The organism is Brevibacillus gelatini, from assembly GCF_003710935.1.
GTDB lineage: Bacteria > Bacillota > Bacilli > Brevibacillales > Brevibacillaceae > Brevibacillus > Brevibacillus gelatini.
The window spans coordinates 1-55,078 of record NZ_RHHS01000029.1; the positions used below are offsets into that span (position 1 = coordinate 1).

Consider the following 55,078-nt stretch of genomic DNA (forward strand, 5'->3'; position numbering starts at 1 on the left):
CCATGGTAGTTTGAGACAGCTCCTTTTTTCATCCAGCTACTACACTCTGCCCTTCAGCGACGCATTGATTTGTTTAGCCTCTGCCACAGCCCGCTAGAACGCCCTCGGCTTGCTACCTTCACCGATCATATTGCCTGCAAACGGCATCTCGACCATGGAAAGGACACACTGGAATTACTGAATAGTTTAGGATACCAGACCTACCATAAACAGGTAAATGGATATTAGACCTTATTGTTTGAATATGATATTTTCAAAAAATATGTATAAATTTGTTATTTTTTCGAGGTGAACCATAACAATGGCATGAATAATATTTTTTATACATATTAGAGAGGAAGATAATCAATGTCTCTTATTAAAGGCATTAACATTGTAGCTGAAACGGGTGAAAAACAAAGTTATGTAGTTGCTGGTGCAATCCTTTCGTGTAGCTTCGGTGATAAGTTTAATAGGTTAAAAATGCCTTTCAGTCATGGCGTATACATTAAAGGAAAGCCACAGATGAACATTATGGATTACGTCCCAAATGTAAACATCATGCCGTTTGGAAAATGCAGTAGTTTAGCAAATCCAGCTGTGGCATCAGCTACAGCTGCTAACAACGGGGTATTAACACCTCAACCTTGTACACCTATGACAACAATGCCTTGGATAGACGGAAAAACTGATGTTCTTGTCGAAGGACATCCTGCTCTATTAAACAAATGCACAAACTGCTGTCTGTATGCTGGCATAATTAAAATTGAGGATGATGGACAAGCGTTGAGTCTCACTGTGAGCAAGCAAGCTAAACCAGTGAATAGTAGAGATGAAGTAGGAACCATACTTACTAAGGGAAGTCCACTGTCTGAAACGAATAGCTTGATCCCAAGTGTAGGTACTGTGCAAAACAATAAAAGCAATAACTGGAATCAAAAAATAGCGGCAAATTGGACAATTAATGAACTGATGGAAAAGGAAAAGGAAGCAACATCAGAGGAGAAGCGTCAGGAATATGCAAGGAAGGCTGAAAATTTACGGCAACGGTTGCGTGATTCTGGTGTACCAGAAGATCAAATCTTACAAGCTACTTCTTCATACATACCAAATAATCAAGTTATGGAAATAGCCCAAGCAAATGTAGAGAAGAGAATAAAAGATGATCCTCTTGGTTTTGGACTAATAACAAAGGGTTATCAAGGTGGAATCTTAATTGGTAGTTTATTAAGCAAAAAGTCTCGTCGTACAAGTGGAGTATCAAATAATAAGGCATCAACATTGGAAAGAAACAGGGAAAATGGTAAACTATTCGAGAAGGAACTTGAGAAAAAATTAGAGGAAAAACAAAACGTTGCTGGACAAGTTACCATAAAAACTCATAGTGGAACAAAAACCAGAGTAGATTTTATTGGAACAGATAAAGAAACTGGAGAAATTAAAATAACAGAAGGAAAATCGTCCAAAACTGCACCACTTACGAAAAATCAAAAAAAAGCTTTTCCCGAAATCGAAACAGATGGTGGTGTAGTAGTCGGGAAAGGTAAGCCACCGTTTACAAAAGGAACCAGGATTCCACCTACCAAAATTGATATCATACGACCACAAGACTTACTTAATTTATTTCGAAAAGGGAAGAAGGATGATTAAATGGGTATCCGTGATTTAGATAGAATAGATAAAATTGGTACAGATAAAGAAACAGGGCATGTTGTTTTAACGATAGTTGATAAGAGTGATTGGACAGATGAAATGCAACATCTTTATGATCTACAAGAAAAGATAAATGTCTATCTGTCATACATTGAAAGTGGTGAGATGTATAGCGACTTTCCCGAATATAACGGCTGTGAAATTGACATCTTGCTTTGCTCTCAATACGAAATTCCATTAAAAGGTTTAGGATTTCTACATAAAGTAGCAGAGGTTGTCCGAAATGCAGGCTACCATTTAAAATGCATGGAATGGGATCCCGAAGGCGAGGAAAACTGGAAGGTTATTTTCTGATGACCCCATAACTTCATAACATGTATTTTTGATATTGGACGAATAAACAACGTCCTTTTTTGTTACCTAGATACAGAAGAGTTTATCAAAATTTTGAATAAACGTGAAAACGATGCTTCGAGTGTCAGGCTTAAAAAGTAGCCACTGGCGGGCATGAGTTCATGTGATTGGACGATGGGGAAGTTCTGCGACAGCCCCTTGATCCGCTACTGATCGCCGCCAGTGGTGATGATGTAAGGTATTTTTGCCGAGTGACTCCTTAAACGCATTGCGTTTGTCGCGCAAACTTTGCGACTAGCGCAATGCGTATTTTTTCATATGGCCAGACATGCCGTACCAGCCCTTATTCCATTCCAGACCCTGTAGACTGTACAGATTTATTGCGGAAAAAGCTATAGTACACCCACCCCGCGTTGATGAACAAAAAGGCGCTCGTCATGAAAAACACGCCGTTGATGCTCACATACCCGGCCATAAAGCCGCCGATCATCGGTCCGAGCATGCTCCCGATGCTGACGAAGCTGTTGTTGTAGCCGTAGACCCGGCTGACCATATGGGCAGGTGTTGCGCGGCGCAGCAGCGCATTGACCGAAGGCAGCAAGCCGCCTAGCGACAGCCCGAGTAAAAAGCGCAAGACGACCAGTTGCCACACCGTCCAGACCAGCCCTTGCGGAATAAAGAGCAAGGCCGCCGCAAGCAAGGCGAACAACAGCACTTTTTGCGAGCCGAAGCGGTCCCCCAGCCGTCCCAACTGCGGAGAGGCAAACACATTCGCTATCCCCATCGCCGCCTGGACTATTCCCGCCCACAGCGCGACCTTCTCCCCTTCCGAGCTGAGCAACTGTGAGATATAGATCGGCAAGACAGGCACGATGCTGAACAGCGCAAACTGGATCATCACGGTTACAAAAAAGAGTGCCGGCAGCTCTTTGGACGAGAAGATCATCTGAAAATCTTCCTTCAAGCTGGAGCGGTCCTTTTTTTCGGGCGGAACAAACTTCTCTTTTACCGTAAACGTAATGACCAAAGTCGCGAGCAGCAGCATGCTGCCTGTAATGACGAAGATCATGCGGAAGCCGATTCTCTCCGCCAGCACTCCGCCAAAAAGCGGCCCCATGATTGTGCCTGCCGTGACAAACGACTGCAACAATCCTTGTGCCCAGCCGATCTTCTCTTTCGGCACCGAGGAAGCTACAAGGGCCGTGCTGGCCGGGATGATGCCGCCGACAAGCCCGTTAATCAGGCGCAGCGCCAAAAGCTGCCAGAGGCTTCCGGCAAAGCCCGTCAACGCAACGGTGATCGACATGAAGTAGCCGGAGCGCAAAATCATGATTTTGCGCCCGTGCTTGTCAGCCAGATTGCCCCAGATCGGGGACACAAGACCTGCCGTCAAAAAGTTGGCCCCGAAAATAATTCCCGCCCACGCCGTCACCTGGTGCGGGTCGTCAATCCCGAAGTCTTGCTGAATGTAGAGCGGCAAAAACGGCATAATCATGCTCATCGCGACCATGACGACAAACAGCGATCCACACAGCACGTATAAATTGCGTCGCCATATCTCCATCAGATTTCCTCCATTCCCCCTGGTCAATCACCTAGCGGGCCTGCTTCAGGCGCTGTTCCAAAGTCCTGGACGCTCCACAGGCTATGGTAGACTCCTTTTTGCGCAAGCAGTTCTTCGTGCTTGCCTTGCTCCACAATCTGTCCCTCGCGCATGACGACGATTTTGTCCGCATGAGTAATCGTGGACAGGCGATGCGCCACGATGAGCGTCGTCCGGCCTTTCGTCAGGCGTGCCAGCGACTCCTGAATCATGTGCTCCGACTCCAGGTCAAGCGCGGAGGTCGCCTCGTCCAAAATGAGAATCCCCGGATTGCGCAGAAAAACGCGTGCGATGGCAATCCGCTGCTTTTGCCCCCCAGACAGCTTCACGCCACGTTCACCCAGCTCTGTGTCGTAGCCCTGGGGCAGTTCGCTAATAAATTCATGCGCGTTGGCAGCGCGTGCCGCTTCCTCAACAGCCTGCTGATCGGCATCGGGATTCCCCATCAAAATATTGATTTTGGCAGATTCACTAAACAAAATATTGTCTTGCTGAACCAATCCGATATGATGGCGCAAATTTTGCTGCTTCAGATCGCGAATATCAATGCCATCGATTGTAATCCGCCCTTCTGTCACGTCCCAAAAACGCGGCAACAGACTAATCAGGGATGACTTGCCGCCGCCAGACATCCCGACAATGGCGACAGTCTCGCCCGGCTTTATCGTCAGGTTGACGTCCTGCAAAACGAGGGGGCCGTCTTCCCGGTAGCGAAACGAAACATTTTCAAAGCGAATTTCCCCCCGGATACGTCCCGTCGCCGGATCAACAGGCAGCTCGCCAGCGTGGGGACTGTCCACGATGTCATAGGACTCATCGAGAAACTCGAACATCCTGTCCATCGAGGCGATCGCTTGCGTCAGCACGGTGCTGGAGTTGACCAGACGCCGCAGCGGCGTGTACAGACGCTCCAAATAGGCGTAAAACGCCACCAAAGTCCCTACACTCATGCTGCCGCCGATCACCTGGTAGCCGGCATAGGCGATGACGAGCAACGGCGCAATATCCGTGACCGTATTGACGACAGAAAACGTCCGCGCATTCCAGCGCGTATGCTCCAGCGCTTTGTCCAGAAACTGGTTGTTTTCCTTGGCAAAACCTTTGCTCTCGTGATTTTCCAGCGCAAAGCTGCGGATCAGCGACATGCCGTTCACGCGCTCGTACAAATAGCCTTGCAGCCGAGCCAACGCCGCAGAGCGCTCCTTCGTCAGCTGGCGCAGCCTTTTGTAAAAGTATTTGACGGAAAAACTGTACAACGGAAACACGACGATGGCGACAATGGTCAGCTCTACATCCATGGAAAACATAATAAAAAGCGTCAGCCCGATCGTAATCAAATCGAGCCACAGATTCATCAGCCCGGTTTCCACAAAGCTTTTCGTGGATTCCACATCGTTAATGACCCGGGAAATGACCTCGCCCGTCTTCGTGTTGTTGTAGTAGCGCATCGAAAGACGCTGCAAATGGACATACAGCTGATTGCGAATATCAAACAATATTTTGCTGGCCACCCACTGCGCGAAATACTGGCGTATGTACTCGACAGGCGCACGCACCACTGTAAATAGCAAAAAGGCGGCAAGCATCAGCCAGAAAAGCTGCGTCAGCTTTTCCTCGCGGGGCAACGGGCTGGGCAGCAGGTCGTCAATCACGTATTTGATGAGAAGCGGCAGAACAAGCGGTATGGAAAATTTGATAATGCCTATGAATATGGTGCCCAATATTTGTTTCCAATAAGGCATGACATATGCCAAATAGCGGCGTATGCTCAACCAGCATACCTCCTTTACATAGAAACTTGGCTGTGCCCGATTCGTTCAGGCACAGCCAAATTTGCACGTATGCGATCGTGCTTCGTCTTATTCGATTTTCACACAGTACACAGGACAAGGAAATCCCTCCCCCGAATTACGGGAAAGGGATTATTCCGCATCGTCTCGCACTAAAAGATACCGTTCGTACCAGCGTTGCACAAAGCCGTTCTGAAAAGGGCCGCGGCGCGCTCTTACCCAATCCAGCACTTCTCGCAGCGCTGTCTGTACTTTTTCCACGACAAACGGAGGGTAGTTCATCTGTTTGCTGTGCAACAGAAACTCCTCTTCATCAAGAATCGAGTAAGTCATGTCGGGAAACACCTTTACATCGAGATCATAGTCTATGTAGCTGAGCAGTTGCCCCTTCAGGCTGAATGGCGAACCAATGTTGCAGTAATAGTAAATGCCGTCGTCGCGAATCATGGCAATGGTATTGAACCACTGCCCCCGGCCGAATGTACAAATGGCCGGCTCGCGCGTGCGCCACTCCCGCCCGTCTGCTTCTGTCACTTTGACCCGATCATTTCCCCCAATCACCACCGCATCACTGGTATGGATCAGCGTGGATTTGTCCCAGATGCGGTGCAGTGAATGGTCGTGTTTATAGCTTTCAATGCGGATAGTGGAGCCCGGAGTTGGTGACATGACTCTCCCCTTTCTTCTCTTCTCTATTTGAATGGGGACAAGCCTCCTTTTAGGAAGAGAGCTTTTTGGAAAGCGTAACAAATTTTTGTACTTCATAGCCAAGCGAAAGGTAAAACGGAAGGACTTCCGGATTCGCCTGATTGACCATAATCAGGACGTTGTTGACGCCTCGCTGTTTGAAGCGCTTCTCGATGGCAGCCACGAGTTGGCGGCCAATACCGGTGCCTTGCATCTCGGGAAGAACAGCCAGTCGGTAAAAATAGGCGCGTGTCCCGTCGATGGTGCCGACCACGACCCCTACAACTCTGCCGTCTTTTTCTGCCACCATAACCAAATCGCTGTCCCATGCCAACTGTTGGGCCAAATCGTTCAACGACTCCGTGTCCGATTGGTCCAAACCCGTCTGTTGCCAGATACTTGTGATAGCCGAATAGTCACCGAGCCGAAACGGACGAATCAGCATACGTTGCCTCCTTCGTAACCTTCTTCCTCTATTGTACAACACATGGACAACTTTGTCTTGTGTAGTGAGACGTTAAAGTCGCCAACTCCTGGGAACCGCATCCACCCAGACTAGGTCAAAAGAGAAATGCCGCCATCCACAATCAAGGTTTGTCCGCGTACCATCCAGGCTTTGTCGGAGATCAAAAACATAACCGCATTCGCCAAATCTTCCGGCTCAACAATCCGTCCTGCCGGTGTGCGTTGTGCGGAGCTGCTGAGCAACTCTTCGCGATTCGGGAAGTGCTTGAGTGCATCTGTATCGACAGCGCCGCCGGAAACAGCATTGACAACGATATTGTGCGGTGCCAGCTCGACTGCCAAATAGCGCGTGATCGCTTCTACAGCCGCCTTGGAGACACCAACCGCAGTGTAGTTGTCCAGCACGCGGATGGAACCAAGGCTGGAGAGGCTGACGATTTTCCCGCCGTTTCCGCCTTTTATCATCAGTTTTGCCGCTTCTTGCGCACAGAACAACAGGGCTTTGCTGTTAATTTCCATCGTCCAGTCCCAATGACTTTCTTCCAGTTCCATCAACGGGCGCAGAACGCCGGAAGCCGCGTTGTTGACAAGAACGTCCAGACGACCGAACTCCCGGTCGATTTCCGCGAACAGTTCCTTGATTTTCTCTACGTCACCTACGTTTGCTTTGACCAGGTGTACGCGCGCTCCCTTTGCTTCCAGCTCAGCAGCGGTTTCTCGCGCGGCAGAACGGTTGCGCAAATAGTTCAAAACCAGATCGTAGCCTTGTTCAGCCAACTGCAACGCAATCGCTTTGCCGATCCCGCGCGTTCCGCCAGTCACCAACGCCACTTTTTTTGTCGTATTCATAAAAGCAATGCCTCCTACACACCAACTATTAATAGCAGGTACTAATAAGTCAAAATCACCTTTTCATTATACAACTCCCCTCCTGCTTTTGCTACCGGGAGCAAAAATCTCCTTTTGACTTAGCCTTGCCGCAAACAGCCGTACTTAACACGCGAAAGCCTGCCGAGCGGGGCTGGATGAGCCGCCAGACCCGCTTCACGCTTGAGCGCATATTGCGAAAAAAACCCGGCTGCAAGGCAGACAAGCAGTCTCTTGCACCGGGTTTTTTGCCTTTAAATCTTGAATTTGCCGATCTGATCCTGGAGACCTTCTGCCAATCGCTCCAGAGACATCGCGGAGGACGCGATTTCTTCCATGGACGCGAGCTGCTCCTCTGCTGCTGCGGATACGCTCTGTGTGCCGTCCGAAGCCTGCATGGTCACATCGGAAATATGGTTGATTAGCTCGACGACAAGCTGGGTCTGCTCGGAAATGTCTTGCGAGGCCTGGGAAACCTGGCCGATTTTAAGCGCCACGTCTTCGACCGCAGACTGGATTTGTTCAAACGAATGTCCAGCCTCGTACACTTTTTCGATTCCCTCCGTCACTTCCCGCTTGCTCTTTTCCATGACCTCAACGGCAAGGTCTGTCTCCTGCTGGATCGCCGCAATCAATTGGCTGATCTGCTCAGCCGACGCAGAGGACTGCTCAGCCAGTTTTCTCACCTCGTCTGCTACGACCGCAAATCCGCGGCCGGACTCGCCTGCCCGCGCCGCCTCGATGGCCGCATTCAGCGCCAGCAAATTGGTCTGGCTTGCAATCGTGGTAATGACATCGACAATTTTTCCGATTTCCTGCGAGCGTCCTCCCAGGCTGTCCACGACTTTTGCCAGAGTCAGGATCGATTCGCTGGAAGCTGTCATTTGCTGCACCGCCGCTTGTACAGAGCGGTTTCCTTCTGCCGCAACGGCTGCTGTCTTTCTTGCCGTCTCGGATACTTCCTGCGTATAGTTGGCAATCTGGTTGATCCGCTGCGACATTTGTCCGACTGCCTCGGTGCTCTTTTGGGTATGCGACACTTGCTGCTCTGTCCCTGTCGCCATGTCCTGCATCGTCGTTGCAATCTGCTCGGTTGCCTTGCTCGTCTGGTCTGCGCTTGCCGAAAGCTGCTCGGCGGATGCAGCCAGCTGCTGGACAGAATCATTTACAGAGTAAAGCAGGGAACGCAGCGATTGAGCCATATGGTTGAACGAATTGCCCAGCACGCCAAGCTCATCCTGGCTTCTGACTTCCACCTGCTGGGTGACATCACCCTGGCTCATTTTTTCCGACGCGATTGTCAACTGCCGCAGCGGGCGCAATAACGAGCGCAAAATGCTGAACACGATACCCGCTCCGACGGCGAGTGTGATCGCAATGACCAGGATCGTTCTGGAAAAGATCGGGCTTGCGGCCGTCTCTGCCTCTGTGCGGTACATGACGCCCATCAGCTTCCAGCCTGTCTGCCCATTGGTGACAAAAGTCGCTTTCGCGTCATTTCCCTCATCACTGAAGCCAAATACCCCCACTGCCTGGGCGTAAAGGTCTTCCACCCACGGCAGCTTCACATCAGAACCTGGAGTTCCTGTCGGATGGATCAGCAGCTTGCGGTTTGCATCGAGAATGGATAAGTATCCTTTGCTGCCGATTTTTGCTTGCTTCACGGTTTCATTGAGTGAGGTCAACTGAATGTCGATTGCAAGAACGCCAGAGCGATCAGACAAAGCTTTGGCCAAACCTACGATGACATTGCCCGTAACGTCATCAATATAAGGATCAGTAATGATTGTCTTGTCTGGCTGAGCCATTGCGTCCTGGTACCAGGGGCGTTTACGCGGATCGAAGCCGGCAGACAGCTTGGCGTCTGTCGACATCAACATCTTGCCGTTTTCCTCTCCGATGTACACCTCTCCTATATCCGGATGCAGCTTGTGGAAGGTTTGCAGCTTTGTGCGAGTCAGGCTTCTCATCTCTTCCGTCAGCTGATCTCTTCCGACCTCTGCGGCAATCAGCTTCAAATCGCGTGATTGAGCCTCCAGCGTCCGATCCAAAAGCTCGTCCACCAAGCGAACGTTCTCGGCGGCTGTCATCAGCAGTTGCTCCTCCAGACGGTCCTTGGCGCTCTGATAGGAGAGCAGGCCAAGTGTGAGCACAGGAATAGTCAAGATGAGTGAGAACGATGCAATCAGCTTTGCTCGAACCGTCAGTCTTGGCAATTTCATCCTAATTCATCACCTTTTTCGCATATTTCTCATGTCTGATATACTTACCCACTATACCACGCTGACTAAACTAATAATCGCACATCACTTTACCTTTTATTATATTTTATTATTTTCAGAATTGACTTACTTCAGAAAATAGGTAAAAAGTGCTTTACAACAAGAAAAAAATGTCATATCCTAAGGCTATGTTTTACGACACTACTACTATTCAAAGGAAGGAGGCTACAACATGATGACTGCACTTGCTTTTTCAACTGCATTCACTGATCGTCTGTTCGTTGCCAAAACTGCATATAGCAACGCCTCCTGGGCCGGCGAATTGTAGATGAATTCGTGTCTTTCGCATTCTCTTTCGTCAATTACCAGACCATGGGCGTTGTGGCTTGTGGTCTTTCGTTTTCTTTGTGACGCCAAAAGACCGCAGGCAGTAAGCCCGTGGTCTTTTTCTTGGCGATGCATATCCATTTTTTTCCATATTGAGAGGAGGTGATTTGACATGGTACTGAACTTCTTGTTTTTCACTGTCAAGATCGAGCGCAAACAGGTTAGCCGAAAACAACGCCAGGCAGCTTATGCCCGCGCCCGCTATCTGGAAGAACGCGCTGAGGCTCACGCTTTTGAAGCCGCACAATTGGTTAGCCGCATCTAGTTTTTTGCATGTCACATTCTACACTGGGAGGGATGTTTTTATGAAAAACAGACAAAGACGTCAGATGATGAGATTCACAGGAGTCAAAGCGATAGACGGAGGCTGACTGCACGACAAAAAAGGAATGGGAGGTGGACCTTCATGTACATTCCAATGATTTTCTTCACGATTATCATCGAGAAACGGGAACTGACCCCTGAGCAGCGTGAAAAACGGTATTTGCAGCAAAAAGCGATCGCTGAATGGGAAGAGCAGAAGCATCAGATTGCGATGCAGTTTCCGGAATTCCTCTACCGATAAACCACACGATCACATCCAGGAAGATCATGCCCGTTGCGGCGTGGTCTTCTTTTTTTGAAAAACATACCAGGCGCAAGCCGCCTGCGCCTGCTTGGAAAATGTACAAAAAAGCTGCCGGGAGAACCTCGACAGCCTTTTCAAAAGTGGTACGCTATTTCGTTTGTTTCCCGAGCAGCTCACGAATTTTGTGGTGGGCCATCGGGAACGTGTACGCATCCAGCTCGTTCCAGGCGGCAAAGCGTGCATGGCCCGGCAGCTCGCCGCCCTCAATCCAGTCGCAGGACCAGACCTGCATGTTCCACTGCAGATGGGAAAAAACGTGCTGCACCGCGCCGAGCGGCTCCAGCACCTCGATGTCGATTCCGAATCGTTCGCTGATGCCACGCGCCAGCGCCTCTGCTTTGGCCGTATTGTTTTGCTGCTCTGTTTCCACCATGGGAAACTCCCACATGCCTGCCAAAAGCCCTTGATCGGGGCGTTTGTTAATCAGCACCTTGCCGTCGCGTTCGATGATCGCCACTTGCAGATCGACAGGACGGGGCGGTTTCGCCTTGCCCTTGATCGGCAGTTCCTCCTGCACGCCTTCCCGTCGGGCGATACAGTAATCGAACACCGGACAGGTCAGGCACTGCGGTGTACGCGGCACGCAGACCATCGCCCCCAGCTCCATCAGCGCCTGGTTGAAATCACCCGCACGGCCTTCCGGGATCACCTGACGCACAAGATGCTCGATCTTGATGCGGGTAGCGGGCTTCGCGATGTCATCCGTCAAGTACAGCAGACGGGAAAAGACGCGCATGACGTTCCCGTCCACGGCAGGCTCCGGCTTTTCGTAGGCAATGCTTAAAATCGCCCCCGCCGTGTACGGCCCCACGCCTTTTAACGTGGCGATTTCCTCCGGCGTGTCCGGCACGACTCCCCCGTAGCGAGCCGTCACCTCGCGCGCTGCCGCCTGCAGATTGCGGGCGCGGGAATAGTAGCCAAGTCCTTCCCACGCTTTTAACACTTCCTCTTCTGGTGCATTTGCCAAATCAACAACCGTCGGAAATTTCTCCATGAAATTCGCATAATAAGGCTTAACGGTCTCTACCCTCGTCTGCTGCAGCATGATTTCCGACACCCACACCCGATACGGGTCGCGATTGATCCGCCACGGCAGATCGCGCTTTTGCGAGTCGTACCAGGCCAGCAAATCCTGGGAAAAGCCGAACACGTGAAACTCTTCGGGGAGAGTGTACCGCAAGCCGGTTTCTTTTTTCCTTGCCATTTCGTTGTCGTCTTGCTCCTTTTATTGTGGTAGCCCGGCTGGACGAAACGCCCAGACGTGCAGCTTGTCCGCTCCGCCCGCTACGCAGTCGCAAAACGCGCGGTCTGCCAAACGGTGTGCCTTGATTTTCTCGTATTCGCGCACGGTCGCAACCTCAAAGGCTTCGACAAACAAGCCCGGCTGATCCAGTCCCTCCATACAGCGGTACTGGCGCGCGCCCAACGCCTCCATGCTCTCAGCCATGGAGGCGAGCAGTTGCAGGGCCTGCGCCCGTTTTTCCGGTTGCAGCTTGTATTCGATAAACACGGTTAGCATGCGACATGTCCCTCCTTGATCTTTTCATCATACCCTGTTTGCAAAAGCGGTAACAAGCTCACAATTTTTTTCAGCAGAAAAGGGAATTATGTCGCCTCACACGCTATAATAAACAATAACGACAGCCTGGAAGGAAAGGAGGATGACAACGATTCCATGGATACTGCCACACACTTTGCCATGGGCTTCGGATTGGCCGGGCTCGCCTACCTTGATCCCGTCGTAGCTTCTTCTCCCTCGCTTGCCGAAGCCGTCATGATCGGTACGGTCATCGGTTCGCAAGCACCCGATCTGGATGGGTTGGTCCGCCTCCGCGGCACGGCTGCCTATATACGCAACCATCGGGGCGTTTCTCACTCCGTACCAGCCTTGTTTTTATGGACAGGAGCCATTTTTGTGCTCATTCAGGCATTGATGCCGCAGACCTCCTGGCTGCATCTGCTGGGCTGGATCTTTCTGGCCGTCTGTCTGCACGTTTTCGTCGATTTGTTCAATTCCTATGGAACGAAGGGATTCTATCCGTTTCGCGATAAATGGGTCGCCCTCAACGCCATTTTCATTTTTGACCCGTTCATTTTTGCCGCACACCTCGTCGGCTTCATGCTCTGGGCAGCGGGCGCACACCCCGGACGAAGCTTTCTCTTGATTTACCTCGTAATCGCCGTGTACTACTACTGGCGCATCCAGGTGCAAAAACGGACGACAGAGCTGGTGCGCGCACGCATCGGCAAGCCTGGCATGTACACGATTATCCCTACCCTTTCCTGGACGCACTGGACGTTTGTCGCCAAAACCGAGCAGCACTGGTACGTGGGCGAAGTGCACTCCGGCGACGTAGTCATTTTGGACACTTTCTCCATCAAGCCGGAAACCGAAGTGATCGCGGCTGCCAAAAAAAGCAGCAAGGTCCAATCCTTCCTCTCCTTCACGCACCACGTTCACGTAGAAACGAAGGAACGCCCCTTCGGCTACGAGGTAAAATGGATTGACCTGCGCTACCGCTCCCGTTTTCAAGGAAAAAGCCACTACATGTTCGTTGCCGTCGTCCATCTGGACTACGAATTGAATATCCGGGACTCCTTTGTCGGCTGGATTCACCGCGGAGAGGAACAGCTCGCCAAAAAGCTGGACTCCAAGCGACAACCCGGATAGCCCGCAAGACAAGACTGACAACCGCTCTTTTTGGAAAAGGGCGGTTTTTTTGCATCTGACCTGCTCATTTTGCTAGAAATTGCACCTTTTTACCAAGTCAAAAACCGACTACGATCAAGCTACACCAAAAAACGCTGAGCTGTCAGACTGGAGGGGTTTACATGATACCAATTCGCTATTCCAAACGCACGATTACAGACCAGGAGCAGATCAATCAGTTTTTGCAGCAGGCCAAAGTCGGTCATCTCGGGCTGGCCAATGAACGCGAGCCGTATGTGTTGCCGCTCAATTTTGCCTGGTGGAACGGCTGTATTTACTTTCACGGCGCGGACTCCGGTCGCAAGGTCGAGATGATTAACGCCAACAGCCGGGCCTGCTTCAGCGTCTGCGAAGAGTACGGCACGATCGCTGCGCCTGTGCCTGCCCATGTGGATACGGCGTACATGAGCGTCTTTCTGTCGGGGACGATTGAACGCGTGCAGGAGCCGTCCGAAATGCGCGATGCGATGCAGGCGCTGCTGGACAAATACGTGCCCGGCTACTTTTCCGAGCCGCTGTCTATGCAGCACGTGCTCAAATACCGCTCGTCCATGGGCAGCACGACCGCCATTTTCCGCATCACGCCGGAGACGCTCACGGCCAAAGGCAACCCGCTTTCTGAGGAAAAGCTTTTTTATCCGGGACGCAAAGTGGAAATGGACGTATAGCGCCATTAAACGCATGAGCAAAGCAAAAACGACACGCCCCTTTTCGCAGGTACGTGTCGTTTTCGCATTCAGTGGTCGCTCGCTGCTCCGGCCGTCTGCCTTAGCGGTTGTACGGAGCAGACATGCCTGTTGCAATCGCAAGCCGGTTCCAGCTATTGATCGTGTTGATCGCCATTAACAGGTTGACGTACTCTTTCTCGTCAAAATGTTTTCGCACTTGCTCGTAGAGGGCATCGGAAACGCCACCCTTCGAAATCTCCGTCACTGCCTCGGTCAAGGCCAGAACCGCCCGCTCCGCTTCCGTATAGACAGCAGCCTCGCGCCAGACGTTCAGCAGGTAGATGCGCTGCTCTGTCTCGCCAAGCTTGCGCGCATCCTGTGTATGCATATCCAGACAAAAGGCGCATCCGTTGATTTGCGAGGCGCGAATTTTTATCAGCTCGATCAGCTTCTTGTCGAGCCCGCACTCGTGAACGAATTTCTCCAGTTGCAGCATGGTTTGGAACGCTTGGGGGTCGGCTTGGCGGTAGTTGAATCTTGCTTGCATGTTTATCTTTCCTTTCCACTCGAATTTGGTCTTTCAACCTCAAAGACGAGTGGCCTCCCGATTTTGTGACCGATTGCGGCAGGTTATTTTTGCAGATGAGCCAATTTTTCCGGATTGACGATCATGTACATCCGTTCGATCCGGTCTTTCTCCTGACTCAGACGGAGCTGAATGGTCACTTTCAACTCGCCTTGCGAATAAACCGCGATGCCATCCTCCCCGTTGATGGAGCGTATCTCGATCGCGGAATGATCTGCCCATTTCGGCCAGACGCCGAGCCAGAACGCCGCCACCCGCTTGCCGGAAAAAATCGGACGCAGGGCCGCTCTGGCTTTTCCGCCGCCGTCGCTGATGAGGACGGCATCTTCTGTCAGCAATTGCACCAAAGCCGTGGCGTCCGCTCGGGAAATCGCTTGGATCAGCTGCTCGATGAGCTTGCGCGACCGGGCAGGCACCGTGTTTTGCGGCAAGCCCGATGCTTTCAGCCTTTGCTGGGCGCGACTGTACAGCTTGCGGCAGCTCGCCTCTGTTTTGTCCAGCATCTCCGCAATCGCGCGATACTCCAGGTCTAGCGCCGTCCGAAGCACATAGACGGCACGCTCAGCTGGAGAGAGCGTGTCCAGCAAGACGAGCAGGCTGTACGATACCGACTCCTCTGCGATGACCGCATGCAACGGATCATGGGCCCCGCGATCGTCAAACAGCGGCTCGGGCAGCCATTCTCCCACGTACTGCTCACGCTTCCAGCGGGCTGATTTCAACGTGTCCAGGCAGCGGTTTGTCACGGCTTTGCACAAATAGCTTTTCACATGCAAAATATCGTTGATGTTGGCATCAGCCAGGGCGACAAACGTTTCCTGCACGATGTCCTCTGCTTCCGCCACAGAGCCCGTCATCTGGTAAGCGAGCGAAAACATCAGGCCTTTGTACTTACGGTAAACTTGCTCCATGCTCTCCTTCATTTATCTGGCTTCACCAAACTTCCAGATCGTATGGCTCAGGCTGCCGTAGCGAAAGCTCATGTGCAGCCGCTGCGCTGTTTGCTCATCGTCTGCTGCTCCCATCACGTACACGAGCGGTACAAAATGCTCGCTTCCGTATACAGGCACCGCTTTTTCCGCATGCGGCGCCAGCTCGCGATAACGCGCCAAATCCTCGACCTTCCACGCGGTCAACGTCTGTTGCAGCCAGTCTTCAAACTGCAAGGCCCAGTCGAAGGTGCCTTCCGATGTCTCGCGCATGTTGAGGTAGGAAAAGTTATGGATCGTGCCGCCAGACCCGACTATCAGCACGTCTTTTTGCCGCAGAGGGCTGAGTGCCTTGCCGATCATGTACTGCTGCATGACCGTCAGATTCGGATTGACGGACATAGCCACGACAGGCACATCCGCTTGCGGGAAAATGTGGCGCAGCACGACCCAATGTCCGTGATCGAGCCCTCTCGTCGTGTTCAGGCCGACAGGCACGCCTGCGTCGCGCAGCAGTTGCACCGCCTCCCGGGCAATCGCTTCGTCGCCTTTTGCCGGGTACTGAATCTCGTACAGCTCTTGCGGAAAGCCGCCAAAGTCGTGAATCGTCGGAAACGTCTCCATCGTCCCCACCAACTGGTCAAAAGCTTCCCAGTGAGCGGAAAACATCACGATCGCGCGCGGACGGCGCGGCAGTTGGCTGGCCAGTTGATTCAATGCCTGTGTATAGGAATTGTTTTCAATCGCAAGCAGTGGAGCGCCATGGGCAACGAACAAAGATGGCATCATGGGCAAAAACCCCCTCTATATTTTTTAAACCAGGTTACTTTTCGTAAGTATTATAACCGATCTTTGCCCGTATTACTATCCTGTGGAAAAAATTAAGCATGCACACCCGAAGCTTTGCGCGATGCGTCGACACAGTAGCAGTATTGCGCTTTTTGACACGAGAAAAAGGCTTGTCGCCCCCAAAAGATGCAACAAGCCTTTATGATGGCAAAAAGCCAAGATTACTTCGCAGCGGCAAAACGCTTGCTTACTTCATCCCAGTTTACTACGTTCCAGAATGCGTTGATGTAGTCAGGGCGTTTGTTTTGGTAGCGCAGGTAGTAAGCATGCTCCCAAACGTCCAGGCCAAGGATAGGCGTTTTGCCTTCCATGATTGGGCTGTCCTGGTTAGGAGTGGAGGAGATTGCTACCTTGCCGCCTTCAGCAGTCAGCCAAGCCCAGCCGGAGCCGAAACGGGTAGTTGCCGCTTTTGCAAATTCAGCCTTGAAGTTGTCGAAGCTGCCAAAAGCCGCGTTGATCGCGTCAGCCAGTTCACCAGTTGGTTGGCCGCCGCCGTTCGGGCTCAGGATTTCCCAGAACAGGGAGTGGTTTGCATGTCCGCCACCGTTGTTGCGAACTGCAGTGCGGATGGACTCAGGCAAAGCGTCGAGATTGCTAATCAGCTCTTCTACGCTTTTTTGTTGCAGTTCAGGATGTGCTTCCAGAGCTGCGTTCAGGTTGTTCACATAAGTAGCATGGTGGCGTCCGTGGTGGATCTCCATGGTTTGCGCGTCGATATGAGGTTCCAGTGCGTCATGTGCATAAGGCAATGCAGGAAGTTGATGTGCCATTGTAACATTCCTCCTCAAAATATGTATAGGTCAAGCTACGCCCTTATTATACTGCAAGACACCCACTTTTACAACAAATCGGTATGCAAAGTATATTAATCTAGCAACACATTTTCAACGATTTCCAGCTTGCAATCAAAAGGGAGAGTGCTAGACTTGGATTATTACATACTTGGAGAATCAGGTGATTTCATGGAAATGGACTTCGTGACAGTATTATTTCTCGCTTTCTTCGGATTTGTCGCCGCTTTCATCGACAGCACGGTCGGCGGCGGCGGTCTGATCTCCCTGCCTGCCCTGCTCGGTCTGGGCATGCCGCCTTATTTGGCGCTCGGCACCAACAAGCTGGCCGGGACGATCTCTTCTGCGACCAGCTCGTTCACCTTTATCCGCTCAGGCAAATACGACAAGAAGATGATGCTCATTCTCTTCCCGGTTTCGCTCGTGGGCGCTTATTTCGGAGCCAAAACGGTGCTGTTCGTTCCCCAGGAGTTGCTGAAGGTGCTCGTCATCGTGATGATGGCGCTTATTTTTGTCTATACCTTGTTCAACAAACGGTTCGGTCAAGACTCCAACTACAAAGGGATGACCAGGTTTACCCTTGGCCTTGGCATTCCTTTTACCTTTTTGATCGGATTTTACGATGGCTTCTTCGGACCGGGTACCGGTTCTTTTTTCGTGTTTTTGATGGTGCTGCTGTTCGGCTATGATTTCGTGATCGCGGCAGGAAACGGCCGGATTTTGAATCTGGCCAGCAACATCTCTGCGCTGTTCGTCTTTTGTGTGGAGGGCAAAGTCATTTTTCTGACCGGGCTTGTCATGGGGGTGGCCATGCTGCTCGGTGCCAGCATCGGCGCCAAAGTCGCCATCAAGACCGGGGTCCGCTACGTCCGCCCGCTGTTTTTGATCGTGTCGATTACCCTGATTACCAAAATGATTTACGAACTGATTTTTACCCATTAAAAAAGGGCACCAGCCGGATTTCTTGCATGGCGATCCGGCTTTTTCATGCCCCAAAACAAAAAGCCTGGCAAAAGCCAAGCTCCCCTACTCTTCTTTTCCTTTTCGTTGCTTCATGCGCAATATGATGCCGTCGATGAGAAGACCGATACCCGCTCCGTAAAAAGGTGCTGCGAATCGGATTCCTTCCCCTATAGGCAAATCTTTCAAATACACGATCAAGACTCCCGCAATAAAACCGATCATCGTGTAGCGCAGACGGGTCGGTCCCATCACGACACCCCCTTCGCACTACTTTCCGAATTTATTTGGCATTTTCATATTTTTCATGGTACGACTCATTTGTTTCAGCTGTTTTTGGTTAAGATTCATCCCCATAGAACGGGCCATGGCTTGCAGCTGTTTTTCGTCCATCTGCATGTTGGACAATTGTTTTTTCAAGTAATAGGTGCCTCCGGCAAAACCGCCCACGAGGCCGAGTAACAGTGTAACGATCGGGATTACCCAGTTGTACCAAGCCATCAATACATTACCATCCTCTTTGCGTAGTTACGAACTCTTTCATTGTACCATAGATGGGCATTCTGTACATGGCAACACGCGAAATTGATGAGACTGCCCCAAGCCATCTTGGCCAACTTGCGCATATTCTGACAACAAGAGGTGAAGCACAAATGGCTCCTATTCTGATCGTGGACGCCGGCCACGGTGGACTTGATCCTGGCGGCGGCAACAATACGCTGTTTCTCGAAAAGGATATGACTCTGCAAATTTCTTTGTATCAGTTCAATCGCTTCAAGGAACTGAACATTCCGGTCGCGATGACGCGAACAAACGATACGACGCTTTCCAGCGATGCGCGGGCAGCGCTTGTGCGAAACAGCGGGGCCCGCTACTGTATATCCAACCATGTCAACGCAGGTGGCGGCCGAGGCTCCGAGGTCATTTACTCGATCTATGGCACCGCTACCTTTCCCGGCATCATCCAGAAGGAGCTGGCAGCGGAGGGAATGCCCAATCGCCGGATTTTCACCCGGACGCTCCCGAACAATTCCAATCTGGATTACTACTTCATGCACAGGGAAACCGGCAGTGTCGAAACCGTGATTATTGAGTACGGCTTCGCCGACAACCCGCTGGATACCGACAAGCTCGCCAAGGATTGGAAAAAGCTCGCCGAAGCGGTCGTCCGCGCTTTTTGCGAATACACCAAACAGCCTTACCGTCCTCCGGCCACACCAACACTTGCTCCGACCCAGGCCCCTACTCCCGCTCCCACCCCTTCGCCAACAGCCAGCCCTGGAAACGGAGGTGGCGGAACGTTGCCGGATTGGAAGCAGGAAGGTATCGACTGGTTGTTTGAGCAGGGGCTTTTAACCAGCGAAGATTGGCGCAGCCAGGCTGACAAGCCTCTGCCGCTCTGGGCCGAGGCCATCATCCTGAAGCGCCTGTACGAGTTGTTGAAAAAATAAAATACTCAATCGGCCTTATAACGAGTCAGCGGCGTATCCGCCAGGCCTGAATAATTTTTCTTGGCCGGCACACTCAACACCTCGTCTTCCGGAAAGCGATAGGCGGTCAGCATTCCGCCAAACACGCAGCCCTGGTCGATGTTGATCGTGCCGTTTTTTCGTTTTGGCTCCGGATGGGGATCGTGCCCCCAGACGATGATCGGGCTTGTCACTTTCCGTTCCTTCGCCCACTCTCTGCGGATCGGACGGCCATCAGGCCCGGTCCCGGCTACGTCCCCGTAACGGCAAAACGTATAGACAGCCGGCGATTCCATCCCGATGTAGTCATCTCTGATTCCGGCGTGAACGGCAACAGCTTCCAGCTTGTCATGGCGGCGGATCAGCATGTGCGAGGGCGCGGAGAACAGCAGGCGTCGACTCTGCTCCCGCAAAAGGGACGTTTTTTTCGGCCCGAACTCTTGCAGGTAGAGCCGCAGTTCCTCCTCCACCTTTTCATCGCCGTGCGCCAGGGTAACAGGCCTTCCGTCCAGCCAGCGAGCAATCTTCCAGCCGTGATTGCTGTCCACCATCTCTGCCAGTCCGGCTGTGACGTGGAGGTGAAAAAATTGCAGCATCTTGATGGAATTCGGCCCGCGACTTGTGATGTCTCCAAGGGAAAGGAGCTTTCGTCCCTGAGGGTGACGATAGGTGCCGTCCTTACTCCGTTCGTACCCCAGAAGCTGGATCAATTCTATAAATTCGTCATAACAGCCGTGGACATCTCCGACAATATCCACGCCATTGTCCGCCGAAAGCACCTTGGAGCGTGTCTGAGGTTTGTGCCTCATAGCCCGTCCCTCCTTTCCCGGTCTATTACTTACTATCTTTACCACATCCGCAAAAAAAACTCAAAAAAAGCTCCCTGTCACAAGGAGCTTTTCGCTTTTTTCACCGTATTAGCCCAGATTGTGCGTGTGTACGTAAATGGCCGCCTGTGTGCGGTCCTCGACATTCAGCTTGGCGAGGATATTGCTGACATGCGTCTTTACCGTTTTGATCCCGATAATCAGCTCATCGGCAATTTCCTGATTGGACTTGCCCTGACCGATCAGCTTCAAAACCTCCAGCTCGCGCGGGGTCAGCTGCTCATGCGGGTGCGATTCCTGCCCATGCCGGAAACGGGCCATGATTTTTCCTGCCACTCGCGACTCCAGTACAGGCTCTCCGGCTGCAGCCGCGCGAATCGCCCTGGCGATTTCGGCCGCACGCGAGGTCTTTAGCAAATAACTGAAAGCGCCCGCTTCGATGACCGGATATACTTTTTCATCGTCAATAAAGCTGGTGAGGACGATGACCTTGCTTGCCGGGCAAGCTTCGCGAATGCGCCGGGTCGCTTCCACACCGCCTATGCCCTCCATGACCAAATCCATGAGTACGACATCCGGCCGCAGTTCGACTGCCATCCGCACGCCTTCTTCTCCGCTGCCCGCTTCTGCTACCACCTCGATGTCATCCTCGGTCGACAGGTAAGCAGCCAGCCCCATCCGCACCATCTCATGATCGTCTACCAGTAATACGCGAATCACAAAATTTTCACCCTTCCCGTTCCGGCTGTGACATCAGGGGAATCCGCACTTCGATTTGCGTTCCCTTGCCGACTGCTGAATAAATCTCCATCGAGCCGCCTACCTCGGCTACCCGCTCCTGCATGCTGCGCAGGCCGTACGACGTCATTTTTTCTCCGTCCGGATCAAAGCCGACACCGTCATCTGTCACCCGAAGCCGCACCTGCTCCTGCAAGGTAAACAGCTTGACCGCTATCTGGTTGGCTTTGGCGTGCCGCAGCGTATTGGACAACGACTCCTGCAAAATCCGGAACAGATGGTCCTCAATGCCGCTCGGCAAGCCTTCGACGTCTTCAATCTCCCACGTCAGCTCCATCGCATTTTTCCGTTCCAGCTCCTCCAAAAGTTCGAGGATCGCTTCCTTCAGCGTCTTGTTTTGCAGCGTGGCCGGACGAAGATGCAAGAGCAACGCCCGCATCTCCGCCTGCGCCGCCGCTGCCATTTCCTCTACCAGTTCAATCTGCTGGGCGGCGCGCTGCGGATTTTTCTCCACGAGCCGCCGCATCGCCGCCGTCGTCATGGCGATCGCAAACAACTGCTGACTGACCGCATCGTGCAGTTCGCGTGCCAGGCGCTGCCGTTCCTCTGTCACGGCTGCCTGCTTTACTTGCTCAGCGAGGTCCGCATTGTGATTGGACAGACGCTGCAAGGACGCAACCTGTTCCTCCCACTGTGCGGCCAAGCGGTTCAATTGCCAGCCCAGCTCCCCGACTTCATCGACTCCCAAATCCGGTACACGGTAGGAGAGCATTCCCCGTCCGAGCTTCATCGCGGCTTCCCACAGCACGCTGAGCCGCTTTTTCAACAGGTTTCCGACAATATAGGATATAATCAGCGCGACCAGCACACCGACCGGAAGCGCGACGACAAAAGCCGCCAGCTGCACCAGCCCGCCAGGCTGTTCAGGCAAGGTCAGCCCCAAATATTCCTCTACCCACAACACTACCTTCGGATTGCCGATCAGGCTGCTGTACCAGCGATGCACCTCCGGCATATCCTTCCACACGAAATAGAGCCAAAAGAAACAAATAAACGAAACGATCACTGCACTTCCGGCAAGCAGGACGCCGTAGCGCACATATTGCCACTGAATACTCGCCAATCGCTGTCGACGCATCTGCCAGTACCTCCTAGATGTACTTGACTTTTATATCGCCGACTAGCAGCGAGATATGCACATTCACTTTTTGAGCCGCCTCTTCGTATTGATCGGAGCGAATGATAATACTGCGGTTGATTCCTCCCTGGCGGTGGCTCAGCACTTCCAGATCGCCCAGACTCAGCTCGGCGTTCACGGAAACCGGGAGATCGACCGGAACGTAGATCGTGACATCTCCCACCCAGCCTTCCACAATCAGCATCGCTTCATCCTGCGTCAGCACTGCGCGGGAAAGGTCAATGACCACATCCCCGATCCCGTGCCAGACATGCAGGGCGCTCAGCTCAAAACGTCCAGAGGTCAAATGGTAATCCCCGATCAACGAGCTGCGGGAATCTTTGGGCAAAATCCGTTCACGGTAGACAGATGCTCCCTCCTGCCCAGGGAGCTTGCCGCGTGAAGGTTTCCATTTGTTCAAGCTGTCCAGCCATTGGGCAGCTTCCTGACGTATCCCGCCCGATTGATGATCCCTCCCCCTGCCCATGGGGGTAGCAGTCATCTCGTCCTGAGCCGGAAACGGCGGGAGGGGTGGACGGTTGCCTTTTTCTCTGGTCTTGCCGCGAATCAATCGAAAGCCAAAATAAATAAACAGGATGGGCACAGCGAGCCGGAACACATCGTCTACGCCGATGCCAAACCACATATCGAGTGCAATGATAAACCCTAAACAAAACAGAATGCCGCCTCTGATCCGTTTGTTTTTTCCCCACAGGCGAACGCCGAAGTAGACGAGCACCATCGGCCACAGATCAAACAGATCAAACGAAATGATATGCAAACTGTCTAATAACAGGCCGATTCCTGTCAAAATAATCAGGACGCCAGCCAACATTGTGTGCAAGCGGGACAGTTTCACAAAAGTCTCCTCTCTTACGCCCCATGCCGATCATTTTCACTTCGTCCGTTACGACATGTATAAATGAATGCAGGTGGGATATTCAGCAAGGTGAAGTCTGTCTCTACCAAGGAAAAACGCGCCTGCAGCTCAGCCTGGAGTTGTAGCGAATATTGGAATGTAATGAACAGACCGCCTGGTTTCAATGCCTTTTGCACTTCGTCCAGGATCGCTGTTCGCAACTCTGGCGGGAAATTGGCAAACGGCAGGCCGGAAATGATGACATCTGCCTTGCCAAGCTCCAGCTCCTCCAAATATTGTCCGAGTCTCGTCGCTTCTTCCCTGACAGGCAGATCAGGAAAGCGTGATTGAAGGATGGATCGAAACTGGCTGTCACGCTCCACAAGCACATAGTCGGTACCAGGATTGATATTTTGATAAATGGTTTGGGTAAAAGCGCCCGTGCCAGGTCCCAGTTCCAAAATGACTTCGGTTGAATCCCAATTGACGTTGCTCAACATTCGCTCACATAAAAACCGCGAACTGGGGATCACGCTGCCTACACGCCCAGGCTCAGCGATGAACCTTCGCAAAAAGACCATGAAGTCTGCCAAGAATCGTACCTCCTAGGGGAAAAGCAGCCTGCTAAACAGGCTGCCTGATTGACACACTCTATTCTACAACCGCTCCCCCAGTTCCTGTCCAATCAAGATTGTTCCTACTGGGCGGAAGCCGTTTTTTTCTCCTGCAGCGATGCCTTGATGCTTGCAAGCTCCGCATCCAGATCACCTTTTTCCAGCTCAGACAACGCCGTTTCCCAGGCGAGGTTCGTATGGCGCCATTGGCCGCTCATTTGTGCTTCTGCCTCCATGCGCAACACTTTTTCTTCCATCCGGGCGAACCCGCGGCCTGCGGACTGATTGCCAATCCCTGCTACCGCTTGATTTACCTGCTTTTGCGTGCGGGCTACCTGTGCCCGTGCCATCAGCGTGAATTTTTTTGCACGCATTTTATAGAATTCTTCCTTCAGCTCGGCCAGCTTTTCACGCATTTGTGTAGCGGCCTCGGAAGCTGCCAGATAGAGGGTTTCGTACTCGGCTGCGCGAGCTTCGAACTGCTTTTTGTCCGCGAGAGCGCGGCGGGCAAGCTCGTCTTCCCCTTCTGTCAACGCGAGCTTCACTTGGCGGTCGCGCTTTTCGATCAAAGCGTTTGCTTCATCCAGTTGCTGGCGGAATTTCTTTTCCAGTGCTACCTGGCGGGCGACAGCCACTTCGACCTGTCCGATTTCCACTTCCATATCCCGCATGTATTGATTCAGCATGACTACCGGATCTTCCATCGAATCCAGAACATCATTCACCGAAGCTACTGTCAGGTCACGCAGACGTTTGAAAATACTCATTTTTAAATTCCTCCTCATCATATCACATCGTGTCATTTCATCCAAAACCTCTTGCGACTTGGCTGCTTATGGCTGGCGGCGGGTCACTTCTTTTTCCCACGCATCCAGCATGTCTTCCTTTAATACCTTTTGTGCCCACTGACGTTCCCAGGCTGGTGGCGCTTCCTTGGGGACATGGCCGGGGCGCAGTAAGCGATACCCCAGATAAATCACACCAATGGCCAGTAAGCCGTGAAACAGCAGATGGAGCTTGCCGATCAGCATCAGGAACCCGAACAGGAAGATCACGATTCCCCAAAAACGCGAACCGGATTGTCCCATGATTTTTCGAGCGCCGTACAGCATGATGACCGCGGGAATCAAAATCCCGATCAGATCACCAAGGTCGATTCCGATTAAATCCAGGAGAACCAACCCGCCGACCAGCAAGAGAACCAGTCCGAGCAAAAACTTTCCAGACCGTTCGCTCATGCTCGCTTACCTCCTATCATCTCTTGCGTGTGGTGCTTGTTGAACCTTATGGCATTATTGTAGCCCCCCGCATAGGCTCCCCATAACGGGCGTGCGGTTGGTTTTTCCCTCCGTCCCTGGTCGGAGAGCATTTCCTGCCGTAATCGGACGAGCCTGGTCTCCGCCTTTTCGCCAGCAAGCGCTTGCAATGTCGAAGCAAGACGTTACACCATTTGGCGAAATTTTGTGACAAAAAAGTGAACAAGCGGTCAAAAAAGAGGGAAAACGGGAAAAGCGTAGAATCTTCGTAAGGTGCGTGTAAAAAAACATCGAAAAATAGCCGAATTCCGTATGACGGAAGCGGGGGAACCAGTTTTTTTTGGGGTGAATGATTGCCGGCTGGCAGTCTAGGGCGTCCTTTCGACCGAACCCTTCAGCTAACTTCGTAGGCTCACGAAAGGAGCAGTTTCTTTTGCGCAAGGTGGTAATGTCTTTCGTTATGGCTGGAATGCTTGTGATGGGGGCCGGCGCTGCACATGCGGCAGAGAGTGCGACACTCCAAGACGTAGTCAGCGAGCTGTATGGCGTCCCTTACAAAGCATCTGGCACGTCCAAAAAGGGCTTTGACTGCTCCGGTTTCACACGCTACGTATTTGATGCGTTAGGTGTAGACCTGCCTCACAATTCTGCCGCCCAATATGAATTGGGGACAGCGGTTGCCAAGAAAGACCTGCAGCCTGGAGATCTTGTGTTCTTCAATACAAACGGACGCAGCATCTCACACGTAGGCATCTACATCGGGAATGGCACATTCGTGCATTCGGAGACTGGCCGCGGCGTCGTCAACACCAAGTTGAACGACCCATACTACTGGAGCAAGCGTTATGTTGGCGCCAAGCGCATCAGCATACCTGCTTTGGAAGCGGCAGCCCCGAAAAAGGAAAACGCGGTGCAAGCAGCATCGTTGCCGGAAAATCAAGCACAAAAGTAGTAGTTCGGCAAAAATAAGAGCCAGGGACACAGCGTCTCTGGCTTTTTCTGACGAAATTTAGGACCAGGTCTAAAGAGGTGGCCCTACTTATAAGTAATGATGCATGAATAGAAACGGATATTTGCCTTTCTTGCGCGAAAGCATGTTATGATAGACACGATAGTACCTTGTTCACTTATTAATAGAAGTAACTGGGGGTAATTCCGGTGAAAGATCATATTTTAATCGTTGATGACAATCAGGAGATTATTGAGCTGCTTGAAGATATTTTGGAAAACGAAGGCTTCCGGGTTTCTTCGGCGGAAAGTGGCGAGGACGCGCTTGCCCTGCTCAATCAGGGCGAGCGGCCCAATCTCATTTTGCTCGACATTATGATGCCGAACATGAGCGGCTATGAGCTTTGCTCGCAAATTCGCCGCGAGTGGGATTTGCCGATTCTTTTTCTCAGCGCGAAAAGCAAGGCGGTAGACAAAGTCGTCGGCTTTGAAATCGGCGCCGATGATTACATTACGAAGCCGTTTGACACCGAAGAGCTGCTGGCACGCATCCGCGCCCATCTGCGACGCTACGAGCGGATCCGCAAGCATACCGAGGAGCAGCCGGAAAAAGAGACGTCCAGCTCCCCGATCACCGTCCTGAAGTTCAAGGATTTGGAGATCCACAAGGAAACGTATTCGGTCTACGTCAGCGGCAAAAAAATTGAGCTGTCCACGAAGGAGTTCCAATTGTTGACGTTTCTCGCAGAAAATGCTGGAATCGTTTTCACGCGGGAACAAATTTACGACCGCGTCTGGGGATACGGCTACGGCTCCCTCAACACGGTGACGGTCCACATCAAAAACTTGCGTGAAAAGCTGGAGACAGAGCGACAGTTCATTAAAACACAATGGGGGACAGGCTACGTATTCATCGGGGAGAAACTGTAGATGAGCCTGCGCAACAAGCTTTTTCTATCCTTTATCGCCCTGATTACCCTCAACATCCTGCTGTTCAAGTTCGTCTTCCAGGACATCATCATCGAGCAGTTGAAAGACGACCGTCACAACCAGTATCAAGCTGAAAAGGACGCGGCAGAAAAGGTCCGGCTCAACCAGCTGCTGCTCTCCGGCAATTTCAGGGACCCGATCGAACGTCAGGAGTTGGAGAGGCAGCTGCCAGAAGACGTCATGTACCGGATGGTCGTGACGGACGCGAACGGCAACACGATTTACCACAGACCGTCACATGCCTACTCCTTGAAGCTGTCGCTCCCTTCCAGCACGAAAAGCGACCTGAAAGTCGTGGCAGAGTACCATTTTCAGCAGGAGCCTCCCCGTGAAGGTGAAATCGTCGTCTACTTCTACACGGACGAATACGACATGATGGCTACGAAGGGCGTCTCGATGATGCTCTGGTTTATTTACGGCAGCCTCGTCCTCGTCGGTTTGCTGCTGCTCGCCCTGTTCGTCCGCTGGATTTTGCGCCCGGTCAACGAGCTGGCCCGCGTCACACAGGAAATCCGCGAAGGCAAACGGCTTGTGACGTTTACGTATCGCTCGCATGACGAGTTCGGGCAGTTGTTCCGCTACTTTGGCGACATGGTCGACGAGCTGCGCTTTTCCGAAGAAAGGCAATCGGAAATGATCGCCTCCATCGCCCATGATTTTCGCACGCCGCTGACCACGATCAAAGGCTACGCCTCCTACATCGGCTCCGGCCGGGTCGCAGATTTGGCACGAATTCAGAAGCAAATGGGCAAGATCGAAGTAAAAGTGAACGATCTGGAAAAGCTGCTGGACGAGTTGCAGGACTTTACCATGCACAACACAGAAGAGGTGCGGCTCAACATCAGCCGCATTCATGTGAAAGGATTTTTGAAAGGAATTATCGAGGACTACCTGGCGCGGGTAAAGGAAGCTGGCCTGGCGTTTCAATGGAAGCTGCGCGTGTCCAATGAACTGCACATCGAAGCAGATGAAACGAAGCTGCGCCGCGTCATGGAAAACTTGCTGAACAACGCGATTTATTACAACAAGCCGGATGGCTCCATCCTGGTTACTTGCGACCAGCGGGAAGGACATGTGCTGTTTTCCGTCATAGACAAAGGGGAAGGAATCGCAGCCGAAGATTTGCCCAAAATCTTCAACAAGTTTTACCGTGCGGAGAAGTCCCGCAACCGCAACAACGGCGGCACAGGGCTTGGGCTGACGATCTGCCAGAGCATCGTGCGCCGCCACGGCGGAGAACTCACGGTAATCAGCGAACAGGGAATAGGAAGCAGCTTCTCCTTCACCATTCCCTTTTATCACCGTTAAATTTATATAGGTTTATTCACAGTTAATTTATTTTTTATATTTCTCTGCTAAGGTATTTATCATAAGCATGTTGCTTTCAGTGATAAATAACCCCCAGTTCGGTATCTGAGACATCACGGTGAAACCGTAGTGCAAGGATGCCTCTTTTTTTTTGCCTTATTCCCGCTTTTCCAGGCGCATCGGCAGTCCGTTTTTCGGACGCAGGGTAACGAGCGGCTCCGGCTCCACTACTTGTCCTGGCTGTGCCAGCCGCAGGCGGTAGCGCTGCGCGATCGTCGCCAAAAGCAGGGCAGCCTCCATCAGGGCGAAGTTGTTCCCGATACAAATCCTTGGCCCTCCCCCAAACGGAAAATAGGCATACGTCGGGATGCGTTTCAACAGATCGCCCGCGAACCGCTCCGGAACAAACTCATCCGGCTGCTCGTAGTAGCGCTCCAGACGATGCATGACAAACTGGCTCATCATCAGCGTATCGCCGGGCTGGTACGTATACTCGCCGATTGTTACCTCTTTTACCACTTCCCGATTGATCGTCCAGGCTGCCGGGTACAGTCGCAGCGTTTCCGAGATGATGAGATTCGTGTAGGGGAGCTTTGGCAAATCTTCAACCGTAGGCAGTCTGCCTGCCAATACTGTTGCTAGTTCCTCGTGCAGCTTGGCCTCAACCTGCGGATGAGTCGCCAGCAAATAAAAGATCCATGACATTGTGTTCGCTGTCGTCTCGTGACCCGCCACAAAAATCGTCATGACCTCGTCCCGCACCTGCTCGTCTGTCATCCCTTGGCCGTCGTCCTCATCCCGCGCCGCGAGCAGCATTCCCAACAAATCGTCCTGCCTGCCGTCCTGGCTGTTGCGCCGCTCTTCAATCAGGGAAAAAATCGTTTTGTCCAGCGTTTCATTCGATTCCACAAACTGTCGATTGCTTTTTGTCGGAACCGACAACGGAATGTCGATAAAGGAGGAAGCTTTGTTCGCCACATATTTCAGTCCGACGTCGATCGCATGTCCGATTTTGTCGGCCCCCTCCTTGATGCTTTTGCCAAACATCGTTTCGGTAATGATCGCCAGCGTCACCCGCATCATGTCATCGTGGATGTCGCGGACTTCTCCTGCTTTCCACTCCTCCATCAACTCGACAGCCTGGCGCACCATCACCTGACCGTAACTGGCGATCCGCTCCCGGTGAAAAGCCGGCTGCATCAGTCTGCGTTGGCGCATGTGTTTCTGGCCTTCGCTGGTAAGTATCCCGTCACCGACTACGGCTCTGGCTACCTGCAAGCCTTTTCCCTTTTTGAAATGGTCTTGTTTGGTCACGAGCACTTCCTTGATCTGGTCGGGATTGGTCAGCAAATAGACATGCCTTTTCGGACCAAAGCGAAAGTGTACGACATCGCCATACTCGGCAACGGCGTTGCGGAGAAACTGCAACGGGTCTTTGCGAAAAGCAAGCAAATTGCCGGAGATCGGCAAGCCGCGTGGTCCTTGAACTGTCACACCCATGGAACGAACTCCCCCTTATGTGTTTCGATTGAGTTACCGATAGTATCCGGCATGAAAAGGAGTTTATGCGAAAAAAAAGCCACCCGACAGCATCAGGTGGCGAAAAGGTGTACCGTTGTTATCGTGCGACAGGCTGCTCCACGCGCAGCAGACGAGAGGCGATCAACCGCTCCCGGACTTTGATGCCGATCAGCGCGGCGAGCACCGCCTTGATAACGCCTACGACCAAAAATGGCGTAGCGCCGAAAGCAACAGCTTTGTCCCACGGAATATCCAGCACGTATTTGAGCTGGACGCAACCGAAGGCGAGCGTCACAAACATACCGATGATGTTGGCGACGACCGCATGTTTCAAGGTAAAGCCGAACTTTTCCAAATAAAGGCCTGTCACAAAGGCAGTAACGATAAAGCCGAAAATGTAACCGCCTGTTTTGCCGACCAAGACTTGCAGCCCGCCGCTCGCTTCGGAAAAGACAGGCAAGCCAACCGCTCCAAGCAGCACGTAAATCAACAGAGCGAGTGTACCGTAGCGGCTGCCCAGGATCGTCGCGGTCAAGCCAACCGCAAGCGTCTGTCCGGTGATCGGAACGAGCGGCAGCGGAATCGTCACCTGGGAAAGCACAGCCGTGACAGCGGCAAAAATGGCAGAAAGCAAGAGCCATCTCAAACGTTCGTTTCTCATGCGTAGTAGCCTCCAATGTTAACTAAAAATATAATAAGGTTAACAAAATGATAATACGCATGAGTCTAAATGTAAATCCCTATGTTTGATCGACGTAGTTTTGCAGACCGGCAAGCGATTGAATCGTGTGCTCGATCAACAGCCGCAGGTCTTCGATGTTTCCTTCGTCGATCTTGCGATGAAAGTCCAGCGTCACACGGTTTTCCCAGCTTTGCGGCGGCCATTCGATCCGATGCTCCGGCAGCTTCGCCGACAGTGTCTGGGTAATGAACGGACGCTGCCCCCAAATGTCGTTGAGAATCGTTGTAATTTCTTTTGCCCTGTCTGGAATGTCGCCGGGACCTTCCAATTGCATGTAAAAATGAATGCAGATCGTACAGCCGATATGCTCCACGAGCGGCGTTTCCAGTTGTTCTGCGGCTATGTCGCCCAGACTCGTGCGCAACTGCATTTGCGCCCGCACAGCACGTTCGTTTTCCGCCTGCCCGGCCAGCTTGAAGTCAATCTGAAACAAACGTTGGAACGTCGCCATATCCATGACGTCCGACCGATTGGTAATCGTGATCGCCCCGTCAAAATCGCGGTCGTACACCGCGCCTTCCAGCACCACTCTGATATTGTCAAATACCAGCGGATGAAACATGGGGTGCCCTCCTTTTGTTCTCACTGCCTGAACCTGTGTATATGACAGGCCACGTTTGGTTTTCTGTCACTAGCATGCCTGCTTTTTTGCGCATTTGCAAGCCAGAACAGACTTCCCCATAGCGAAAAGCGCTCCGGGAGTGGTACCATGGGAGGGAACCAACGTCAGAGGTGACAAACATGTTTCTCATCGGAATTTTAGTCGTGGTTGCGATTTTCGCTGAAATTTTTCACCGCTTGAACCCGTGGAAAAAGCCGGAGCCTGCCTACGAGGAGCTGGTCGCGCAAATCAAGGAAGCGGATTGGTACAGAGAGCTTGCCCGCGACGAGGCATGCCGCCATGTGCTGGAAAACGATCCGCACGTCCAGGCCTACTACGCCAGCACCTACGAAGCCCAGCGCTTGCTGGCACAGGAGGGCTTCCAGCTCGGCCTGATTGACTACGTCAAGGAACAGGCTGCCAAGTCCCAGGCCAAATCACATTGAACGGCGAAAAGCCGCTGCTTTTCTGGCAACGGCTTTTTTGGTGTGAAAACAAAAAAGGCATACCCACTGGCTGCAACCGTTTTGGTATACCTGTTTCAAACTGTATTCATCTGCTTACCGTTTTTTGTGGTAGTGTTTGTAGGCGTCGTAGGATGCCTGCTCCTGGCAAGTGAAGCATTCGGTCGCGTAAGATTCAGCCTGCTCGTTGATGATCTGGCCGCAGGCAGCGCAGCATTTTGCTTCGAGATTGCGGAAAAAAGTAGTGATTGGCGTCATGATTATAACCCCCCGTGTGTTGTTATCTGTATTGTATTACAACAGAACCTGTTTTATAAAAGTTTGTTATAATACATTACGCCGCACTATCTCCTTCTCTCGCTCAAATGCTCCTGAATGCTCCCTTTTTCGCTGTATTCATACATTTTTGCAAATCCATCATCTGTTGTAACACAACGTTCTTAAATCAACAGGTTAAACAAATACGGATCGTTGGTGATCTCGACATAGCGGATGCCGTGCTGCTTCATCCGGCTAATCAGCGGCTGGTAGTCCTCCTGGCATTTCATTTCGATGCCGACGAGCGCCGGGCCGTTTTCCTTGTTGTTTTTCTTCGTGTACTCAAAGCGCGTGATGTCATCATGCGGGCCGAGCACCTTTTCCATGAACTCGCGCAAAGCTCCGGCGCGCTGCGGGAAATTGATGATGAAATAATGCTTCAAGCCTTCGTGCAGCAAGGAGCGCTCCTTGATTTCCTGCATCCGGTCAATATCGTTGTTTCCGCCGCTAATGATACAGACGACGTTTTTGCCCGCGATCTGCTCCTTGTAGTAGTCGAGCGCGGCAATCGACAGCGCCCCGGCAGGCTCGACCACAATCGCGCTGCTGTTGTACAGCTCCAGAATCGTCGTACATACTTTGCCCTCCGGCACCAGCACGATGTCGCTCAGCACGTCGCGGCAAATGCTCATCGTCAACTGCCCGACTTGCTTGACTGCCGCTCCGTCCACGAACTTGTCGATCTCATCGAGCGTCACCACATCATCATTCTCCAACGCTGCTTTCATCGAGGCTGCTCCCGCCGGCTCCACCCCGATGATCTGCGTGTCCGGGCTGATCCCTTTTACATACGTACCAACCCCTGCCGCCAGACCGCCGCCGCCGATGCTCATGAACACGAAATCGGCAGGCTCCTCCAGATCGTTCATGATTTCCAGCCCTACTGTCCCCTGCCCTGCTACCACCAGCGGATCGTCGAACGGATGGACAAACGTCCGGTCTTCCTGGAGGCAATATTTCATCGCTTCTGCGTAGGAGTCGTCAAATGTATCCCCGATCAGCACGACCTCCACATACGAGCCACCGAAGCGTTTTACCTGGGAAACTTTTTGGCGCGGGGTTGTCGTCGGCATGAAAATCGTGCCCCGGATTTGCAAATGCTGGCACGAATACGCGACCCCTTGCGCGTGGTTGCCCGCACTGGCACACACCACGCCGCGCTCGCGCTCTTCTGCGGACAAGCTGCGGATGAAATGGTACGCCCCGCGAATTTTAAAGGAGCGGACGACCTGCAAATCCTCCCGCTTCAAATAGACGTTGCAGCCGTAGCGCTCGGACAGCACGTTGTTTTTTTGCAGCGGTGTCTTCTCCACTACGTCTTTCAATCCGTGGTTGGCCACCACAATATCTTCTACTCTCACTGTATGCATAGCTCTCTGGCTCCTCCCAAACGTTGGTTGTCTCTTTTTTATGAAAAAAAGCCTCCGCCTCGCCAGCAGCGCTTGGTTTGCGCACGGCTGGCTGAGGCGAAGGCATCGCGGTACCACTCAGCTTCTCTGTCTTCCTCACGAAAAACAGACTTGAGAGAAGTTCCACATGGGAACTCCCGTCCGGTAACGGAGACGAATCCGTTGTCCTCTACTCACAGCCCGGCAATGGGGCGGCTTTCAAGAACACTGCTCCAAGGTGATTTTCAAAACAGGCTGGGCGACCGTTCTTTCAGCACGGGGAACGGCTCTCTGCACGCTGCTCTCTGCTTCTACTCTTCCTTTTCAACGCAACGAATAACAAACTATTCAAATTATTAGTTACAAATTATAATGCGACTCTGTTTTCTTGTCAAACGTACTCTTTTCGCCTAGCAAAAAAGAGAAAGCTCACACTCGGGTGACTTTCTCCTGCTTTTTGCTATGTGGCAGTTTTAAACCGCTTCGTAGATAGCTTCGTAACGCTTGCCAATCTCTTCGTCGCTCAAACCAGCTTCACGCAGACGGACGATCAGCGCATTTGCCCAAATCTCGGAGCGTTGCGCCATTTTCGCATATTTTTTCGCTTCCTTCAATTTGCGCTTGGCACGATCCTCGCCGTTCGATTTGAGGTTGTCGAGGATAAACAGCATGTGCATCGTGTCATTCTCGTTCAGCTCTTTCCAGTTATCGTTCAGAAACGCGACTACTTTTTTGTAGTAGCCATCAAACTCTTCAAAAGAAATTTCGGTATCCATGTTGAGGTATTCTTTCATTTTGTCAAACAGCTCTTGCATCTAGCGTCACAACTCCCTCAGTATTCTCCGCACTATTATAACAAAAACAAGGCTGCACAGGAAGTTTCCATTATTTGTGAGCGAAAGCGCCCGGCCCCCATGCAACAAGTCTCGCAATCAACTATAATGAAAAGATACTGAAACACCCTGAGGAGAACAAAAGATGCCAAAACACAAAAAGGAACAGGAAGCAACGATACGCGTCGGCCAGCAAATGACGCTCACCATAAAAAGTCTGGGAATCAACGGCGAGGGAATCGGCTACTTCAAACGGAAGATCGTCTTCGTCGAAGGCGCTCTCCCCGGCGAGGTCGTCCATGCCGAAGTGACGGAAGCGCGGGAAAAGTACGCAACAGCCCGCCTGCTGCGCGTCGTGGAAAAATCCGCCTCGCGCACCGTCCCGCCCTGTCCGGTCTACAAGGAATGCGGCGGCTGCAGCCTGCAGCACATGGACTATGCGGCACAGCTTGCCAGCAAGCAGGAAATTGTCATCGAGTCTCTGCGCAAATACGCCCGCCTGCCCGATCCCCCCGTCGCCCCGACCATCGGGATGGACAATCCGTGGTCTTACCGCAACAAGGCGCAGTTCCAGGTGGGCAAGCAAAACGGCAAGCTCATCGCCGGACTGTACCAGGCAGGCAGCCACAGGCTCGTTGATCTGGAAGGCTGCCTGGTGCAGCACGAGGCGACGACCAAAATCGTGCAAGCCGCGAAAAAAATTATCGAGGAACTGGGCATCCCTGTTTACGACGAGCGCAAACGTACAGGTGTCATTCGCACAATCGTGGCGCGGGTGGCTTTTGCCACAGGGGAAACACAGCTGACGCTGGTAACAGCTACAAAGGAGATTCCTCGCGTCAAGGAACTGATTCTGGAACTGCGCACACGCCTGCCGGAGCTTGTCAGCATCGCGCAAAACGTAAATCCGCAAAAAACGTCGCTCATCTTCGGCAACCAGACGGTCTCCCTGTGGGGCAGACCTTCCATCGCGGAAAAGCTCGGGGAGCTGTCGTTTGATTTGTCGGCACGCGCCTTTTTCCAACTGAACCCGGAGCAGACGAAAAAGCTGTACGACGAGGTGAAAAAAGCCGCTGCCTTGACGGGCAAGGAGCTCGTCCTCGACCTGTACTGCGGCACGGGCACGATCGGCCTGTGGCTCGCGCCCTACGCCCGCGAGGTACGCGGCATCGAGCTGATCCCGGAAGCCGTCGAGGACGCCAACCGCAACGCGGCACGCAACCAGGCGACAAACGCAAGCTTCCACACAGGCCGCGCCGAGGTGCTGATGCCAAAATGGGCCAAGCAAGGCACACGCCCGGACGTCGTCGTCGTCGACCCGCCGCGCACCGGGTTGGATGATGCGCTGATTCGGTCGCTTTTGGATGTGCAGCCGAAGCGGATAGTGTATGTGTCGTGTAATCCGTCGACGCTGGCGAAGGATGTGGCGAAGTTGTTGCAGCGGTATGAGGTGGTTAGTGTGCAGCCGGTGGATATGTTTCCGCATACGAGTCATGTGGAGTGTTGTTCGCTGTTGGTGCGGAAGGACGAATTCTGAGATGTATTGCGTAATTAACGAATAGAGGGGAATATCCCCTCTATTTCTTTGTCTAGAGATGCAAATCAAAAAATGTCATATCCAATAGACCATTATGACGGGCAGCCATTTACCCTCGGCAGATTTTCGCATGAAACGATAGAAACAATAAACAAGCCATAAAACAGCGGCAAACCACACTTCTTCAAGGCCGGGGGTATGGATACGAAATGGACTCTTTTTTTTGGTGCCTTTTAAGAGCAACCTGCCTAAACCGTATTTCATGGCAAATTTCGAGCTTCTTCTGCAACGGGATGGAGGATTTCCCTGTTACACCAAGAATAATGTAAAGCTACCATTTGAAAATCACACCATGAGTATGGAGGTCGCAATGGAGAATCAACTGAATCGAGTGCATTGGTTGGCAGCGGTCGCTGCTTTTTGTTCTTTCTGGTTTTTACTGTGGTTCACTTTGTTCATTATGTTTCTGCTTGAACTCATTACTCTTACTGAGGGACATGAGGACTTGACCTGGTATTCCGCCTGTCTTGTCCTGTTTGGCATTTTTACGCTAATGACAGCTTTCAGGGGATGGAGACGCCTACTACTTCTTAGGCATGGACGGCGCGTTACAGTGGGTCTTGACACAGAAGAGTATGAGAGTTATGACGAACACACAACGATTAGGAACAAAAGATACCACTATCAATTCAAAGCGAAGGGGAAGACGTACAAAAACACGATTTATTTCAGGCCGATACGCAAAGGGGCAATCGAAATAATCTATAACGTAAATAAACCAGAAGACAATGCGCCCATTTTCCATCTCCCCGTTTACTTCAACGCTTCGAAGAATGCATGGTACCCGTCGATATGGCGCGTTGTCTTGCGATTAGCGATATTGGTTGCCATTTTCGTATATGTTTCAATCGTGTGACTTGATGAGTTGCTCAATTGCAGGAATAATATTTATTTTTTGAGAAAATGCAAAGAGGGGCTCTCACCCCTCTTTTAATAAGCAATCGCTTGAAATTTTTATCTCAATATTCTTAATTTTATGTTTTATGTAACGTCCCCCGACATATAACTTAACTGTAATCTTCAATTAATGATATTTTACCTTCTTTCAATTCAAATACTGACTTTCCTTTTAATTGCAGTGTATCTCCAGCTTTTAATCCATTTGGCAAATCAACAGCCAATCTGCCTTCATATTCAATTTGTACTTCTACTTTATCACCTAGAGCACTATATCCCGTAATGGTTTGACGACGATTAGAGAAAATTTTTGACGACTTTTCGGCGAGTTCTCTGAACTCTTCTGTTCCTCTAGTCTCTGTGTTCAGTTCGCCATTGGAAAAATTTTTGAACAGAATATCCTTGTGCAAGAGTTTAATCATACCTTCGACATCAAAAGAATTGTATGCCCTAACGTAATCCTCAATCATTTGTTTGACCTCTTCACGAATCATCGATATTCCCCTCTCAAGGTTATAAAAATGACCATTATCTCTTTCCTCATGGAACCATAGTTTTCCCTTATTTATGCAAAGCGGCAGTGGACTTTTGCCCTCTGAGTTGATTGTGTGGTAACTGCCAATTATAGAGGATGTGGCGATTTTTTGTGCCTATGATGCACATTCCATAAAAAAACAGAGCGTCCAGCAGTCAGTTTACACTGATTTTTTGTACAGCTCCTTCCACAGTGATAGTTATTAGCCAGAAATTTTATTCACGATTTCTTCAAAAATGTCTGGTGCTTGGTCAATTTTTTCTGTTTCAATTTTACCAAGGAAAAATCCGTAACCAGGAACGTGAGGATATTCAGTGGATTTCTTTAGCTGATCCCTTAATGGACCTTCTTCGTAGTAAAGAGCCCATGGATCATCTTCCAATTCAAAGGCTATGCCCCCATGCTCCGTCCGTTGTGTTCCATTTCCAGATGGTAATGTCGCAAAAATATCTAGTATAATAAAGTACAAGTACGTCTTGTCTGTGCATACTGTTTTCTGTCAAGGATACAAATATAGTCTTCCAAGGATAGCTTACTGCTGAACACAAGTAAAGCCAGATGATTTCAGAAAGAACGGGAGAACAGCTATTCCCGACTGTTACCCGATGAACAATTAGTGAGGAGTGTCCTTGATGACAAAAAGCGAAAAGAACCCCAAGGTCGATGAATTTTTGAGCAAGGCAAAAAAATGGAAAGCAGAATTTGAAAAGCTAAGAGACATTGCTCTGGACTGTGGACTGACCGAAGATTTCAAGTGGATGCATCCTTGTTACACGCTTAACAATAAAAACGTCGTGTTGATCCACGGATTTAAAGAATATTGCGCGCTTCTGTTTCACAAAGGGGCTTTGCTGCAAGATCTTCACGGGATTCTCATCCAACAGACGGAAAACGTACAGGCGGCACGCCAGATTCGTTTTACCCATGTGAATGAAATCATGGAAATGGAACCCATCCTGAAAGAATACATTCAGGCCGCGATTGAAGTTGAAAAAGCTGGCATGCAAGTAGAATTTAAAAAGAATACGGAAGACATCATTCCGGAAGAGCTCCAAACCAAATTCGCGGAAATCCCTGCCCTGAAAACGGCGTTTGAAGCGCTGACGCCGGGACGGCAACGGGCATACCTCCTTTATTTTTCTCAACCCAAGCAAGCCAAAACCCGGGAGTCAAGGATTGCAAAATATACGCAGCACATTCTTGAAGGAAAAGGATTGCATGATTAGTCTATGGTGAGAAGACGCATATATCAAGCTTTACGAGTTTACTCTCTTTGCGTTCATTCCAACTTCTTCTCCCCGGAAACATTCACATATGTACATAAAGGCTAGATCCTAGAAATAAACCGGATTTAGCCTTTTCACGCTTGTTTGAGCGTGTAATAATATCGGGCTTGTTCTAAGGGGAAAATTGGCCTTAACCCCTGCTTAATCGGAGGGTTGTGAAAATTTTACACAACTTCAATCCATCGATGCTGTAATGGTTTCACTCCCTGATTTAGGACGTCCTCATCGAAGCAATGGAGTCTAAGGAAAAGCTAAGCGAACCTTTGACGCGTCTGCGTGGAACAAGACAGTCTTTCTGAAACGAAACTTTTTATTGGTTATGGATATGGAGGCACTCCCAATATAACTAACCGCCGACGATGTCATTTGCTCTATGTCGCTCAATCACAGTATCACGGAAGGCAATTACCGAGTAGTGAGACTGTCCATAAAAGAACCGTCCCTGCAAGCGTAGAACTACCTTACGCCCCAATAGGGCAGAACAAACAATAAGCTCAAAACGTTCTCGACCGTCAGCCCACTCGGCAAAGTCGGAAACAAGTTGAAAGGCCGATACGGCAAAAGCGCAGGAGTTTTTGAAGAAGTACAGGTAGTGTGAAAAAATAATGGTAGGCATATTTATGTTCAGACTATCGAAATGTCGACAGCCTGTTTCGTTCTTAAATGTTAGCATCCTATTCAGCCAGCATCTAGCTTCCGCTGTAAAACTGAGCTTCTACAACTGTTGATGTATGAGCTGTACCAAGCCTTTTTTTGCTCACTGCATGATCTTGGCATTATCGAATAATGCCAGTATCATCTCTAGTTCAGACACATTAAGATAGGTTTGATCTGATCTGGTCTGGTTGCTTTCAGGGATTTCTTCCTGAAACCACGAATAAGGATCTTATTACCTGGTTTCCACTGTTCTATTCCATGAGATGACTCCCAAATTATCTAAGTTCTAAGGGCAATATTAGCGGAACGCTTGGTGCGTACTTTACGTCATGTAAGTAAGAAGAAACTTGGATCTGCGTTTCCGTTTATTTACTTGTTCTAGCCAGTTTCTTCTCCACTTGCCGCAGAGCTTGCTACCTACGGATAACACTCTAAGAGGACTAGTAAGTGGCGGGAACTGCCAGAAAGTTACATAGAAAGACAAACAAAGTGATGTGTTTCTTCTACCTTAACTTTATAAATAAAACGGAACTACATTATTAAAAAGCAGTTTACTGCAGGTCCATACATTAGTTATATGCGCGGAATATTATATGCAAAATATTATTTTTTTACAGAATATATAATAAATTTCGTGAGATATTTACAAATATATCCTATAATGCTAATATTTATTATGTACCAAATATTAGGAGTGATGGAGACATGTTCAAGAAAAAGTCAATTGCTGTTTTATGCGCATTAAGTCTACTGGCTGCCGTGCCATCCGTTTCGCTTGCAAAAGAAAATTATAGTGAGCCACTGAAACTCCTTGGTGCCGAAAATCAAGAGGTCGTTGTAAACATCACCGAAGAGGCCCAAGGCATGGTCACCAAAGAGGAAATCGAACAAATCGTAGAGCAAGCTGGAGATGCTAAAAGCATCACTATTCATAAAGTTAGTAAAAAAGCTGATGACAAATTAACGCCGATGTTCCTCTCTGATGTAGTTAAGCTGGTGGAAAGCTCCAATAACCCTACGGCAGCAGTGCAAATTATTTCTGTTCCTAAAGGAAAAACCATTAAACTTACTACGACCCAAGCAAAGAAAGTAAATTCCTCAGCAAGAGTTAAAGCGAGTGTTTCTGTTGGTTACGGCCCTGCATCCGCCGGCGATGAAGTAGAAAGCACTCTGACTCAGGAGATCTCGACAACATATACAACAGAAGAAACTTGGACTGGACCATCCGAAAAGTCACCGTATGTTTCAAGAATTTATTATTGGACAGGATTCTATGACAGAGGTACTTGGAGAGTAGATGAAATTAGCTGGTTAACCGGAAAAGTAACTGATACGTATACTGGATCTTATACTGAACCAACTCACTATATTGAATGGTCTAGAGATTTCCAGTAATATATATAATTATAAAGAAGAGTAACAAAAAGTTACTCTTCTTTAAGTTTTTGTATAAATTCATTTTCATCTGTTTTGAATGAATGATTTGCTTTATACGAGGGAGGGTATCTATGTCTAAGTTGCAAAAAGTTTTGTTGATCGTATCGGCTTTTGTTGCCGGGTCTTTAACCTGGGCAATAATTCCAAAAGCCCAAACCAGTGACTCTCTAAAGGACTACCGGATCTTTTTTAGGGATGAGAACGGGAGTGAATTAGTCCACGTCACTACTACTCCTCAAGGTGACCTCTGGATCTACAACGAAAGTGATCAGTCGATCTACTACATCGAAAATCCGAAAGAATCAAAACAGATGAACATCCTAAAGAAGCAAATCGCGCCTTAAATATTTTAAACGAATCAGTCGGAATCCTGTACGCGATTCCGTTTTTTCTTTATAGAAAAACACCATTCCGCCAGCCCATCCGGCGGATGCCTGTGAAACCTGACTATCCAACAAGCTCGTCCGATCTGCCAAGTCAAAGCCCCCAAGCTCCCTCCCCTCTTTTGGTTTACCATTCAAAAATTGACAAATCTCGCAAACTCATCTATCCTAAAATTAACAGTAGTTGCATACACTACAAAGAAGACCGTCCCGGCGGCAACCGGAACGGTCTATGCAATAGCTTTAACCCTGAAAAGGGAGCGGCTCCATTGGCTACACTTAGAAGTAACCGCCAGAGTTGGTAGCTCAAGGGGCGGTTACTTCTTCTTTTTGTCGAAGGACAAAATCAACACGATCAACGTTGCGAATGAAATCATCAACGTCAGCGCTTGATATACCTCCATGTTCTCCCTCCTCACTGTTCGGGATAGAAAGTGAGCCGCCGCCCCTTGGGAGCCTTATACTGTTTAAGGAATATTGTACCATATTTTTCAGAAAATTCTATTACTAACATTTTATCTCAAATATGTAAAATTTGTATGAGACAACGGTCATGCAACTGCCGTCCCACTTCATACACCATTACCCTCCCCCCGCCTCCTATGGTACTATGTGAGGTATATTCGCACTTCAAAAGGACATCAGGAATGGGGACAAAATTTTGAAAACGTTTAAAAAAGTTTATATAGAGATTACGAGCATCTGCAATCTCGCCTGTACATTTTGCCCGCCGACAGAGCGCAAGGCTACGTTTATCTCGGTGGAGAGCTTCGCGAAGCGGCTGGATGAGATCAGGCCGCACACCCGGCATATTTATTTGCACGTAAAAGGTGAGCCGCTGCTCCATCCGAAAATCGACGAGCTGCTCGACGTCAGCCATGAAAAAGGGTTCAAGGTCAATATTACGACAAACGGTACATTGATCGCGAAAAATCGACATAAATTGCTGGGGAAGCCAGCGCTGCGGCAGATGAACTTTTCCCTGCACAGCTTTGACGGCCATCTCGGTTCAACCGACCGTGAAGGCTATCTGCGGGACATTCTTTCCTTTGTCCGCGACGCCCAGGAGCACAAGGTCATCTTTTCCTTCCGTTTGTGGAATTTGACGCAGGATAACATTACGAACATTCAACAAAAACGAAACCGCCAAACACTTGCGATTATCGAGAAGGAATTCGCTCTCGATTATCAGATCGAGGAAAAGGTCGTACCTGGCAGCGGCGTGAAGATCGCCGAGCGCGTCTACTTGAACCAGGACCATGAGTTTCAGTGGCCGAGCATGACAGCGCCACGCGATGATGGCCGCGGCTTTTGTCACGCACTGCGCAGCCAGGCGGCGATTCTGGTTGACGGGACCGTCGTTCCGTGCTGTCTGGACGGGGAAGGTGTCATCAACCTGGGCAATATCCAGCAAACGTCGTTTACGGACATTGTGGAAGGCGAACGGGCTAACGCGATCGTCGACGGGTTTTCGCGCAGAGAGGCTGTCGAGGAATTGTGCAAAAGGTGCGGGTATCGCCAACGTTTTGGCAAGTAGTCACTCATCTGAATGAACGAGGGGGCTGTCACAATGAATTTCGCCATGCATGAGGCTGTAGAGGTTTTGGAGCGGACACCGTTGCTTTTGCAACATTTTTTATCCGGTCTTGCAACGGGATGGCTCACCTGTAACGAGGGCGAGGATACGTGGAATGCAGTGGAGGTTGTGGAGCATCTGATCGAGGCGGAGCGAACGAACTGGATACCGCGGCTGGAAACGATTTTGCAGGAAGGCGAAAGCAAGCCGTTCCCTCCTTTTGACCGCTTTGCGCACCTGAATGGACACAAGGAACAGTCACTGGCAGAGAAACTGCAAGAGTTTACAGCGATTCGCCAGCAAAATATCGCCAGGCTGAAGGAGCTGGTCGACCCGGCGCTGCATCTGGAGATGACTGGCCTGCACCCGGCATTCGGCTCAGTAAAAGCGCGGGAGCTGATTTCCACCTGGGTCGTCCACGACTTGACGCACATCGCGCAAATCGTGCGAGTCATGGCCAAACGATACAAAACAGACGTCGGGCCGTGGAAAGCGTATTTGGGCATATTGCAAGACAGATGATGCTTTTGGGCAAAAATGTGAGGGGGACGGCCACCCCCTCTTTTTCTTTTATGCCAGCTCCGTAAAATACCTGACCTCTTCCCTCTCCACATAAAAGCCGACCGATTCGTAAAGGGACAAAGCCGACTGATTGGTCGTCAGCACTGTCAGGCAGGCGTACGGCAGTCCATGGGCGTGCAAGTATTGAAGTCCCTGTGTCAGCAAAAACTTTGCGAAACCGCGCTGTCTCCACGGTTCGCGTACGAACACATCCTCGATAATCCCATGATCCTCTTCCTGCCACGCCATTAACCCGGCTGCGAGCGTACTCTTGTCCCGGATGACGAGCGATGTCCAGAGTGGCTGCTTTTTGTATTCGGCCAGCCTTTCCGCCCCGAGCGGCGTGTCCGGCCAAATCTCTGCTTCCACCTGCAAATATTGCCGTTCCTCTTCAAGCGTCTCCATCTGCCACGGCGAAAACTGAAAGGCTGCATCCAAAGCCCTCTCGCCAACGGGCTGATCGAGCTCGCGTCGCATCCGAAACAGGCTGTTCAGGCGGCGGAAGCCTTTTTCGATAAAAAAGCTGTTGTTGGCCGCTTCCGTCGAGTCGTTGCCCACGCACAAAGTCGTGCCGTACTCCTGCGGCAAATTCCGCTTTAGCTCGCTAGCCTTCTGATAGAGCAGACTGTACAGCTTTTCCAGCAATTCCTCGTCGTGCTCCCGCTCCGGTACGGTTTTCAGATTGACGTAGATGGCATGCTTGTTTTCCGGGGGTCTGCCGGGCGGCACGACATTGACGACGCTTACCTGTCCCTTGGCAACCATCCTCCCGCCTTCGAATGCGCAGTAAACATTGCCCCAGTTCTCTTCGTCGCCCACCCACCAAAAGGTGGCGTTTTTCTTTGCCGTCACAGACTTGTACAGTTCGCCAAGCGACGGCATGTCTTCCTTTTGAAAATGGCGGATGATCGTATCCGTGAATGGTTGGCTCAAGTCGGATCACTCTCTTCTCTTTTCATTCCTCCCACTTTACCATAGTTTCCCGAATATTTTCTATTATTTCATGATGTCTTGTGCTGTATGATAAAATGCTGTATGCCAAAATGCTTGGCCAAAGTGATTTTCAGCCCAAGGAGTGCAGCCTGTGAAAAAACTGGCCCAACTGCAGCTTGAGCATTTTCAACAGATGGAGCAGCTTGAGCTTCAATACTATAGCGCCGACTATATTACGCCCAGCCAGGAAAGCTACAACTGGTACCGTTTCCGTCCGGACAGCATCGTCGCGATTGAGGCGGATAACCGCGTCGTCGCTTTTATGAATTTGCTCCCCGTAAAAAGGCATGTCTACGAGCAGATCGTAGCTGGCCGCTTCAACGACAGTCTGATGACGACCGCAGATATTGAAGATTTTAAGCAGCATCCGGATTGTGCCTATTATTTTTTGTCCTGTGTAGTCGTCGCTGACACGTACCGGAAAAGCGCTGCCCTGCCCACGATGCTCCACCATTATCTCGGTATGCTGGACAGCGTGGCGAAAAGCGGCATTCGCATCCATTCCATCGTGATGGAGGCGGTGACTGCGGCCGGCAATCGGTTTGCGAAGCGGCTCGGCATGCGGCTTTTGTGTGAAAGCAACCATGATTCACACGTCTACGAATGCGACTACGCGACTTTCAAGCGCCATGTGCTCGCCCGCTATCCGCTGCCTGATGCTCCACTCAAGCAAACGAAGAAAACAGACAGCCATGCTGCCGATGACCCGCAATAGCCAGCCAAGAGACGGCGGGTTGCTGCTGCCGCTTGCATACAGCTGGCATCCAGAAAGAAAACCGACTCCTGCTACAAGAGTCGGTTTTCCTGCTTGATCTCCAGCAGTTCCTCGCTGGGGCCGATCTGTCCGATGCCGATGCTGTCCATTACATCCGCCAGTGTGTATTGCCCGAGAAACCGTATCAGTTGCTGCTCAGCCTGATTCATCAGCGCCTCCAGATGGCGATCCAACTGTACGCCGACCTCGCCGCAATCCAGTTCCTCTTGCCTGTCTTCCTCGCGCTCTTCCGGAAGGGCGCGGTAAATGTCGGCGAGTGTCAGCTCTTTCGGGCATCTCGTCATGTAGTAGCCGCCGTCGCGACCTTCCTTCGCCTCGACGATGCCGGCGCGGATCAACTGGGCCATGACCCGGCGCAAAAAAGTGGCGTGCGTTTTCACCTGTGCGGCAATGGCGGCGCTGGACAACACGCCGCCGCTTTGCGCCAGCCAGACCAGTACATGCACGGCAATCCGAAAGCGCGGCTTGGCAATCTGATCGATTCGATTCAGCTTCATGCAACCACACCCTCGCCGTTTACAGCTTGCAGGAACCGTCTGCGCAGTTGTCCCCGTCTGTCTGTTCCTTTTGCTCCTGATCGACAAGTGTCAGAGGGGCAGCGGTGTTTTCTTCTTCCCACACTTTTGCCAGCACACTGAAAAATACTTCCCCCGGCTGGGCGCCGGAAACCGCGTATTTGTTGTTGAACACGAAGAACGGCACGCCTTTGATGCCGATTTCCGCGGCTCTGCGCTTGTCTTCCTGTACTTTGTCGCCGTACTCGCCGCTTTTCAGCATGGCGAGCGTCGCCTCGCGATCCAGCCCGACCTCGGAGGCGAGCTGCGCCAGCACCTCGTGATCTCCCAGATGCAGTGACTCGGTGAAGTACGCTTTCAGGAGGCGCTCCTTCATTTCCGTCATTTTGCCATGGGCAGCGGCAAAGTGAGCCAGACGGTGCGCGTCAAACGTATTCGTCGGAATCATCGTGTCAAAATAATAGTCAAGGCCGACGCTTTTTGCCTGCTGCGTCACACGCTCATTCATGCTTTTCGCCTGTTCCAGCGGCATGCCGTATTTGGTAGCAAGCACGGTGTGCATGTCCATATCGGTATCGCGCTCCATGGTCGGGTCGAGCTGGAAGCTGCGGTAGACGACCTCTACCTGATCCCTGTGCGGGAATTGCGACAGCGCGCCTTCCAGATGGCGCTTGCCGATATAGCAAAACGGGCAGGCAAAATCAGACCAGACTTCTACTTTCATGTTTGTATCCTCCTCTTATTCAGCGGTCAAAGCCGCAATCGCGCAAACCGTAAACTGCAATCGTTGCAAGCACATTATACACGATGCGGGAGAATGTTGCTGAACTTTTCAGGAGGAAACGACACTTTGCCCGTCAGCGAGCCATGCGGATGATGCGGTCACAGATCGTCTCCGCGTCTTCCCTGTCATGAGTGACCAATATCGTCGTAATGTGCGCTGCCCGCAGCAGCGTCTTCAATTCCTCGCGTATTTTCTGTTTCAGATCTGCGTCCAGGTTGCTGAACGGTTCATCCATCAACAGAATGGCCGGACGAGGGGCCAATGCCCTGGCAAACGCCACCCGCTGCTGCTGCCCGCCGCTCAGCTCATGCGGGTAGCGCTTGCCGAAGCCTTCCATTTGCACCAGCGCAAGCATTTCCCGCAGCCGCACTTCCCGTTCTTTTTTCGGCAAGCGATGCAGTCCAAACAAAATATTTTGCTCCACCGTCAAATGCGGAAACAGCGCGTAGTCCTGAAAAATCATTCCGACTCCGCGGTGTTCAGGCTCGACGAACTGCCGCTCATCGACCAGCACCCGTTCGCCGATGCGGATTCGTCCGCCTGCGGGAGCTTCCAGTCCTGCGATCAGGCGCAGCAACGTACTTTTTCCACAGCCGCTGCTCCCCAGTATCCCGACGATCTCGCCCTGCTCCATGCGCAGCGAAAAATTGCGCAAGACAGGCCCGCTCCCCGTTCCGTAGCCAAACGTGACGTTCTCCAGTTGAAAAAAGCTCATTTTGCCTGTCTCTCCCCTACCCAGTGATAAAAATAGACGGAAATGATGCCGACTGCGATGATAAACAGCGACGGAATCGACGCTTGCTGGATTTGTTCATCGCTGGCGTACTGGTACGCCTTCGTCGCCAGCGTTTCGAAGTTGAAGGGACGAAGCAGCAAAGTAAGCGGCAGCTCCTTGACAATCTCCATGAACACGAGAATAAATCCGGTGATAACCGCCCCTTTGATGAGCGGCAAATCTACCTTGAAAAAAGTCCGGGTCATCCCCATGCCAAGCATGCGCGCCGCTTCGGCATAACGGTTGCCCGTCTTCTCGAAGCCAGCCTCGACCGCGTTGAAGCCGACAGCCAAAAAGCGGATGATATACGCAAAAACGAGCATGAACAGCGACATGCTAAGCACCAGCTTGCCTTCCGGAAAGCCCAGCCAAACGTACAGCGGGCCAAGCTCTTTATCAAGCGAAATCATGACGGCGAGCACTCCAATCGACAGCACCGCCCCCGGAATGGAGTACCCCATGGAAATCAGCCGCGTCATGACCATGGCGAATACGGATGTGCGGGAGTAGCGAATGACGTTGGCGACCGTGACCGCAAGCAGCATCAAGAGCGTGATGGACACAACGGAAATCGACAGCGTATTGGTCAAAAGCTGTACGAACCGCTCGTTCAGCACTTCCTCATAGGTCCATGTCGCCCAGACCGAAAGCTGCACGACGGGAATGAAAAAAGAAAGAGAGACGATCAGCATACAAAAGCACAGCGCGGCATACATGGGCAGACCTGTCAGTTTGCGTCTGCGCAGCGGCGTAACTCGGTTCGTCGGCGAACTGAATTTTTTGCGTTTGCGCACCAGCCGCTCCACGACAAAAATGCCGATAATCAGGCTCATCAGCCAGGCAGCCAGACGAATCGCCGAATCGACGTCGTACATGCCGAACCACGTTTTGAAAATAGCCGTGGTAAACGACTGAATGCCAAAATGATTGGTCACGCCAAAGTCGTTCAGCACCTCAAAGGCGACCAGGCTCGCTCCTCCGGCGATGGCAGCCTGCGAGAGCGGCAAGACAATCCGAAAAAAGATGTGAATGGAGTTTTTCCCGAGCAAACGGGCATTTTCAATGAACGCCGCGCTCTGCTTCTCCAGAAACGTTTTCGTAATCAGGTACACGTACGGAAACAGAAACAGCGTGAATATAAAAATGGCGCCCTTCATGGACATGATGTCAAAGTAGCGCTGATCCAACGTCCAGCCCAAACTGTTTCGCAAAAAGGTTTGGATGCTTCCGGTATAGCTCAGCATGTTGCCATACGTGTACGCCGCAATATACGGCGGAATCGCCAGCGGCAGGACGAAGGCAAACGCAAAAAAACGGCGCAGCGGAAAATCGTAGGCAGCCACCAGCCAGGCGAGCGAAACGCCTACGATGATCGTACAGGCTCCCGTTCCCAGAACGAGCCACAGCGATTGCAGGGCGTAATCCAGCAGCATGTACTCCTGAATGTGCTGCCAGTTTTCATTGGTATGCGCAAACAGGCCGAGCAAAATATATAGAGACGGAAGAAGGGCCAAAAAGGCCCCCATCACGCTCAGCGCTACCCACCCGTTCAACTTCCGTTTCAGGTTTCTTAGCAACGCAGCTCCCGTCATCTTTTATTTCCACCCTGCTTTGTTCATCAGCTCAACCGCTTTTTTGTTGTGCTCGCCAAGCTTGGCAAAATCCAGCTGCTGAGTTTTGAACTCGCCCCACTCTTTCAACAGGGCAGGCTTTTCTGCCTCCGCATTCACCGGGAATTCAAAGCTGCCTTGTGTCAGCATTGTTTGCCCTTCCTTGCTGGTGATGTATTCGATCAGCTTGACAGCGTTGTCCTTGTTTTTCGCATGCTTGGTCAAGCCGATTCCGCTAATGTTCACATGCGTACCTGTCGTGTTTTGGTTCGGGAAAAAGACGCCGATGCTTTCTGCGACTTTCACTTCTTCCGCATCTTTGGAATGGAGCATTTGCCCGACGTAGTACGTGTTCATGATCGCGACATCCCCGACTTTGGCAGCGATTGCTTTCGCCTGATCGCGGTCTCCGCCCTCCGGCTTGCGCGCCATGTTTTTCGCGAGTCCCGTTGCCCATTCTTGTGCAGCCTGTTCGCCATTCAGCTCGATAAAGGACGCGACCAAAGACTGGTTGTACAAATTGGAGGAAGAACGGACGAGCACTTTGCCCTTCCATTTGTCTGTCGCCAAATCTTCATACGTGGACAGTTCTTCCGGCTTCACACGGTCTTTCGCGTAGACAATCACGCGCGCGCGGGTCGCCATGCCGATCCAGTGGTTTTCAGGATCGCGCCATTGGCTCGGCACATTTTTTTCCACCTCTGGGGAGGAAACTGGCTGCAGAACGCCGTTTTGCTTGGCATAGTTCAGCACGCCGCCATCCACGGTGATGAACAAATCCGCCTCGGAGCTTTCGCCCTCACGCTTCAGGCGTTCCACCAGTTCCTCGGCTGTGCCTTTTACTTCATTGACCTTGATCCCTGTTTGCTTGGTGAACTCGGCAAACAGCTTGCTGTCGATCTCGTAGTGCCGTGCGGTAAATACGTTGACGACCTGATCCTTGTCCTTAGCGGCTGTCTCCCCCGCTGTTGGCGCGGCAGTGCCGGCTTGCGGCTGGCTAACGCTGCTGTCTCCCTGACCAGCTCCGCAGCCCGCCATGAATGGCACAGTCAGCATCGTAAAGAGCATGAGACTGAGCATGCTTTTTTTTCTCATTCGGAATCTTCCCCTTTTCCTCTCGTAGTTGTGATAATGAATATCATTTCCAATCAACAAGGCTTATTCTAGCGAAGCAAAATGAGAAAACGATGAGAAAAATGAAAAAAATAATTGTCAGATGCCCTCCGCGTCAGAGCGGATCGGCAAAAAGACTTTGACCGTGGTGCCTTCATGCTCGACACTCTCGATAGCCAACGCTCCATGGTAGCGCTCTACAAGCCGCTTGGCGATGGACAGGCCCAGACCGTTGCCGTCCGCGGCTCCGTTTTTTCTGTTGCGCGCTTTGTCCACCCGGTACAGGCGATCTGTGACATACGGCAAATCTTTTGCCGGGATGCCAATCCCCGCGTCGCTGATTTCCAGACAGACCCGCTCCTCTATAACCGTTGCCCTTACCGCGATTTTTTTTCGTTCCTGCGAATACTTGACCGCGTTGTCCAAAAGGATCAGCAAAATCTGCTCCAGATGCTCCACCGAAATGGCCAGACACACCCCGGACAGCGCCTGCAAATCACGCTCGATATGGAATGCCGGGTGCAGTACATTGACATTTTTGATCGTTTGCGAAATGACCTGTTCCGGTTCGCATACCGCGACTGCTTCATCCAGTTCCAGGTGCTCTGCCCGCGTCAGCACGAGAAGCTCCTCTACCAGCGCTTTTAGTCTGGACAGCTCCTCCATGGAAATTTGCAGCGATTCCTCCAGGACGGCGGGATCGTGCTTGCCCCAGCGGCGCAGCATGCCCAGGTGGCCTTCGACGATGGCAATCGGGGTGCGCAATTCGTGGGAAGCATCCTCGACGAACTGCCGCTGCTGCTGAAAAGACCGCTCCAGCTTGTCCATCATTTCATTGAACATGCTCATCGTCGTGGCCAGCTCATCGTGATTGTCGTAAAACTCTACCCGCTCGGACAGGCCCTTTTGCTTCACGTTTTTCATCGTCTGGTTCATCGCCTGCAGCGGCTTGACCAGTTGGCGGGCCAAAAGTCTTCCGCCGAGTCCGCTAACGATGACCGCCACAAGACAGCCGACCGCCATGAACCGGAACAGCGCTCCGCTCAACTGCTCAAATTCCTGGATGTTTTTCACGATTTCCACCGTGCCGACAAACTGAAAAATCGTGATCGGCCGCTCCATCAACAGCAGGTTTCCGCTGATGTGCGCACTCCGCCACGGCTCGCGGGGGACGCTCGTGATTGCAGCAGCCATGCTGTCTTCGATTCCATCTGACACGACTGCAACCGGCACGCCTTGTTCGTCAAGGATGCGGATTCGCTGGTTGTGCTGATTGATTTTTTGCAAAAAGCTGCGCATTTCGTGGAGATCGTCTCCTGCGAAGGTGCTTTCCCTCTCCAGGGCAAAGTTGAGAATCTCGCGCATCGTCTGCTCGGCGGCTTGCTCCTCCTGGCGCATCATCCACTTTTCTACAAAAAAATATTGCACGGTATTGTAGGCGATGAACACCAAAAAGAGCAGCACCGACGACCAGAGCGTCAGCTTCCATTTGATCGGCAGTCTGGATGGGGCGTATCTTTTCATTTTCGCATCACGTAGCCGATCCCGCGAACGGACTGAATATAGCTGCGCTCATCGGGCGCATCGATTTTGTTGCGCAAATACCGCACGTACACATCCACGACGTTCGTCTCAACGGCAGACTCGTATCCCCACACCGTATCGAGCAGCACGTCGCGCGGCAGGACGCGGTTAATATTTTTCATGAACATCACGAGCAGATCGTACTCCCTTTTGGTCAGTTCGAGGCTCTGCCCGGCTTTCATCACTGTCCGCGCCTCCAGATCAACGGTCAGCTCGCGAAAAACAAGCTTCGAGCGCAGCGCGTCTGTCTGCTCCTCCTGCCTGCGAAACACGACTCGCATCCGCGCCAGCAATTCCTCAATCGCAAACGGCTTGGGAATGTAGTCGTCCGCCCCGCTGTCCAGACCTGAGACGCGATCATCCACGCTGTCTCTTGCTGTCAGCATGATGATCGGCGTTTTTTTGCGCTCGCGAATTTTGCGGCATACTTCCAGCCCATCCATTTCCGGCAGCATCAAATCCAGCAGGATGAGATCCCATTCTTCCTTCAAGGCAAGTTCCAGCCCTGCTTTTCCCTCATCGGCAACCGCCACGAAAAACGACTCGTGACGCAGTTCCAGCTCGATGAACCGCGCCATATTTTTTTCATCTTCAATCAGAAGCACTCGTTTCATGTTTACTCACCTTTTGTCCCAGAGGGAGAAGTCCATCTGATTGTAGATGATAATAATTATCAACGTCAATATAAGCCGTCACAAGAAAAATGAACCATCCGCCCAGTCGCTACATAGGATGAACATCGTAACGACCACGAAAAGCGAAGGTGGAGTGAACATGAACGGATATTTTCCCTATTTTTACGATGCGCGAATGATTTCTTCCCACTACGTGCACACCCCGACACAGGCTTACGCCCAGATTCAGGGCGGCCCGCTGGCTCCGAATCTGAACGGCTACATCGTCTTTACCGATGTCCCCTACGGAACAGAGGTTTACGTGGAAGTGATCGGCTTGCCTCCTTACAAGCCCGCGACCGGCAATCAGCAGCCGATCGGACCTTTTGGCCTTCACCTGCATGAACACGGCGTCTGCGCCATCGGCAATCCCGACGATCCGTTCACCGCAGCAGGCTCCCACTGGAATCCGACCAACCAGCCGCACGGCAACCACGCTGGCGACTTCCCTGTCCTGTTTTCCAACGACGGGTACGCGCGGATGAGCTTTTTCACCAACCAGTTCAGGGCGGCAGATGTCGTAGGCAAATCTGTCATCATCCACCAAAGCCCGGACGACTACCGGACGCAGCCTGCGGGCAACAGCGGCAAGCGGCTGGCCTGCGGAATTATTCTTGCTGCCTAGCACCTGCGTCAATTGGCGATGCGCTATGCCAATCCATCAGGCAAAGAGCAAAGCGCCACCCTGTCGTAGACCGCTTCATCCCCTCCGGCTGGCTGCCGTGGCAACAAAAAAAGCACAAAAGACGCAAGTCCCCTGTGCTTCCTACGTTTTTTCTTGTGGGCAAAGAGTTGTAACGGCAGCAAAAGGCCATCCCTTCGCTTGATCGCCCGATTTGTGGCCTGTTATCCGCGCAAAAGCGACAAGTCGAAGCGCGGGACAAGCCCTTCCTCGGCAGCGCGCCCCAGCAAGGCGGTGATGGCAGCGTAGCCTTCCTCGCCGAGATTGCGCGTAAACTCGTTGACGTACAGCGCAATATGTGCCTGGGCCACCTCGAAGGACAGCTCCTGGGCGTGGCTCATGATGTACTCCTGCGAGGCGGCCGGATTGGCCCAGGCGTATTCTACCGACGCGCGCGTCCAGTTTGCCAGCGCTTCGAGATCCATTGATCGGTTCGCAATGATTGCCCCGAGCGGAATCGGCAGATTGGTGTCTGCTTCCCACCAGTTGCCGAGATCGGTCATGAGAGACAACCCGTAGTTTTGATAAGTAAAACGAGCTTCGTGAATGACCAGGCCCGCGTCGATTTTGCCGTCGCGTACGGCAGGCATGATTTCGTGGAACGGCATCACGACGATTTCTCCTACACCGCCGGGAACGTTTTGCGCGGCCCACAAACGGAACAGCAGGTAAGCTGTTGAGCGTTCGCTGGGCACGGCCACCCGCTTGCCGGAGAGCCGGGCCGGATCGCTGGCGCTTGCTCCTGCATCGCCCTGTGTCAGCACGAGCGGCCCGCAGCCTCTGCCCAAAGCTCCGCCGCAAGGAAGCAGCGCGTATTTTTCCAGCACCCACGGCAGGGCCGCATACGAAATTTTCATCACTTCCGGCCCCTCCGCACGAGTCGCCAGCGTGTTGGTAATATCAATATCAGCGTACATGACATCCAGCTCGGGCGCACCCGGAATCAGCCCGTGCACCCAGGCATGGAAAACAAACGTATCATTTGGACACGGTGAAAACGCAATTTTCATCCTACAGCACCTCCCGCAATACTGCGCTTGCTTTTTGCAACGACTCCAAAGCGTCCTTGATCCGCCACGCCGCTTTGTTGCGCGGACCGATCGCGTTGGAAACGGTTCTGATCTCCAGCACAGGCACGCCAGCCGCTTGCGCTGCGACCGCAACACCGTATCCTTCCATGGCTTCCGCAAGCGCCTCTGGCATCCTGTCGGCCAAAGCCTGCGCCGTTTCTGCCGTTCCCGTCACCGTAGACAGCGTCAGAATCGGCCCGCGGCCAACAGGCAATCCCGCGCTTTGCATGGCGCGCTCCACCCGCTCTGCCAACTCGCCTGGCACGGGAACACGCGCCGAGCCAAAACCGAGCTCGTCCACGCTGCAAAAGCCATCCGGTGTCTCGGCTCCCAAATCTGCGCAGACGATCTCACTGGCAACGGCAATCGAGCCGACCTCAGCCCGTCCGACAAAGCCGCCGCAAATTCCCGCGCAAATTACCAGATCATACCGCGACTCTGCCAGCGCCCGTGCCGTACCGGCCGCCGCCATAGCTGGCCCAACGCCTCCAACGATAACCGTAAACCGTTCATCCGCGCCCAGTCCTTGCAAGACCGCATCACGCTCCGCCGCAACCGATGTCACGACCAGAATGCGCTGCTTGTTTTGTCCATCAAGCATTTCCTGCCTGCCCTCCTCTCTGCACTCTCCTGTTTTTTCGTACAGCTATCTAAAAAGCGCTTCCTCTTCCACGTTATCGCTACTTGTCCCTCGTGTAAAGGGTTTGGGTGTTCGTCAAACAAATCGCCAGCCGACTGCCGCCCGGCCGAACGCTTTTGCCAGGAAGCATTCGCCATTTTTCTGCAGGAAAAATAGCTCCATCCCGCTGCATAAGTTTTTCCTTGTCCATGCATCCTGTTAAGGAAAAAGTTGCTGGAGGTATGAATCATGGGTAAAGATTTTTTTACAGCGGTAAAAGACAGACGAACCTATTACGGAATCAGCAAGGAAGCCGCAGTCTCTGATGAGCGTATTCGCGAGCTTGTGGAGGAAGCCGTAAAGCATACACCATCTGCTTTCAACTCGCAAAGCGCCCGCGTCGTTGTGCTTCTGGGTGAGCAGCACGACAAGCTGTGGAACATCACCAAGGAAACACTGCGCAAAATCGTGCCAGCGGAAAATTTTGCTTCGACCGAAGAGAAAATGAATGCGTTCGGCAATGGCTACGGCACGATCCTGTTCTTCGAGGATCAAAGCGTCATCAAATCTTTGCAGGAAAAATTCGCTGCCTACAAAGACAACTTCCCGATCTGGTCCGAGCAATCGTCCGGGATGCTGCAATTCGTCGTGTGGACAGCACTGGAGATCGAAGGCTTTGGCGCATCGCTGCAGCACTACAATCCGCTGATTGACGAAGAGGTTCAAAAAACGTGGAACCTCCCCAGCGAGTGGAAGCTGATCGCCCAAATGCCG

60 protein-coding genes, 1 pseudogene, 1 riboswitch and 1 other annotated feature (1 of these 63 cut by a window edge) are annotated in these 55,078 nt (G+C 51.7%); of the genes and pseudogenes, 21 read left to right on the top strand and 40 right to left on the bottom strand.

Annotated elements, in window-relative coordinates; genetic code table 11:
- Window positions 1–348: 348 nt before the first annotated feature.
- Window positions 349–768 (top strand): annotated as a pseudogene (locus EDM57_RS23755) (DUF4280 domain-containing protein); the annotation flags it as partial.
- Window positions 769–1,629: 861 nt separating this feature from the next.
- Window positions 1,630–1,986, top strand: coding sequence for a DUF6572 domain-containing protein (locus EDM57_RS12590; RefSeq protein WP_122905098.1), 357 nt, complete (start codon window positions 1,630–1,632; stop codon window positions 1,984–1,986).
- Between the two features lie 343 nt (window positions 1,987–2,329).
- On the opposite strand, the gene EDM57_RS12595 is transcribed toward EDM57_RS12590, so the two are convergent.
- From EDM57_RS12595 to EDM57_RS12620, 6 genes are all read right to left on the bottom strand, one after another.
- Window positions 2,330–3,550: an MFS transporter gene (locus tag EDM57_RS12595; protein ID WP_122905099.1), complete on the bottom strand. Its 1,221-nt coding sequence runs from the start codon at window positions 3,548–3,550 to the stop codon at window positions 2,330–2,332.
- A gap of 23 nt (window positions 3,551–3,573) precedes the next feature.
- Window positions 3,574–5,361 carry an ABC transporter ATP-binding protein gene (locus tag EDM57_RS12600; RefSeq protein ID WP_122905100.1) on the bottom strand — a complete coding sequence of 596 codons (1,788 nt, stop codon included), beginning with the start codon at window positions 5,359–5,361 and terminating at the stop codon, window positions 3,574–3,576.
- A 150-nt stretch (window positions 5,362–5,511) separates the two neighbouring features.
- Complete coding sequence (locus tag EDM57_RS12605; protein ID WP_122905101.1) at window positions 5,512–6,048, bottom strand: DUF402 domain-containing protein; 537 nt, start codon at window positions 6,046–6,048, stop codon at window positions 5,512–5,514.
- 49 nt (window positions 6,049–6,097) lie between these two features.
- The gene (locus tag EDM57_RS12610; protein ID WP_122905102.1) at window positions 6,098–6,511 is read right to left on the bottom strand and encodes a GNAT family N-acetyltransferase; all 414 of its coding nucleotides are present in this window, start codon (window positions 6,509–6,511) and stop codon (window positions 6,098–6,100) included.
- A 110-nt stretch (window positions 6,512–6,621) separates the two neighbouring features.
- Window positions 6,622–7,380, bottom strand: coding sequence for an enoyl-[acyl-carrier-protein] reductase FabL (fabL, locus tag EDM57_RS12615; RefSeq protein ID WP_122905103.1), 759 nt, complete (start codon window positions 7,378–7,380; stop codon window positions 6,622–6,624).
- A 272-nt stretch (window positions 7,381–7,652) separates the two neighbouring features.
- Window positions 7,653–9,620: a methyl-accepting chemotaxis protein gene (locus tag EDM57_RS12620; protein ID WP_122905104.1), complete on the bottom strand. Its 1,968-nt coding sequence runs from the start codon at window positions 9,618–9,620 to the stop codon at window positions 7,653–7,655.
- A gap of 499 nt (window positions 9,621–10,119) precedes the next feature.
- On the opposite strand from EDM57_RS12620, the gene EDM57_RS23335 reads away from it, so the two are divergent.
- Together EDM57_RS23335 and EDM57_RS12630 are read left to right on the top strand one after the other, a co-directional pair.
- Window positions 10,120–10,272 (top strand): hypothetical protein, encoded by a 153-nt coding sequence (locus tag EDM57_RS23335; RefSeq protein ID WP_170163446.1) that lies wholly within the window; start codon window positions 10,120–10,122, stop codon window positions 10,270–10,272.
- Window positions 10,273–10,413: 141 nt separating this feature from the next.
- The gene (locus EDM57_RS12630) at window positions 10,414–10,572 is read left to right on the top strand and encodes a YrzI family protein (RefSeq protein WP_122905106.1); all 159 of its coding nucleotides are present in this window, start codon (window positions 10,414–10,416) and stop codon (window positions 10,570–10,572) included.
- 151 nt (window positions 10,573–10,723) lie between these two features.
- On the opposite strand, the gene mutY is transcribed toward EDM57_RS12630, so the two are convergent.
- Together mutY and EDM57_RS12640 are read right to left on the bottom strand one after the other, a co-directional pair.
- The gene (gene mutY, locus EDM57_RS12635; protein ID WP_122905107.1) at window positions 10,724–11,839 is read right to left on the bottom strand and encodes an A/G-specific adenine glycosylase; all 1,116 of its coding nucleotides are present in this window, start codon (window positions 11,837–11,839) and stop codon (window positions 10,724–10,726) included.
- Window positions 11,840–11,860: 21 nt separating this feature from the next.
- Window positions 11,861–12,154: an MFS transporter gene (locus EDM57_RS12640; protein ID WP_122905108.1), complete on the bottom strand. Its 294-nt coding sequence runs from the start codon at window positions 12,152–12,154 to the stop codon at window positions 11,861–11,863.
- 156 nt (window positions 12,155–12,310) lie between these two features.
- Between EDM57_RS12640 and EDM57_RS12645 the strand changes: the two genes are divergently transcribed.
- Together EDM57_RS12645 and EDM57_RS12650 are read left to right on the top strand one after the other, a co-directional pair.
- A complete protein-coding gene (locus EDM57_RS12645; protein ID WP_122905109.1) occupies window positions 12,311–13,306 on the top strand; it encodes a metal-dependent hydrolase in 996 nt (331 codons plus the stop codon).
- A 161-nt stretch (window positions 13,307–13,467) separates the two neighbouring features.
- Window positions 13,468–14,013: a pyridoxamine 5'-phosphate oxidase family protein gene (locus tag EDM57_RS12650; RefSeq protein WP_122905110.1), complete on the top strand. Its 546-nt coding sequence runs from the start codon at window positions 13,468–13,470 to the stop codon at window positions 14,011–14,013.
- 100 nt (window positions 14,014–14,113) lie between these two features.
- Here the strand turns inward: EDM57_RS12650 and EDM57_RS12655 are convergent, their stop codons facing one another.
- From EDM57_RS12655 to EDM57_RS12670, 4 genes are all read right to left on the bottom strand, one after another.
- Complete coding sequence (locus EDM57_RS12655) at window positions 14,114–14,560, bottom strand: carboxymuconolactone decarboxylase family protein (RefSeq protein WP_122905111.1); 447 nt, start codon at window positions 14,558–14,560, stop codon at window positions 14,114–14,116.
- An 83-nt stretch (window positions 14,561–14,643) separates the two neighbouring features.
- Window positions 14,644–15,510, bottom strand: coding sequence for an RNA polymerase sigma factor SigJ (gene sigJ / locus EDM57_RS12660; RefSeq protein WP_246005802.1), 867 nt, complete (start codon window positions 15,508–15,510; stop codon window positions 14,644–14,646).
- Between the two features lie 12 nt (window positions 15,511–15,522).
- Window positions 15,523–16,317 (bottom strand): dioxygenase family protein, encoded by a 795-nt coding sequence (locus EDM57_RS12665; protein WP_122905113.1) that lies wholly within the window; start codon window positions 16,315–16,317, stop codon window positions 15,523–15,525.
- A gap of 221 nt (window positions 16,318–16,538) precedes the next feature.
- Window positions 16,539–17,147, bottom strand: a complete 609-nt coding sequence (locus EDM57_RS12670; RefSeq protein WP_122905114.1) for a superoxide dismutase — start codon at window positions 17,145–17,147, stop codon at window positions 16,539–16,541.
- 192 nt (window positions 17,148–17,339) lie between these two features.
- Between EDM57_RS12670 and EDM57_RS12675 the strand changes: the two genes are divergently transcribed.
- On the top strand, window positions 17,340–18,110 hold the full coding sequence (locus EDM57_RS12675) for a TSUP family transporter (RefSeq protein WP_122905115.1): 771 nt from the start codon (window positions 17,340–17,342) through the stop codon (window positions 18,108–18,110).
- Window positions 18,111–18,194: 84 nt separating this feature from the next.
- Here EDM57_RS12675 and EDM57_RS12680 read toward each other — a convergent pair whose 3' ends face one another.
- Window positions 18,195–18,380, bottom strand: coding sequence for a hypothetical protein (locus EDM57_RS12680; RefSeq protein WP_122905116.1), 186 nt, complete (start codon window positions 18,378–18,380; stop codon window positions 18,195–18,197).
- Between the two features lie 18 nt (window positions 18,381–18,398).
- The gene (locus tag EDM57_RS12685; protein WP_122905117.1) at window positions 18,399–18,629 is read right to left on the bottom strand and encodes a YneF family protein; all 231 of its coding nucleotides are present in this window, start codon (window positions 18,627–18,629) and stop codon (window positions 18,399–18,401) included.
- Between the two features lie 152 nt (window positions 18,630–18,781).
- Between EDM57_RS12685 and EDM57_RS12690 the strand changes: the two genes are divergently transcribed.
- Entirely contained in the window at window positions 18,782–19,579 is a 798-nt protein-coding gene (locus tag EDM57_RS12690; RefSeq protein ID WP_122905118.1) for an N-acetylmuramoyl-L-alanine amidase family protein, read from the top strand.
- Window positions 19,580–19,584: 5 nt separating this feature from the next.
- Here the strand turns inward: EDM57_RS12690 and prpE are convergent, their stop codons facing one another.
- The 7 genes from prpE to EDM57_RS12725 form a co-directional block, all read right to left on the bottom strand.
- Window positions 19,585–20,406 carry a bis(5'-nucleosyl)-tetraphosphatase PrpE gene (gene prpE, locus EDM57_RS12695; RefSeq protein ID WP_122905119.1) on the bottom strand — a complete coding sequence of 274 codons (822 nt, stop codon included), beginning with the start codon at window positions 20,404–20,406 and terminating at the stop codon, window positions 19,585–19,587.
- Between the two features lie 108 nt (window positions 20,407–20,514).
- Window positions 20,515–21,144: a response regulator gene (locus EDM57_RS12700; protein ID WP_122905120.1), complete on the bottom strand. Its 630-nt coding sequence runs from the start codon at window positions 21,142–21,144 to the stop codon at window positions 20,515–20,517.
- A gap of 7 nt (window positions 21,145–21,151) precedes the next feature.
- Complete coding sequence (locus EDM57_RS12705; RefSeq protein WP_122905121.1) at window positions 21,152–22,300, bottom strand: HAMP domain-containing sensor histidine kinase; 1,149 nt, start codon at window positions 22,298–22,300, stop codon at window positions 21,152–21,154.
- Window positions 22,301–22,313: 13 nt separating this feature from the next.
- On the bottom strand, window positions 22,314–23,198 hold the full coding sequence (gene liaF, locus EDM57_RS12710) for a cell wall-active antibiotics response protein LiaF (protein WP_122905122.1): 885 nt from the start codon (window positions 23,196–23,198) through the stop codon (window positions 22,314–22,316).
- A 14-nt stretch (window positions 23,199–23,212) separates the two neighbouring features.
- A complete protein-coding gene (locus EDM57_RS12715; RefSeq protein ID WP_122905123.1) occupies window positions 23,213–23,791 on the bottom strand; it encodes a class I SAM-dependent methyltransferase in 579 nt (192 codons plus the stop codon).
- A 104-nt stretch (window positions 23,792–23,895) separates the two neighbouring features.
- The gene (locus EDM57_RS12720) at window positions 23,896–24,579 is read right to left on the bottom strand and encodes a PspA/IM30 family protein (RefSeq protein ID WP_122905124.1); all 684 of its coding nucleotides are present in this window, start codon (window positions 24,577–24,579) and stop codon (window positions 23,896–23,898) included.
- Between the two features lie 66 nt (window positions 24,580–24,645).
- Window positions 24,646–25,050, bottom strand: a complete 405-nt coding sequence (locus EDM57_RS12725) for a LiaF transmembrane domain-containing protein (protein ID WP_122905125.1) — start codon at window positions 25,048–25,050, stop codon at window positions 24,646–24,648.
- A gap of 307 nt (window positions 25,051–25,357) precedes the next feature.
- Window positions 25,358–25,497, top strand: a riboswitch (cyclic di-AMP (ydaO/yuaA leader).
- A 4-nt stretch (window positions 25,498–25,501) separates the two neighbouring features.
- Here EDM57_RS12725 and EDM57_RS12730 point away from each other — a divergent pair.
- The 3 genes from EDM57_RS12730 to EDM57_RS12740 all read left to right on the top strand — a co-directional run bounded on the left by EDM57_RS12730 (window position 25,502) and on the right by EDM57_RS12740 (window position 28,314).
- The gene (locus tag EDM57_RS12730; RefSeq protein ID WP_122905126.1) at window positions 25,502–26,020 is read left to right on the top strand and encodes a C40 family peptidase; all 519 of its coding nucleotides are present in this window, start codon (window positions 25,502–25,504) and stop codon (window positions 26,018–26,020) included.
- Between the two features lie 206 nt (window positions 26,021–26,226).
- Window positions 26,227–26,946 carry a response regulator transcription factor gene (locus EDM57_RS12735; protein WP_122905127.1) on the top strand — a complete coding sequence of 240 codons (720 nt, stop codon included), beginning with the start codon at window positions 26,227–26,229 and terminating at the stop codon, window positions 26,944–26,946.
- Complete coding sequence (locus EDM57_RS12740) at window positions 26,947–28,314, top strand: sensor histidine kinase (RefSeq protein ID WP_122905128.1); 1,368 nt, start codon at window positions 26,947–26,949, stop codon at window positions 28,312–28,314. It abuts the gene before it with no gap.
- A gap of 156 nt (window positions 28,315–28,470) precedes the next feature.
- Here EDM57_RS12740 and EDM57_RS12745 read toward each other — a convergent pair whose 3' ends face one another.
- From EDM57_RS12745 to EDM57_RS12755, 3 genes are all read right to left on the bottom strand, one after another.
- Window positions 28,471–29,814 carry a cytochrome P450 gene (locus tag EDM57_RS12745; RefSeq protein WP_122905129.1) on the bottom strand — a complete coding sequence of 448 codons (1,344 nt, stop codon included), beginning with the start codon at window positions 29,812–29,814 and terminating at the stop codon, window positions 28,471–28,473.
- 118 nt (window positions 29,815–29,932) lie between these two features.
- Window positions 29,933–30,496: a biotin transporter BioY gene (locus EDM57_RS12750; RefSeq protein WP_122905130.1), complete on the bottom strand. Its 564-nt coding sequence runs from the start codon at window positions 30,494–30,496 to the stop codon at window positions 29,933–29,935.
- Between the two features lie 79 nt (window positions 30,497–30,575).
- Entirely contained in the window at window positions 30,576–31,139 is a 564-nt protein-coding gene (locus tag EDM57_RS12755) for a hypothetical protein (protein ID WP_122905131.1), read from the bottom strand.
- 179 nt (window positions 31,140–31,318) lie between these two features.
- Here EDM57_RS12755 and EDM57_RS12760 point away from each other — a divergent pair, with 179 nt between their 5' ends.
- The gene (locus tag EDM57_RS12760) at window positions 31,319–31,624 is read left to right on the top strand and encodes a hypothetical protein (protein ID WP_122905132.1); all 306 of its coding nucleotides are present in this window, start codon (window positions 31,319–31,321) and stop codon (window positions 31,622–31,624) included.
- A gap of 114 nt (window positions 31,625–31,738) precedes the next feature.
- On the opposite strand, the gene yhfH is transcribed toward EDM57_RS12760, so the two are convergent.
- The 3 genes from yhfH to EDM57_RS12775 all read right to left on the bottom strand — a co-directional run bounded on the left by yhfH (window position 31,739) and on the right by EDM57_RS12775 (window position 34,163).
- Window positions 31,739–31,900, bottom strand: coding sequence for a protein YhfH (gene yhfH / locus EDM57_RS12765; RefSeq protein ID WP_122905133.1), 162 nt, complete (start codon window positions 31,898–31,900; stop codon window positions 31,739–31,741).
- Window positions 31,901–32,082: 182 nt separating this feature from the next.
- On the bottom strand, window positions 32,083–33,330 hold the full coding sequence (gene ilvA, locus EDM57_RS12770) for a threonine ammonia-lyase IlvA (RefSeq protein WP_122905134.1): 1,248 nt from the start codon (window positions 33,328–33,330) through the stop codon (window positions 32,083–32,085).
- An 89-nt stretch (window positions 33,331–33,419) separates the two neighbouring features.
- Window positions 33,420–33,685 (bottom strand) — a binding site (T-box leader).
- Between the two features lie 136 nt (window positions 33,686–33,821).
- Window positions 33,822–34,163, bottom strand: a complete 342-nt coding sequence (locus tag EDM57_RS12775; RefSeq protein WP_122905135.1) for a hypothetical protein — start codon at window positions 34,161–34,163, stop codon at window positions 33,822–33,824.
- A 163-nt stretch (window positions 34,164–34,326) separates the two neighbouring features.
- Here EDM57_RS12775 and rlmD point away from each other — a divergent pair, with 163 nt between their 5' ends.
- Window positions 34,327–35,718, top strand: coding sequence for a 23S rRNA (uracil(1939)-C(5))-methyltransferase RlmD (gene rlmD / locus EDM57_RS12780; protein ID WP_122905136.1), 1,392 nt, complete (start codon window positions 34,327–34,329; stop codon window positions 35,716–35,718).
- Between the two features lie 1,067 nt (window positions 35,719–36,785).
- Here the strand turns inward: rlmD and EDM57_RS12790 are convergent.
- Both EDM57_RS12790 and EDM57_RS12795 read right to left on the bottom strand, forming a co-directional pair.
- On the bottom strand, window positions 36,786–37,169 hold the full coding sequence (locus tag EDM57_RS12790) for a nuclear transport factor 2 family protein (RefSeq protein ID WP_122905138.1): 384 nt from the start codon (window positions 37,167–37,169) through the stop codon (window positions 36,786–36,788).
- Between the two features lie 243 nt (window positions 37,170–37,412).
- The gene (locus EDM57_RS12795; protein ID WP_122905139.1) at window positions 37,413–37,592 is read right to left on the bottom strand and encodes a hypothetical protein; all 180 of its coding nucleotides are present in this window, start codon (window positions 37,590–37,592) and stop codon (window positions 37,413–37,415) included.
- A gap of 250 nt (window positions 37,593–37,842) precedes the next feature.
- Here EDM57_RS12795 and EDM57_RS12800 point away from each other — a divergent pair, with 250 nt between their 5' ends.
- From EDM57_RS12800 to EDM57_RS12810, 3 genes are all read left to right on the top strand, one after another.
- Window positions 37,843–38,436, top strand: coding sequence for a YdeI/OmpD-associated family protein (locus EDM57_RS12800; protein WP_122905140.1), 594 nt, complete (start codon window positions 37,843–37,845; stop codon window positions 38,434–38,436).
- Between the two features lie 1,422 nt (window positions 38,437–39,858).
- Window positions 39,859–40,548, top strand: coding sequence for a hypothetical protein (locus EDM57_RS12805; protein ID WP_122905141.1), 690 nt, complete (start codon window positions 39,859–39,861; stop codon window positions 40,546–40,548).
- 113 nt (window positions 40,549–40,661) lie between these two features.
- On the top strand, window positions 40,662–40,934 hold the full coding sequence (locus EDM57_RS12810; protein WP_122905142.1) for a hypothetical protein: 273 nt from the start codon (window positions 40,662–40,664) through the stop codon (window positions 40,932–40,934).
- A 356-nt stretch (window positions 40,935–41,290) separates the two neighbouring features.
- On the opposite strand, the gene EDM57_RS24070 is transcribed toward EDM57_RS12810, so the two are convergent.
- Window positions 41,291–41,377, bottom strand: coding sequence for a putative holin-like toxin (locus EDM57_RS24070; RefSeq protein WP_425455805.1), 87 nt, complete (start codon window positions 41,375–41,377; stop codon window positions 41,291–41,293).
- 257 nt (window positions 41,378–41,634) lie between these two features.
- On the opposite strand from EDM57_RS24070, the gene EDM57_RS12815 reads away from it, so the two are divergent.
- Both EDM57_RS12815 and EDM57_RS12820 read left to right on the top strand, forming a co-directional pair.
- Window positions 41,635–42,510 carry a radical SAM/SPASM domain-containing protein gene (locus tag EDM57_RS12815; protein WP_122905143.1) on the top strand — a complete coding sequence of 292 codons (876 nt, stop codon included), beginning with the start codon at window positions 41,635–41,637 and terminating at the stop codon, window positions 42,508–42,510.
- Between the two features lie 33 nt (window positions 42,511–42,543).
- Entirely contained in the window at window positions 42,544–43,071 is a 528-nt protein-coding gene (locus tag EDM57_RS12820) for a DinB family protein (protein WP_122905144.1), read from the top strand.
- Window positions 43,072–43,119: 48 nt separating this feature from the next.
- Here the strand turns inward: EDM57_RS12820 and EDM57_RS12825 are convergent, their stop codons facing one another.
- Window positions 43,120–44,043, bottom strand: coding sequence for a GNAT family N-acetyltransferase (locus EDM57_RS12825; protein ID WP_211338243.1), 924 nt, complete (start codon window positions 44,041–44,043; stop codon window positions 43,120–43,122).
- 151 nt (window positions 44,044–44,194) lie between these two features.
- Here EDM57_RS12825 and EDM57_RS12830 point away from each other — a divergent pair, with 151 nt between their 5' ends.
- Window positions 44,195–44,818: a hypothetical protein gene (locus EDM57_RS12830; protein WP_122905145.1), complete on the top strand. Its 624-nt coding sequence runs from the start codon at window positions 44,195–44,197 to the stop codon at window positions 44,816–44,818.
- Window positions 44,819–44,889: 71 nt separating this feature from the next.
- On the opposite strand, the gene EDM57_RS12835 is transcribed toward EDM57_RS12830, so the two are convergent.
- The 7 genes from EDM57_RS12835 to EDM57_RS12865 all read right to left on the bottom strand — a co-directional run bounded on the left by EDM57_RS12835 (window position 44,890) and on the right by EDM57_RS12865 (window position 51,873).
- Complete coding sequence (locus EDM57_RS12835) at window positions 44,890–45,375, bottom strand: RrF2 family transcriptional regulator (RefSeq protein WP_122905146.1); 486 nt, start codon at window positions 45,373–45,375, stop codon at window positions 44,890–44,892.
- Window positions 45,376–45,394: 19 nt separating this feature from the next.
- Window positions 45,395–46,117 carry a DsbA family oxidoreductase gene (locus EDM57_RS12840; RefSeq protein WP_122905147.1) on the bottom strand — a complete coding sequence of 241 codons (723 nt, stop codon included), beginning with the start codon at window positions 46,115–46,117 and terminating at the stop codon, window positions 45,395–45,397.
- Window positions 46,118–46,250: 133 nt separating this feature from the next.
- Complete coding sequence (locus tag EDM57_RS12845; RefSeq protein ID WP_122905148.1) at window positions 46,251–46,892, bottom strand: ABC transporter ATP-binding protein; 642 nt, start codon at window positions 46,890–46,892, stop codon at window positions 46,251–46,253.
- Window positions 46,889–48,544 (bottom strand): ABC transporter permease, encoded by a 1,656-nt coding sequence (locus tag EDM57_RS12850; protein WP_122905149.1) that lies wholly within the window; start codon window positions 48,542–48,544, stop codon window positions 46,889–46,891. The genes EDM57_RS12845 and EDM57_RS12850 overlap by 4 nt, the downstream gene beginning before the upstream one ends.
- A 3-nt stretch (window positions 48,545–48,547) precedes the next feature.
- A complete protein-coding gene (locus EDM57_RS12855) occupies window positions 48,548–49,657 on the bottom strand; it encodes a Fe(3+) ABC transporter substrate-binding protein (RefSeq protein ID WP_122905150.1) in 1,110 nt (369 codons plus the stop codon).
- Between the two features lie 117 nt (window positions 49,658–49,774).
- Window positions 49,775–51,199, bottom strand: a complete 1,425-nt coding sequence (locus tag EDM57_RS12860) for a HAMP domain-containing sensor histidine kinase (RefSeq protein WP_122905151.1) — start codon at window positions 51,197–51,199, stop codon at window positions 49,775–49,777.
- Window positions 51,196–51,873, bottom strand: coding sequence for a response regulator transcription factor (locus EDM57_RS12865; protein ID WP_122905152.1), 678 nt, complete (start codon window positions 51,871–51,873; stop codon window positions 51,196–51,198). The genes EDM57_RS12860 and EDM57_RS12865 overlap by 4 nt, the downstream gene beginning before the upstream one ends.
- Window positions 51,874–52,033: 160 nt before the next feature.
- On the opposite strand from EDM57_RS12865, the gene EDM57_RS12870 reads away from it, so the two are divergent.
- Entirely contained in the window at window positions 52,034–52,558 is a 525-nt protein-coding gene (locus tag EDM57_RS12870) for a superoxide dismutase family protein (protein WP_122905153.1), read from the top strand.
- 221 nt (window positions 52,559–52,779) lie between these two features.
- On the opposite strand, the gene EDM57_RS12875 is transcribed toward EDM57_RS12870, so the two are convergent.
- On the bottom strand, window positions 52,780–53,625 hold the full coding sequence (locus tag EDM57_RS12875) for a 1,4-dihydroxy-6-naphtoate synthase (protein WP_122905154.1): 846 nt from the start codon (window positions 53,623–53,625) through the stop codon (window positions 52,780–52,782).
- A 1-nt stretch (window position 53,626) separates the two neighbouring features.
- Window positions 53,627–54,286 carry a futalosine hydrolase gene (locus tag EDM57_RS12880; RefSeq protein WP_122905155.1) on the bottom strand — a complete coding sequence of 220 codons (660 nt, stop codon included), beginning with the start codon at window positions 54,284–54,286 and terminating at the stop codon, window positions 53,627–53,629.
- Between the two features lie 267 nt (window positions 54,287–54,553).
- On the opposite strand from EDM57_RS12880, the gene EDM57_RS12885 reads away from it, so the two are divergent.
- Window positions 54,554–55,078: the 5' portion of a nitroreductase family protein gene (locus tag EDM57_RS12885; RefSeq protein ID WP_122905156.1), read on the top strand. 75 nt of this gene lie beyond the right edge of the window; the window shows 525 of its 600 coding nt (coding positions 1–525); it begins with the start codon at window positions 54,554–54,556; its stop codon lies off the right edge, out of view.

What these genes read in the sequence shown, in the direction of transcription:
- EDM57_RS12590 (WP_122905098.1), top strand. Translation starts at nt 1,630, where the DNA reads ATGGGTATCCGTGATTTAGATAGAATAGATAAAATTGGTACAGATAAA.
- EDM57_RS12595 (WP_122905099.1), bottom strand. Translation starts at nt 3,550, where the DNA reads ATGGAGATATGGCGACGCAATTTATACGTGCTGTGTGGATCGCTGTTT.
- EDM57_RS12605 (WP_122905101.1), bottom strand. Translation starts at nt 6,048, where the DNA reads ATGTCACCAACTCCGGGCTCCACTATCCGCATTGAAAGCTATAAACAC.
- EDM57_RS12610 (WP_122905102.1), bottom strand. Translation starts at nt 6,511, where the DNA reads ATGCTGATTCGTCCGTTTCGGCTCGGTGACTATTCGGCTATCACAAGT.
- fabL (WP_122905103.1), bottom strand. Translation starts at nt 7,380, where the DNA reads ATGAATACGACAAAAAAAGTGGCGTTGGTGACTGGCGGAACGCGCGGG.
- EDM57_RS12620 (WP_122905104.1), bottom strand. Translation starts at nt 9,620, where the DNA reads ATGAAATTGCCAAGACTGACGGTTCGAGCAAAGCTGATTGCATCGTTC.
- EDM57_RS23335 (WP_170163446.1), top strand. Translation starts at nt 10,120, where the DNA reads ATGGTACTGAACTTCTTGTTTTTCACTGTCAAGATCGAGCGCAAACAG.
- EDM57_RS12630 (WP_122905106.1), top strand. Translation starts at nt 10,414, where the DNA reads ATGTACATTCCAATGATTTTCTTCACGATTATCATCGAGAAACGGGAA.
- mutY (WP_122905107.1), bottom strand. Translation starts at nt 11,839, where the DNA reads ATGGCAAGGAAAAAAGAAACCGGCTTGCGGTACACTCTCCCCGAAGAG.
- EDM57_RS12640 (WP_122905108.1), bottom strand. Translation starts at nt 12,154, where the DNA reads ATGCTAACCGTGTTTATCGAATACAAGCTGCAACCGGAAAAACGGGCG.
- EDM57_RS12645 (WP_122905109.1), top strand. Translation starts at nt 12,311, where the DNA reads ATGGATACTGCCACACACTTTGCCATGGGCTTCGGATTGGCCGGGCTC.
- EDM57_RS12650 (WP_122905110.1), top strand. Translation starts at nt 13,468, where the DNA reads ATGATACCAATTCGCTATTCCAAACGCACGATTACAGACCAGGAGCAG.
- EDM57_RS12655 (WP_122905111.1), bottom strand. Translation starts at nt 14,560, where the DNA reads ATGCAAGCAAGATTCAACTACCGCCAAGCCGACCCCCAAGCGTTCCAA.
- sigJ (WP_246005802.1), bottom strand. Translation starts at nt 15,510, where the DNA reads ATGGAGCAAGTTTACCGTAAGTACAAAGGCCTGATGTTTTCGCTCGCT.
- EDM57_RS12665 (WP_122905113.1), bottom strand. Translation starts at nt 16,317, where the DNA reads ATGATGCCATCTTTGTTCGTTGCCCATGGCGCTCCACTGCTTGCGATT.
- EDM57_RS12670 (WP_122905114.1), bottom strand. Translation starts at nt 17,147, where the DNA reads ATGGCACATCAACTTCCTGCATTGCCTTATGCACATGACGCACTGGAA.
- EDM57_RS12675 (WP_122905115.1), top strand. Translation starts at nt 17,340, where the DNA reads ATGGAAATGGACTTCGTGACAGTATTATTTCTCGCTTTCTTCGGATTT.
- EDM57_RS12680 (WP_122905116.1), bottom strand. Translation starts at nt 18,380, where the DNA reads ATGGGACCGACCCGTCTGCGCTACACGATGATCGGTTTTATTGCGGGA.
- EDM57_RS12685 (WP_122905117.1), bottom strand. Translation starts at nt 18,629, where the DNA reads ATGGCTTGGTACAACTGGGTAATCCCGATCGTTACACTGTTACTCGGC.
- EDM57_RS12690 (WP_122905118.1), top strand. Translation starts at nt 18,782, where the DNA reads ATGGCTCCTATTCTGATCGTGGACGCCGGCCACGGTGGACTTGATCCT.
- prpE (WP_122905119.1), bottom strand. Translation starts at nt 20,406, where the DNA reads ATGAGGCACAAACCTCAGACACGCTCCAAGGTGCTTTCGGCGGACAAT.
- EDM57_RS12705 (WP_122905121.1), bottom strand. Translation starts at nt 22,300, where the DNA reads ATGCGTCGACAGCGATTGGCGAGTATTCAGTGGCAATATGTGCGCTAC.
- EDM57_RS12720 (WP_122905124.1), bottom strand. Translation starts at nt 24,579, where the DNA reads ATGAGTATTTTCAAACGTCTGCGTGACCTGACAGTAGCTTCGGTGAAT.
- EDM57_RS12725 (WP_122905125.1), bottom strand. Translation starts at nt 25,050, where the DNA reads ATGAGCGAACGGTCTGGAAAGTTTTTGCTCGGACTGGTTCTCTTGCTG.
- EDM57_RS12740 (WP_122905128.1), top strand. Translation starts at nt 26,947, where the DNA reads ATGAGCCTGCGCAACAAGCTTTTTCTATCCTTTATCGCCCTGATTACC.
- EDM57_RS12745 (WP_122905129.1), bottom strand. Translation starts at nt 29,814, where the DNA reads ATGGGTGTGACAGTTCAAGGACCACGCGGCTTGCCGATCTCCGGCAAT.
- EDM57_RS12750 (WP_122905130.1), bottom strand. Translation starts at nt 30,496, where the DNA reads ATGAGAAACGAACGTTTGAGATGGCTCTTGCTTTCTGCCATTTTTGCC.
- EDM57_RS12755 (WP_122905131.1), bottom strand. Translation starts at nt 31,139, where the DNA reads ATGTTTCATCCGCTGGTATTTGACAATATCAGAGTGGTGCTGGAAGGC.
- EDM57_RS12760 (WP_122905132.1), top strand. Translation starts at nt 31,319, where the DNA reads ATGTTTCTCATCGGAATTTTAGTCGTGGTTGCGATTTTCGCTGAAATT.
- yhfH (WP_122905133.1), bottom strand. Translation starts at nt 31,900, where the DNA reads ATGACGCCAATCACTACTTTTTTCCGCAATCTCGAAGCAAAATGCTGC.
- ilvA (WP_122905134.1), bottom strand. Translation starts at nt 33,330, where the DNA reads ATGCATACAGTGAGAGTAGAAGATATTGTGGTGGCCAACCACGGATTG.
- EDM57_RS12775 (WP_122905135.1), bottom strand. Translation starts at nt 34,163, where the DNA reads ATGCAAGAGCTGTTTGACAAAATGAAAGAATACCTCAACATGGATACC.
- rlmD (WP_122905136.1), top strand. Translation starts at nt 34,327, where the DNA reads ATGCCAAAACACAAAAAGGAACAGGAAGCAACGATACGCGTCGGCCAG.
- EDM57_RS12790 (WP_122905138.1), bottom strand. Translation starts at nt 37,169, where the DNA reads ATGATTCGTGAAGAGGTCAAACAAATGATTGAGGATTACGTTAGGGCA.
- EDM57_RS12800 (WP_122905140.1), top strand. Translation starts at nt 37,843, where the DNA reads ATGACAAAAAGCGAAAAGAACCCCAAGGTCGATGAATTTTTGAGCAAG.
- EDM57_RS12805 (WP_122905141.1), top strand. Translation starts at nt 39,859, where the DNA reads ATGTTCAAGAAAAAGTCAATTGCTGTTTTATGCGCATTAAGTCTACTG.
- EDM57_RS12810 (WP_122905142.1), top strand. Translation starts at nt 40,662, where the DNA reads ATGTCTAAGTTGCAAAAAGTTTTGTTGATCGTATCGGCTTTTGTTGCC.
- EDM57_RS24070 (WP_425455805.1), bottom strand. Translation starts at nt 41,377, where the DNA reads ATGGAGGTATATCAAGCGCTGACGTTGATGATTTCATTCGCAACGTTG.
- EDM57_RS12820 (WP_122905144.1), top strand. Translation starts at nt 42,544, where the DNA reads ATGAATTTCGCCATGCATGAGGCTGTAGAGGTTTTGGAGCGGACACCG.
- EDM57_RS12835 (WP_122905146.1), bottom strand. Translation starts at nt 45,375, where the DNA reads ATGAAGCTGAATCGAATCGATCAGATTGCCAAGCCGCGCTTTCGGATT.
- EDM57_RS12840 (WP_122905147.1), bottom strand. Translation starts at nt 46,117, where the DNA reads ATGAAAGTAGAAGTCTGGTCTGATTTTGCCTGCCCGTTTTGCTATATC.
- EDM57_RS12845 (WP_122905148.1), bottom strand. Translation starts at nt 46,892, where the DNA reads ATGAGCTTTTTTCAACTGGAGAACGTCACGTTTGGCTACGGAACGGGG.
- EDM57_RS12850 (WP_122905149.1), bottom strand. Translation starts at nt 48,544, where the DNA reads ATGACGGGAGCTGCGTTGCTAAGAAACCTGAAACGGAAGTTGAACGGG.
- EDM57_RS12855 (WP_122905150.1), bottom strand. Translation starts at nt 49,657, where the DNA reads ATGAGAAAAAAAAGCATGCTCAGTCTCATGCTCTTTACGATGCTGACT.
- EDM57_RS12860 (WP_122905151.1), bottom strand. Translation starts at nt 51,199, where the DNA reads ATGAAAAGATACGCCCCATCCAGACTGCCGATCAAATGGAAGCTGACG.
- EDM57_RS12865 (WP_122905152.1), bottom strand. Translation starts at nt 51,873, where the DNA reads ATGAAACGAGTGCTTCTGATTGAAGATGAAAAAAATATGGCGCGGTTC.
- EDM57_RS12870 (WP_122905153.1), top strand. Translation starts at nt 52,034, where the DNA reads ATGAACGGATATTTTCCCTATTTTTACGATGCGCGAATGATTTCTTCC.
- EDM57_RS12875 (WP_122905154.1), bottom strand. Translation starts at nt 53,625, where the DNA reads ATGAAAATTGCGTTTTCACCGTGTCCAAATGATACGTTTGTTTTCCAT.
- EDM57_RS12880 (WP_122905155.1), bottom strand. Translation starts at nt 54,286, where the DNA reads ATGCTTGATGGACAAAACAAGCAGCGCATTCTGGTCGTGACATCGGTT.